A 56966-nucleotide genomic window follows, 5' to 3' on the forward strand; every position below is an offset into this window, starting at 1 on the left:
GAAGCGCCCGGCCGTCACTCACGGCCGTCACCCACGGCCGTCACTCACGGCCGTCACCCACGGCCGTCACCCGCGGCGGGGCGCCCGGCCGGCACCCGCCGTCGACACCCGCCGCCGACAGCCCGCCGTCGGCGCCCGCCCTCGGCCTACTTCTTCGCGGCCTTGGCCGCCTTCGCTGCCGCCTTCATCTCCTGCTTGTGCGCCCGTACCTTCGTCAGGGACTCCGGGCCGGTGATGTCGGCGACCGAGCGGAAGGAGTGCTCCTCGCCGTAGGCGCCGGCCGCCTCCCGCCAGCCGGTGGGCCGTACGCCGAGCTGCTTGCCCAGCAGGGCCAGGAAGATCTGTGCCTTCTGCTTGCCGAACCCGGGCAGCTCCTCGAGCCGCTTCAGCAGCTCCTTGCCGGTCCCGACGCCCTCCCAGACGGCGCTCGCGTCACCGTCGTAGTGCTCGACGAGGTACTGGCACAGCTGCTGGATGCGCTGGGCCATGGACCCGGGGTAGCGGTGCACGGCCGGCTTGTCGGAGAGCAGCGCGGAGAAGGCCTCCGGGTCCCGGGCGGCGATCTCGGCCGCGTCGAGGTCGTCGGTGCCGAGCCGGTCGGCGATCGTGCGGGGCCCCTTGAACGCCCACTCCATCGGGACCTGCTGGTCCAGCAGCATCCCCACCAGCGCGGCGAGCGGGGAGCGGCCGAGGAGTTCGTCGGCCTCGGGGTCCTGGGCGAGGTGCAGGGTGACGTCCATGGGTCGATGATCCCGCCTGGCGGGTCAGCTCGCGCGCCAGTACCCGAGCGCGTGCAGCCGGTCCTTGGGAACGCCCAGCTCCTTGCGGACGTACGCCGACAGTGTCCGGGTGGTCCGCGTGTCGCAGGCGATCCAGACGTACGGGTGCTCGGTGGCCGTCAGCAGGGCGGGCAGCTCGGCCTTCACCCGGTCGACCAACTCCGCCCGGGGCACGTGGCGTGTCTCGTGCCGGTCCGGGTCCGTGTGGAAGGGCAGGCCGTCCGCCTCGCCCTCGAACCAGATCGTGGCCGGCGCGGAGCCCAGCGCGCCCTCGGCGAGCAGGGAGTTGATGGCGGGCAGCGAGGCCGGGTCGCCGATCGCGAGGACGTGCGAGGGGGCGGGGGCGGGCTCCTCGAAGCCGGTGCCCTGGACGGTCGCCTCGATGGTGTCGCCGGGCTTCGCGGTCCGCGCCCAGTCGCTGGCCGCGCCCTCGTGCAGGGCGAACTCCAGCGAGAAGGTGCCGGCCGCCGGGTCTGGGTCGACCAGGGTGTACGCCCGCTGGTGCGGCTTGCCCGCGTCGGTGAACCACAGCCGCACCCACATCGTCGGGTGGACCCCGGCCGCGGCGAGCAGTCCGCCGTCGGTGAGGTGCACCCGCCGGAACGCGTCGGTGACGTCCTCGGCCCCCGTGACGGTGAGCGTGAAGTCCTTCGCCCGCATCAACCTGAGGACCGCGCCCTCCCAGCCCCTCCCCTGCGCCATGGCTTCTTCACCTCTCGCGTACGATTCCTGCACCGATTGATTAGGTAAGGCTAACCTAAAGCACGGTACAGCCGCACAGCAGAGGGACAGAGGGGCCACAGCGTGACGACCGAGATCCACAGAGACGCGTGGGGCATCCCGCACCTGCGCGCCGACGACGCCCCCGCTCTCGCCCGTGCCCAGGGCCTGGTCACCGCCCGCGACCGCGCCTGGCAGCTGGAGGTGGAACGGCACCGCGCGCAGGGCACCTCCGCGTCGTTCCTCGGCCCGGAGGCCGTGCCCTGGGACGTGTTCGCCCGCCGCGTCCGGCTCGACGACACCGCCCGCCGCTGCTTCGACCGGCTGGCGCGCGAGGAGCCGGAGACCGCCGACTGGGTGCGCGCCTACGTCGACGGCGTCAACGAAGGCCTGGCCGAGGGGACGGCGGTCACCCCCGAGTTCCGGCGGACCGGCCTCGCCCCCGGCCGCTGGGAGCCCTGGACCCCGCTCGCCGTCTGGCTCTCCACCCACATCCTGTTCGCCGGGTTCCCCGCCAAGCTCTGGCGCGAGGAGGCCGCCCGGCACCTCGGCCCCGAGGCGGTCGGCCTGTTCGCCACCGACGGCCCCGCCACCTCCGGCAGCAACGGCTGGCTGGTGAGCGGCGAACGCACCGTCACCGGACAGGCCGTCATCGCCGGCGACCCGCACCGCTTCGTCGAGGACCCCGGCGTCTACCAGCAGATCCGCCTGGCCTGCGACGAGTTCGACGTCGTCGGGCTCGCCGTGCCCGGCGTCCCCGGCATCGCCCACTTCGGCCACACCGGCACCGTCGCCTGGGCCATCACCAACGCCATGGCCGACTACCAGGACCTCTACCGCGAACGGCTGCGCCGCACCGGCGCCGGCGTCGAGGCCCTCGGCCCGGACGGCACCTGGCGGCGGGTCGCCCGGCACACCGAACTCGTCCGCGTGGCCGGCGAGGAGGCCGTCGAGGTCGAGGTCCTGGAGACCGAGCGCGGCCCGGTGATCGCCGGCGGCCCCGAGGGCCTGGACGACGGCACCCCGCTCGCCCTCGCCCTGCGCTACCCGCCCCGCGTCACCGCCGACCTGGGCTTCCAGGCCCTGCTCCCCCTCCTGCGCGCCCGCCGGGTCGCCGATGTCGACGCCGCCTTCGACGCCTGGGCCGAGCCGGTCAACGTCGTCCAGGCCGCCGACACCGAGGGCGGTCTGCTGCACCGGGTCGCCGGCCGGGTGCCCGTGCGCGCCGCGGCCAACGGCACCCGGCTGGTGCCCGCCTGGGAGCCCGGCCACGAGTGGACCGGCTGGCACGCGATGCCCCGCGCCGGCCTCACCGACGGGATCGCCGTGATGGCCAACCAGCGGGGCCCGGCCGCCCCGCTCGGCGTCGAGTTCGCCCCGCCGCACCGCGCCGACCGCATCCGGGCCCTGCTGGCCGCCGAGGACACCTGGTCCGCGGCCGGCATGCCCGCGATCCACACCGACACCCATCTCGCCTCCGCCGCGCCCCTGCTGGACCACCTGGCCGCCCTCGACGGCCTCACCGGCCCGGCCGCCGACCTGCGCGCCCGCCTGCTGTCCTGGGACCGCCGGATGGACGCCGACAGCCAGGAGGCGTACCGGTACGCGGCCGTCCGCAGCGCGCTCGTCCGCCGGCTCGCCGCCCACCCGGCCTTCGCCGCCCTGACCACCCCGCCCGGCTACCCCGAGGTCTTCCTGCCCTGGCTGGCCCTCGTCCCGCGCATCGGCTTCGCCCTCGAACACCTGCTGCGCGCCGAGGAGCTGTACGGCGTCGACCGGCCGGCGCTCGTCCGGGAAGCCCTGGAGGAGGCCGCCGCACAGCCCGCCGCCCGCTGGGGCGACTCCCACCGCCTCGCCCCCTGGCGGGCCCTGCCCGACCCCGCGTACCAGGGCCCCGCGCTCTCCGGCGACCACGACTGCGTGCTGTGCACCTCGGCCGTGCCCGGCTGGACCGACCTCGCCGCGCGCGGCCCCGCCGCCCGGTACGTCTGGGACCTGGCCCGCCGCGAGGACAGTCTGTGGGTCGTCCCGTACGGCGCCTCGGGCCTGACCGACAGCCCCCACCACCACGACCAGCTGCCCCTCTGGCTCAAGGGCGAGCTGGCCCCGGTCGTCACCGACTGGACGCAGCTGACCAAGGAGAGCGATGTCTGACCGCCCCGTCCACCCGGTCGCCCACCCGGACACCGACCCGGGCACCGAACCGGGCACCGAACCGGGCACCCACCCGGACACCCACTCGTACGTCCGCTCGTACGTCCATGAGCAGCGCGTCGACGGCTTCGGCACCGTCGGCATCCGGCCCCTCGACGCCGAGGGCGACGCCGACGTCGTCCACGGCTGGGTGCGCGAGGAACGGGCCGCGTTCTGGGGCATGAACGGCCTGACCCGGGACCAGGTCGCCGAGATCTACGCCCACATGGCCGGCCTCGACACCCACCACGCCTACCTGGCCGAGCTGGACGGCACCCCGGTCGCCCTGCTCCAGACCTACGAGCCCGCCGAGGACCGGGTCGGCGAGGTCTACGAGGTCGAGCCCGGCGACATCGGCGTACACCTGCTCCTCGCGCCCGCGGACGAGCGGGGCGGGCGGTCCGGCTGGTCGTCCGCGCTGATGGGGACCCTCGCGTCGTACGTGCTGCTGGGCCTGGACCGGCGGCGGGTCGTCGTGGACCCCGACGTGCGCAACGAGAAGGCGATCGCGCGGTTCGCCCGGCAGGGCTTCGAGGAGGGGCCGCGGGTCACGCTGCCCGAGATCGACCTGCCGGACGTGTACCTGCCCGAGAAGAAGGCCCAACTGGCGTTCCTGCGGCGGGAGGTAGCCTTCCCCGGGTGACTCCTGCGATCACCCCGGAAGACCTCGTCGGTCACTACGGCCTGGAGCCGATCCCCCGCGAGGGCGGCCTGTTCCGCCGTACCTGGGCGGGGCCCGAAGGGCCGGACGGCCGTCCGGCCGGCTCCGCGATCGTCGCGCTGCTCACCGCCGACGACTACTCGGCCCTGCACCGCCTGCCCGCCGACGAGGTCTGGCACCACTACCTCGGCGACCCGCTGGAACTCCTCCTCCTCGCCCCCGACGGCACCTCCCGCACCGCGGTGCTCGGCCCCGACCTGCGCGGCGGACAGCACCCGCAGTTCACGGTCCCCGCCCGCACGTGGATGGGGGCGCGGTCCCGGGGCGCCTGGAGCTTCTTCGGCTGCACGATGGCCCCCGGATTCACCTACGGGGACTACGAACACGGGGAGGCGGACCGGCTGACGGCGCGTTATCCGGACCGGGCCGCCCTGATCGCGCGACTGTGCCGTCCATGACCTTGCTGGCGGGCCGCACGGCCCTGATCACGGGCGCGGGCGGCGGCATCGGACGCGGTATCGCGCTGCGGTTCGCCCAGGAGGGCGCGGCAGTCGCCCTGCACTGCCGTACCGCGGTGGCGGCGGCCGAGGCGCTCGCCCGGGAGATCGGCCCCCGGGCGCTCGTGCTGCCGGGCGCCGACCTGACCGTCGAGGAGGAGTGCCGGCGGCTGGTGGCCGAGGCCGCCGAGTGGGGCGGCGGACGGCTCGACGCGCTGGTGAACAACGCGGGCGTGCAGCCGGTCCGGGAGCTGCCCGGGATGCCGGCGGCGGACTGGCGGACGGTCGTCGACACCAACCTGACCAGCGTGTTCGCCTGCACCCAGGCGGCGGCCGAGGTGATGCGGGAGCACGGCGGGACGATCACCCACATCGCCTCCGTGGAGGCCCGGATGCCGGCCCCGGGACACGCCCACTACGCCGCCGCCAAGGCCGCGGTGGTGATGCACGCCCGCGCGGCCGCCCAGGAGTACGGGCGCTACGGCATCCGCGTCAACACGGTCTCGCCCGGCCTCATCGAACGGGACGGCCTCGCCCAGGCCTGGCCGGAGGGGGTGCGGCGGTGGCGGGAGGCGGTCGCGGTCGGCCGGCTGGGCCGCCCGGAGGACGTCGGCGACGCCTGCGTTTTCCTCGCCTCGCCCCTCGCCTCCTGGGTGACCGGTCACGACCTGGTGGTGGACGGCGGGGTGTCGGCGCGGCCCACGTGGTGAACCCGACGCGGTCCTGAGCTGGACGCCGTGACCGGCCGGATGCTGGGGTGAACCGCATGGCGTATGCATCCGTACGTACCCCCGAGCACGCGAGTCTCGAGCAAGACGGAGCGGTGACGTGAGCGAAGGGCGCGATGGCGGACGACGGAGCAGTGGGCGGCGAGGACTTCAAGGGCTGGTGCTGCTGGGCACCGTGCTGGTCCTGCTCCTCCTCGGCAGCGGACCGGCCTCGGCGCACGCGGCCCTCAGCAGCACCGACCCCGCCGACGGAAGCGTCGTCAAGTCGTCCCCCCGCGGCATCACCCTCACCTTCACCGAATCCGTAGGGCTGCTCGACGACTCCTTCCGCGTCCTGGACCCCGACAACCAGCGGGTGCGGACGGGGAAGTCGGGGCACGTGGAGGGCCGTTCGGACACCGTGACGGTCGCCCTCCCCGAGAAGCTGGGCACCGGCACGTTCACGGTGGCCTGGCGGGTGGTGTCCGAGGACAGCCACCCGGTATCCGGCGCGTTCACCTTCTCCGTCGGCGAGCCCTCCGCGACCCGGGCCGTCCTGCCCTCCACCGCCACCGAGAATCCGGTCACCGACGGCCTCTACAACATCGGCCGCGACCTCGCGTACATCGGCGCCGCCCTGCTCATCGGCACGGCGGCCTTCGTCGCGATCTGCCGCCCGCCGGACCGCCGCCCGCTGCGCGTGCCGCTGCTCGCGGGCGGCTGGGCGCTGGCCGGATCGACGGTCTTCCTCCTCGCCCTGCGCGGCCCCTACGAGGCCGGCACCGGCCCCGCCGACCTGTTCGACCCGTCCGGCCTGACCAGGACCCTCGGCAGCCGCCCCGGCCTGGCCCTGCTGGCCCGCCTCGCCCTGCTGGCGGCGGCCGCCGTCCTCCTGGTGCGGCAGAGCAGGCGCGCACAGCCGTCCCGGGCCGCCCTCGCCACCGGCGGCGCGCTCGCCGTCGGCCTCGCGCTGACCTGGGCCGCCGCCGAACACGCGTCGGCCGGCATTCAGGTGCCGGCCGCGATGACCTCCTCGGTGCTGCACCTGCTGGCCATGGCCCTCTGGCTGGGCGGCCTTTCGGCCCTGCTGATCCTGCTGCACCGCGCCTCCGTGCCGTCCACCGTGGTCACCCGCTTCTCCCGGCTGGCCGGCGCCTCGGTGAGCGTCCTCGTCGTGACCGGCGTCTACCAGTCCTGGCGCGGCCTCGGCTCCTGGTCGGCGCTGACGGACACGACGTACGGACGGCTCCTGCTCGCCAAGCTGGCCGCGGTGGCGCTGCTGCTGGCGGCGGGCGCGTGGTCGCGGCGGACGCTGCGGCAGGGGACGGCCGTGCGGGTGGCGACCCGTGTACGGGAGCCGGTGGCCGCCCTCGTGGGCGGCTCGTCGGGTATGGCGGTGTCCCTCCCGGCCACGGAACCGGAACAGGAACCGGAGTCGGAAAGGGAATCGAAAAGGGAGCGGGAACCGGTCGCCTCGGATGGCGACGCGCCCCGGCCGGCCGTCCCGGCCGGGGACGCCCGGCGCCGGGCGCTGCGCCGTTCGGTCCTCGCCGAGGTCGCCGTGTCCGTCGTCGTGCTGCTGCTGACGACGATCCTGACGGGCACCCTGCCCGGCCGGGCGGCCGCCGAGGCGGCCGCCGCGGAACAGACCGCCGGACTGCCCGTCGCCTCGGTCACCGTCATTCCCTTCGACGCCGGCCGGGGCGTCCGCGGCAAGGTCCAGGTCACCCTCGACCCGGGCCGGGTCGGCGCCAACGCCGTACAGGCCGTGGTCTACGGCCCCGACGGCGGGTTCGTCAGCATCCCCGAACTCCGGCTGTCCTTCACCCTGCCGAGCCAGGACATCGGCCCGCTCGACGCCAAGCTCGTCGACCGCGGCGGCTACTGGGCCTCCGACGACCTCAACCTGCCCATCCCCGGCACCTGGGAGATGAAGGCGACCGTCCGCGTGTCGGACGTCGACCAGGTGAGCGAGACGCAGCCGGTGGAGATCGTCCGCTGAGCGGACGACGGGCCCCCGATGGGGCCCGGGTAGGTAACCTCATGGGGTGAACACCTACTGGCACGTCGTTCTCCCGCCTCTCTGCGCCTGACCGGGCGCAGACACCGGCGGTGTGATCCCCGCCCCCTACCGGCCCATGTCCGGGTCAGGGGGTTCTGTCGTGCGCCCGTTTCGGATCGATTCCCAGACGATGCGACGACGGAAAGTTCACGACTGTGCCGAACCGCACCTCTCCCCTCTCTCCCGCGCGCCCGACGACGCCCGTCGGCACGCGGCCTTCCCGCACCACCGGCCTCCTCGGCGGCCCCGCCCCCATCCTGATCGCGGCCGTCATGTGGGGTACGACGGGTACGGCCGGCTCCCTGGCCCCGGCCGGTGCGCCGGCGGCGGCCATCGGCTGCGCCGGTCTCACCCTCGGCGGCCTCCTGCTGTTCCTCACGGCGCGGGGTGCCCGCTCCCTGCCCGCCCGCTGCACCCGGCGTGAGCGGTGGCTGCTCGTCATGGGCGCGCTCGCCGTGGCCGGTTATCCGGTCACCTACTACCCTGCGGTGGCCCGCACCGGCGTGGCCGTGGCCACCGTGATCGCGCTCGGCAGCGCCCCGGTCTTCGCCGGCCTGCTGTCCTGGCTCACCGGCCGGGCCCGGCCCACGGCCCGCTGGACCGCGGCGACCGCGGCGGCGGTGCTGGGCTGCACCCTGCTGGTCCTGGGTCCTGAGCTGTCCGGCCGGTCCACCCCGATGGACCTGACGGGCGTGGCGCTCGCCGCCTGCGGCGGCCTCTCCTACGCCGTCTACTCACACATCGGCGGCCGGCTCATCACCCACGGGCACTCCTCCGGCGCGGTGATGGGCGTGCTGTTCGGCGCGGCCGGGCTGCTCGTCCTGCCGTTGGTCCTGCTCACGGGCCCGCACTGGCTGACGACGGGCCGCGGCGGGGCGGTGGCCGTCTACCTCGCCGTCTTCACCGTCTTCCTGGCCTACCGGCTCTTCGGACACGGCCTGCGCCGCACACCCGCGTCGGTCGCCACGTCCCTGACCCTGGCGGAACCCGCCGTGGCGGCGGTCCTGGGCGTCACCCTCCTCGACGAACGCCTCCCCCTGCCCTCCTGGTCCGGCCTGGCGATCCTCACCCTGTCCCTGATCCTCCTGACCTTCCCGACCCGGGAGGCTCGGGCTGCCTAGCCGCGTGCGCTCAGCCGCTCGCCCCGGCCGCGTGGCCCTGCTCCTGGTACGACGTTCGGGCCAGGAGGAGGGGCCGGGTCGGCCGGTGGTGGGCTACAGGCCGCGGAGGGCCTCGTGGAAGTCGGCGTAGGCGCTCCAGCAGGTGATGCTGCCGTCGGCGTTCAGGGTGCCCATGTACCAGTCGTCGTCATCGAAGGCCTTCACCAGGCAGAGATCGTGGAAGCCCAGGACGATCTCGGGGCGGAGCCACTCGTCCCACACCGGCCGGCCCGTCACCGTGCGGTCGGTGTCGAGGGGGATCGCCTCCCGGTCGCCGGAGACCTCGCGGATCTCGTCCAGGGTCCAGCCCGCCGGCAGTCGTCCGTTCGCCATCCGCCGATCATGACAGCCACCGCGCCGGCCGGTCCACGGTCGGGTCGGGCTCTGCCGGGATCCGGCCGGTCACGGGGGAGCGGACGTGGTCCGTCAGGTCAGTGACCTTCGTACCGCCTCGACCAGGGACGCCGCACGAGGGTCGTCGGGGGTTTCGACGATGTGGTTCATCACGTAGGCGAAGGCGATGCCGTGGTCCGGGTCGGCGAAGGCGAGGGAGCCGCCGCGGCCGGCGTGGCCGAAGGAGCCCGGTCCGGTCATCGGGTTCGTCTCCGTGGGCAGCATGTACCCGGAGCCGAACCGGCTGGGGATCAGCATCACCCGGTCCGTCCCGGCGGCCTGTTCCCGGGCCGCCGCCGCGACGGTGTCGGGGGCGAGCAGCCGTACGCCGTCCACCTCGCCGATCAGCGCCGTGTACATACCGGCCAGCCCGTGTGCGGTGCCGATGCCGTTGGAGGCCGGCATTTCCGCGGCCTGCACCTCGGGCGAGTCGAAGTCGATCTCGGCCGGGTCGGTGACCGTGAACGCCCGGTTGCTGAGCGAGTCCGGGTCGCGCAGGGCGGCGACCAGTTCGCGGAACTCCGGGGGGATCGACTCCGGAGGCAGGGTGGTGAGGTCGACCTCCGGCTGCCGGTACACCATCCGGCTGACCCGGTCGCGTTCCCCGGCCGGCAGGCCGATGAAGAAGTCCAGCCCCAGGGGCGCGGCGATCTCCTCGGCGACGAAACGGCCCGGCGTGCGGCCCGACACCCGGCGGATCACCTCTCCGACCAGCCAGCCGAAGGTCCGGCCGTGATAGCCGTGCGCCGTGCCCGGCGTCCACTGCGGACGCTGGGCGGCCAGTGCGGACACCATCGGCTGCCAGGCCAACGCCTCCTTCAGCGGCACCGGTTCGTCCAGCGCGACGAGGCCGGCCCGGTGGGACAGCAGCTGGCGCACCGGGATCTCCGCCTTGCCCTGTGCGGCGAACTCCGGCCAGTGGTCCGCCACCGGCGCGTCCAGGTCCAGCGCGCCGCGCTGGGCCAGCAGATGGGCCGCGGTGGCGGTCACCCCCTTGGTCGCCGAGTAGACCAGTTGCAGGGTGTCCCGCGTCCACGGACGGCCGGTCCCGGTGTCGGCGACCCCGCCCCACAGGTCCACCACCGGTCGGCCGTGGTGGTAGACGCACACCGCCGCGCCGATGTCCCCGTGCCGGTCGAAAATTCGCCACGAACGCCTCGTGCACCCGTTCTGACCCGGCCGCGGTCTCACCCTCGATCGTCGTCATGCCGCCCATCCTGGCACCCGGGCCCCTGCGCCGAATGTCCCGCGATCCCTCATCCAAGGGCGGGCGCCGCCGTCAGACGTGATCGGCGCAGCAGGGCGTCGGGTTGGGGACTTCGAACGGCGCGAGCGCGCCGCCCGCCGCCGGGACGAGGGCGAGGGTCAGACGTCCGGCCCGCCATTCGGGCCGTACGTGGTCGCGGGTGAGGACGGGCGTCGCGGGGTCGGGTCCGGGCGCCGCCGTCGCACCTGCGGTGCCTGCGGTGCCTGCGGTGCCTGTGGTGCCTGTGGTGCCTGTGGTGCTCGCCGCCCTGCCCGCCGTGCCCGCCGTGCCCGCCGTGCCCGCCGTGCCTGCCGTGCCTGCCGTGCCTGCCGTGCCCGCCGTGCCCGCCGCGCCGACCACCACGAGCCGTTCGACGGCGGTCAGGGCGAGCAGGTCCGCGACGGTGACCGTGCCCGTGAGGCGGTCGACCCCCGGATAGAGCACGGCCCGCCCACCCTCGCGCCGGGCGTGTTCCCCGGCCGCCAGCGCCGCCGCGCATACCGCCGGTGCGGGGCCGTACACCCGCTCGGCCAGCACCGCACCCGCGCCCAGCTCCGCCAGCGCGTCGATCCGCGTCCACACCGCCCCGGCCGCACCGGCGTCGGGCAGGGCGAGGGAGACGGCCGTACCCCTGCGCTCGTCGGTGCGGATCAGGTGCGTGCAGGCGACCGTGCCCGGCGGGAGGCCGAGCCGGTCCACCAGGTCGTGGACCAGGTGATCGGCCTCCCGCAGGCTCGCCGTCCCGGCGTCCACCCCGATCACGGAGCGGACGCCGGACGTGTCGTACGCGGTGCTCATGCGGGCAGGACCCACATGGGGTTGGAGTAGAACCACAAGTCCTTCCACGGGTCCGCGTCGCCGATGACGTCCATCGCGGGACCCGCCGGGTCGACGGCCGCACCGTGGATGCCGACGGCCGTACGGTTGCCGTCGGTGCCGCGCAGCCGGACGTAGAACGGCTTGTCGGCCCGGCCGAGCGCGTAGGTCAGCCGCACCGAGCCGGTGGACCTGTTCACCTCGAAGGACTTCACGACCTTGGTGTTCGGCGTGGTGAAGACGTCCTTGTCGGCGACCGGACCGGTGACGGCGCCCTGGATGACGTCCACGCGGGCCAGGACCGGCACGAACTGGGACCAGTTGGGGCCGTTGGCCAGGCTGATCTCGATGACCAGGTCGACCTGGGCGCCGCGCCGGACGTGCAGCGAGTCGCCCAGCGTCACCGCGCGGCCGCCGGAGCGCAGCTGGGCGTCGAGGCCGCTGATGAGACCGCCGTGGTCGACCCAGACGCGGCCGGCGCGGATGCCGTCCATGACGGCCTTGTAGGAGAACGAGGCCGCGCCGACGTGCGTCCGGCTGTACTGACCGGGCCAGAAGTCGGTGTCACCGAGGCTCAGACCGCCGCCGTAGACCGGGTCCGGGTACCGGCCGTCGGCCTTGAAGTCGCCGCCCGGACCGCGTACGGCGGAGTCGGCGTGGACGTTGTGGGAGTCGGAGTTCGCGGTGATCCACCAGGGCTTGCCCTCGGCGAGCAGGCTGTCCCACAGGCCGCCGACGGTGGAGGTCATCCAGTCGAAGCCGCCCCAGGTGCGGTAGCTCTCCAGCGGGTAGGCGGCGAAGGAGTCGGCGCCGGGGCTGTTGTCGTAGATGCCGCGCGCGTCGCCGGGGCCGGTCGGGGCGGGCAGGCCGCCGGCCTGGTGACCGGGGGCGCCCTCCATGCCGACGGCGATCCTGGGCTGGGCGTCGCGCCAGCCACGGATCTCGTGCGGGGAGTCGATGCCCTTGCGGGCCGGGTGGTTGGCGAGGAACAGGGCGTCCTTCACCTTGCGGCGCTGGACCTGCTCGGCGAGGAAGTTGAGGCCCGCGATGGCGAGCGCCTCGTTCGCCGGCGTGCTGCTGCTCGCCTTCTTCACCGAGCCGTCGAAGGAGGTTTCGAACTCCTTGAGGACGGCCACCTCGTTCTTGCCGGGGTGCACGAAGACCGTGCCGTGCTCGGCGGCCGGGATGTTCCACTCCAGGCCCTGGAAGACCAGCGTGTCGTCGATCTTGTCCCGGGCGGCGACGATGTCCGGGTTGACCTTCTCCACACCGATCTTGGCGTGCGTCTCGCTGCCGTGGTCGGTGATGACCATCCAGTCCAGACCGTGCGCGTTGGCCTGCCGCACGTGGTCGATGACCCGGTATTTGCCGTCGGAGCTGTACTGCGTGTGGATGTGGTGGTCACCGGCCAGCCACAGGAAGCCGCCGGCGCGGTCGCCGTACGAGCCGTACGAGCCGGACGAGCCCGTCGAGGTGGGGACCGCGGCCGCGGCCTGCCCCGACCCGGCGAGGACGCTTCCGGCCGCGAGGCCCGCGCCCAGCAGACCGGTGCGGCGCAGCATGGAGCGCCGCGACAGCTGGCTGGGGGTCAGCTCCTCGTCGGGCACCGACAGGTCGAGGGCGAGCGGGAGGGAGGTGGCGTCACCGCCGCCGTCGTGGTGGTGGTGATGGTGATGACCGTGCTCATGACTGTGACCATGACTCATGCTCAACTCCCGTGGGCGGCAAGGACGTACACGCTGGGGACGTGCAGATTCTGAGAAGTCCGCATGAACGACGGGGGTCCGAGCGGTGGGGGGACGCCGAACGGCTGATGTGGGGTGAGGGCGGAGGGGCGGAGGGGCGGAGGGGGACAGAGGGGTGAGTGGGGTAGATGTAGATGGGGTGAGGGGGGTGCTGGTGCCTGGAGTGGTGCTTGTGGTGCGGCGACGGATGGTCGAAGGGGGTGGGTGGTGCGCCCGTCAGTCCAGGACGTGCCGCAGATAGGCCTGCGGGTCGGCGAGGTAGCGGCGCCAGTGGTCGACCAGGGCGAGTTCGCCCCAGGCCACCCGGCGCATGCCGTGGTCGCCGACCTCGACGATGTCCGCACCGGGCAGCGCGGTCAGCAGCGGGGAGTGCGTGGCGCAGATGACCTGGCCGCCGCGCTTCACCAACTGGTCGATGTGGCCGAGCAGTTCGAGGCAGGAGGTGAACGACAGCGCCGCCTCCGGCTCGTCCATCACATACAGGCCGGGCTGGAGGAACTTCCCCCGGAACGCCGCGAGGAACCCCTCGCCGTGACTGACCGAGTCCGGTGCGAACCCCTCCCGGTCCAGCGCGTCCAGCGCGGTCTCCGCACGCAGGAAGAAGCCCTTGCGGGCGGACCAGCTGCCCAGCATGGACCGCCCGCGCGGCGCCGCGTCGAAGCGGATCCGCTCGCCCAGTACGGACTTGGGGCGGTGGCTGGCGTAGCGCCAGTCGTGCGAGCCGCCCCAGGAGTCCAGGCCGAAGCCCTCGGCGAGCGCCTCGACCAGGGTCGACTTGCCCGAGCCGTTCTCACCGACCAGATAGGTCACCGGCGCGGTGAAGCGCAGCCCGTCCGCCACGAGCCCGCGCACACAGGGCACGGACCAGGGCCATTCCCCCGCGTCGGGCGAGGCGACATGCGCGTACGCGCGTTCGACGATCACCTTCCGAGTCTCCCTGTCCGCCGTCTCAGCCGCGCAGCAGGGCGAGCTGCCGCTGGACGGCGGCGGTGACCCGGGGCACGTCGTCCGTGGCGAGGAGGTCGAGCAGGGCGCCCCGCAGGACCGCCAGCGCCAGGGTGCGACGGGTGGAGCCGTCCTCGCCGTCCCGCTCGGCGCGCGGCTGGCAGGCGGCGAGGACGTCGAGCCAGTCGTCCACGGTGGCGCGGGCGAAGCCGGCCCAGGCGCCGTCGGGTTCGACGAGGGAGCGGGCGTACGCCTCCGCCCACAGCCGCAGCAGCGGGCGGTGTTCGTCGGCGGCGAGCCATGTCCAGACCTGGTCGACCGCCGGGACCAGACCGACGGGGTGGTCGGCCCGCCTCAGGCGGTCCAGGAGCGCCAGCTCGTCGGTGCGGGCCCGTTCCAGCAGCGCCCGCACCAGCCCGTCCTTGTTGCCGAACAGGAACATCAGCACCCGGGTGCTGGATCCGACGGCCTCGGCCAGCGGGCGCAGCGACAGGTCGGCGAGACCGTGGGTGAGCGCGTACCGGTAGGCGGCCTCCAGCAGTTCGACCTGCCGCGCGGACGGGGTTGCCGTTCTCGGGGACATGGACCTAGCCTAAATCCACTGACACGAACGTGTCAGTAGCGTTGGGTAGTCGATACGAGACGGAAAGGGAGGGAGGGGAAGGGCATGTCCTCCGACGCCCCCCGGCGGCACGTCGTCGTGCGCCGCGCCGACCGTCCGGGCGACCTGGGCTGGGTCGTGATGGCCCACGGCGAGATCTACGAGCGGCAGTTCGGCTGGGACACCCGGTTCGAGGCCCTGGTGGCCGGGATCGTCGCCGACTACGGCACCCGGCACGACCCGGCCGTGGAGGCGGGCTGGATCGCCGAGGTCGACGGCGAGCGCGCGGGCTGCGTCTTCCTGGTCGCCGACGACCGGCCGGGGGTGGCCAGGCTGCGCATCCTGCTCGTCACCCCGGCCGCCCGGGGTCTCGGCCTCGGCACCCGTCTCGTCGAGGACTGCCTGACCTTCGCCCGCGAGGCCGGCTACCGGCAGGTGACGCTGTGGACCAACGACGTCCTGGTGTCCGCGCGCAAGATCTACGAGAGCTTCGGCTTCACCCTCGCCGACGAGGAACCCCACCACAGCTTCGGCCACGATCTCGTCGGCCAGAACTGGACCCTCGACCTGCGCGACGCCACCACGGCGGACTGAGGACGAACGGGCTTCCGGCCAGGGCGACGACGACTTCAGCGAACGGCGGTCTCCGTCCGGGGGTGCGGGCCGGCTCTGGGACGGCTCCCTCAGTCGGGCATGACGCTCATGACACTGTGGATGCGGGAGAGGGTGAAAACGCGCTCGGCGTCCCGCAGGTGACACCAGCCTTCGAGGTAGGGCGGGTCGAGCAGGAGGCGGCTGAGGGTGCGCACGGTCCGGTTGCCCGAGGTGGCGACGTACTCGACGGTGATGGCCTGACCGGCATCGATGGCATGCGCGAGGATGGCATGCGCGAGCTGGCGGACGTCGCTGTACGGCAGGTGCTTCGCCCATCCTGCGACGATCTCCTCGGTGTCCGTGGCGAAGGGCGGTCCCTCCGTGGAACGGCGCGGGGCCGGGAAGCATGGGCGGGGTTGCCAGCAGTCGGGTCGCCAAGGAGTCCGGGTCGACGGCGACCGTGCGCCGCAGACGGTCCTGCCAACTCCCCCACCGAACGCGGTCCCGGAGGGGACGCGGCGTCCTTCCGCGTCCCGAGCACGCGTGCCAGACGAGAGGCGTCGAGGCTGCCCAGCCATGTCGCCGGCGTCGATCGGGACAAGGATGGCGTATCCCGTGATCCGAGGGTGCCGCTTGAGGGCAGGTTCCCCCTTGGCGGGCGTCGCACCACCGGGGCACCTCCGGGATTCCTCACCCATGTCTACTGGCGGCGAATCCTATTTACTACTCAAGGGGAATTGAGAAGACAAACCGCTCGACTCATAACGTGCGGAGTGAGGCGCGGATTACATTAATTAAGAAACGCTCTCATCAACGTTTCCCCACGTCAGGGTCACTCTTTTGCCGCGCATCTGGAGGAGAGGGAGCGGCGTTAGCGGGATATGACGAAAGCAAGGTCCCATGGCTTGCCTCACCGCGGCACGGGGAAGGATGAACTGCCTGCGACCCGTGATGTGACAGCGGGGAAATACACTTACCTGCCCGGTGTGGCACGCCCAACGCTTGAGTCGCGTAGCACCTTGCACGGGGGCGGCGCGCGGGTCGACGTCCAGGTTACCGAGTCACTGCTCCGCGAGTTCCTTGTGCTGCTGGAGGCGGTCCAGGAGGAACTCAATCAGCGGTGGAACGACCAGGAAGAGTCCGGCTGTCACGCGGGCCACGCGTGACGGGGGCGGAAATCCATGAATCACGACTATGCAGATCCCTCCTTTGCGCGGCGTGAATGGTATTCCGACGCATACACGTACGGGTCGGGTACTGGCTGGCACGGAAGTCCTGTCGACGCCGTGCACTCAGGGGTTCCCATGGCACCCCCCGACTCGGGCTGGGACCCGGTCGAGGAACTCGCCTACCTCTTGCAGGAGGCTGTTCCGCCGGAGCAGGCGGCCGTGCCGCCACCCCGCAGCGAGTCGCCCTCCGGCGTCGACTTCACCGACCCGATGGAGAACCTGGCGCAGATCACCGCCCAGCTGCCGCCCATCCGACGCTCTGCTGGGCATCGGAAGAATCGAGCCCGAAAACTCCGGCTCAAGTGGTTGCAGACCGGCAGCTTCGTCATCGTCGCCTTCGTTTCCGTCATCGTGGCGATGGTCAGCGTCTTCGGCGGCATGGTGGCCTACGGGCCTCTGCAGAACATCTCGTCCGGCGCGGAGAGCGGGATGATTCCTCAGTGGCCTCTTCTCGTGTACGGCCCCTGGATGGTGGCCTCTCTCTCCATCCTGCGAACCGCCTTGCATCAGCGCCGGGCTCTGCACTCATGGTTCATCGTTCTGCTGTTTTCCTCCGTCGCGATGATGCTGTGCGTAGCTCAGGCCGACAAGACCTTCACCGGTATCGCCGGAGCCGCCCTCCCCGCGCTCGCGTCCCTGGCATGCTTTCAGCAACTCGTCCGACAAATCACATTGACTCTGCCACCGAGAACAGGGTCGTCCCGTCACCGCCAGTAGCGCCACTCCCTCACGCTTGCAGGGCTGGAGCGGGGCGGAGACGGGAGCGAGCCGCCGAGACGGTCCCCTTCGCAAGAACCGGCCGCGCCCCAAGTACTCAAGATCTTCCGGCAGCACCAGGAAGCCCAGAAACGGGAGCGGATCGTGGCCGGTGCCGACTGGGAGGGCAAGGGGTACGTCTTCGCGTCGCCGACCGCGGCGCAGCCACGGCGGGCCGCTGAGCCCGAGCACCGACTTCCACATCTGGAAGCGGCTGCTTCGGGACGCCGGCGTACGAGACGGCCGCCTCCATGACGCTCGCCACACCGCAGCGACTGTGCTCCTCATCCTCGGCGTCCCGGACCAGGTAGGCGACACGCTCCGGGGTGTCGTCTGACACCCCGGAGGGCTGCTGGTGCCTGTGTGCGGCTCAGTTGGTCGCGAGGATCAGGCTCAGTGCCAACAGGGCGAGCCCCGCCACGGCTACGACGCTGCCGACGAGCTTGAAGAACCCGGGGCCGAGGCTCCAGGTGTCTGCGAGGCTCAGGTTGCCCGTGAGCCGGCCCCGCAGCTCCAGAGCGGCCCGTCGGCGCGCCGGCGTTGCGTCTACGGCACCGCGCAGGTTGAAGGCCCACCTCGCTCCGATGAAGACGGCTGTGGCCCCAGGGCTGCGAGGAAGATCAGGACCCCTGTCGGGTCGGATGAGGCTGCGGCCGATGGGATGGTGATCATGGACATGGCACGCAGCATCCTAGGCGGCTGAACCGGATGTCACCGGATCGGTGAAGTGCGGGAGGGCTCTGACCTGCGGTGCGGCTGTGGCGGGTGGGGCTCCTGAACGGTGCTGTACGGAGGCGAATGCAACCGGAACTGCAACCACGCCCGCCTATTTGCCGCTCTCCGGGCCGTACCACTGGAGAGCCTGGCCGGTCACTGCCGCGATGCAGGCGAAGTCGTGGTCGCGGTGCAGGAGGGTGAGCCCTTGCAGCTCAGCCGTCGCGGCGAGGACGAGATCCACCGCACCCGCACTGCGATGCTTTCCCTGCTTGGTGAGAGCTTTCTGGACCTGCCGGGCGCGGTCGTAGGCGCGGTCGTCGACGGGAACCCAACCGAAGATCAGTCGCATGTCCTCGATGCCGCGCGCCCTGTCGGCAGCCGACCGGGCGCTGTAGAAGAACTCAAGCTCGGTGATCGGGCAGGTGGCGATGAGTCCGGCGGCTGCCGCCTGGTCCCAGCCGTACTGCTCCGCGTCCTCGCGCATGAACCGGGCGAGCGCGCTGGTGTCGATCAGGAACTGGGCCGCGTTCACCGGCGGTAGTTCCCCTTGTCCTCGAACAGCTCCAGATCGAATGCGCCGTCCCCGGCCGCGGCCCGCAGCCGGGCGAGAGCCAGGGCGCGACGCCGACTCTCCAGCACCTCGCGAAGAGCGGTGTTGACTGTCTCCTTCTTGGTGCTCGTCCCGAGGGCTTTAGCCACGTCCGCGACCAGGTCGTCGTCCAGGTCGATAACCGTCCGACTCACGAGTGCCTCCTTGATATCAAATATGGGGTCAAGTATATCTCGCGAGGTGTCCCGCGAGGTGGCATATTCGGGCATCCGGGTACCCGGCCCGGCCGCCGAGCCCTACGCGGGCATCACGCTATGGATGCGGGAGAGAGTGAAGACGCGTTCCGCTTCGCGCAGGTGGCACCAGGCGTCGAGGTAGGGCGGGTCGAGTTCCAGGTCGCTGAGGGTGCGTACGGTCCGGTTGCCCGAGGTGGCGATGTACTCGACCGTGATCGCCGCACCGGTGTCGATGGCATGGGCGACCTGGCGGATGTCGCTGTACGACAGGTGCTTCGCGTATCCGGCGACGATCTCCTCGGTGTCCGTCGCGAAAGGCACCCCGCTGCCGAACGGGTCGGGTTCCGATGGGGGTCCCCCCGATCGAGCGAAGCCGAGAGTGGGGGACGTCGGCGGGGTCTTGAGCAGCCGGTCGGCCAGGACGTCCATCCCGGCGTCGGTGGGCATGTCCGAGGCGCGGGTTGCGGTGGTCCGGGGGCCGCGCCGCCCGACGTTCCTTCGCGGGGGAGGGACGGCAGCGGCGGCCCTCTGAGGCACGCGCTTTTCGATGCGTACCGTTCCCCCGGCGGTCTCGGCGACCGGGGCGTAGCCCGCAGCACGGAGCGCGGCGAGAGTCGTCGCGGGTGGGCTGCCGCTGACCAGGACCGTCGGGGCGAGCTGCCGCAGGGCGAGCTTGGACAGTGCGCGGTGGGCGGCGAGTTCGGCGAGGAGCGCGGGTTCGTCGCCGTGGATGACACAGGCCGCGGGGGCGATGCGCACCCGTCCGTGACCTCGTGCGGTGTCGGCGATGAGATAGGTCAGCGGCTGTGGCAGGGCCGTGGCGGAGCCGGCTGCCAGGTCGGCTGTGATGTCGTCCGGGGTGCGGCCGGCGTCCAGGGCCCGGCGGATGCTGCCGGCGCTGAAGCGCCATACCGACGCCGTGCCACTGGTCTCCCGGTCGGCCATCGAATCCAGCAGCGCCGCGAGTCGCGCGGACGGGGTGCCGGTGACGACGGCGGTGAGGTCGGCGCCGATCCGGGCCGTCGTGGTCGCGGGGGGCAGCAGCCGCCGGGCCGTGCTGTCGAGCTCTTCGTCGGCGTGGGCCGCAAGGTGGGCACCGAGTGGGGATAGCGCACCCCGTGCCAGCACGCCCAGCAGTTCGCCTTCGCGGATCACGGTGCTGAACGGTGCCGTGTCCTCGGGCGAGGCGTCGTCGGCGAGCGGACGGTGCCAGGCCACGAGTGGCCCCAGCTCCGAAGCGACCTTCACACCCTGTCCTGCCGGGAGCCCCGCTGCCGCGGTGAGCAGCCCGTGGCGGGCCTGCAGACAGCCGCCGCAGTCTGGCGCACCGGCGAGCGCGGGAAGCGCCTTGTTGTCCTCGTCGCGCGCCCGGGTGGGGGTGAGCGGCAGGTCCCGCCATGCCCGGAGCAGTACGGCGAGTTGTTGTGCGGGCTCCTGCTCGGCCCAGGCGTCGTACGCCTCGGTGGGAGGTACGCGATCGCCGTCGCGGGCCAGCAGTCCGGCGGCGTACGCGGTCTCCAGGGCGATGCGTACGACGGCGTCGTCCGCTTGGGCGGCCTTGCCGAGCCGGGCCAGTTCACGCGCGCCGATCCCGCCCGACTTCAGCCGGGTCGGTGGAGCGGTCGCGCACGCCGAAAGGACGGAGGCGGCCTGGGCCGCGAACGCGGTGGCGGCCACCGCGGCCTCCCGCTCCACCTCCAAGGAGGTGATGGGCACCAACTGTGCGACGGGCGGCAGAGGTTCGAACGGAGCGTGCCAATCGGTGCCCCGCAGAGCCAAGGCCACCTCGACCGGCATCCGGACGGGCCCGTACCGGTGACGGTCCTGGAGCAGAAGCCCGCGGTCGAGTGCCCATCGGGCGCCTGGTCGGAGGTCGCGGCCAGGAGCCCCGAACACGTCGAACAGTGACTGACGCGGCGTGGACCTGGCGCTCTGCTCAAGCAACTTCCGTGTGGCCGCCGGTGCCCCCGCCACCAACGCGGCGACCCGTTCCGCGTCACTGTGATGCTCCACCAGAGCCGCGAGTCGCTGCTGCTTGGTGCCGGGTGGCTTGATCCCCAGGATCGCCAGCATGCCGCGCAGTTCCTCCGAGGTGGTGCCGGCCAGCAGCTCTTCCAGCGGGGCGTCAAGTCCCAGGGGCGTGCTCCACGCCTGCCGCAAGGGCGTAGGCATGCGGAGTGCCTCGTTGCCGTCGTGCCACACGAGCGCCCGATCCGACAGCGCCTCCAGGGTCGCGTCCAGCGCGTGTACCGCCGCAGGGGATGTCGAGCCGAGCAACTCCGCGAGGCTGTCCCGGGTCGCTCGTGCTCCCAGGGCTGCCAGCGCCTCGGCGGCCTGCAAGCACGGCAGCGTGAGTTGCCGCAGGACGAGTGCCACGGACCCCGGACGTTGGAGACGGTCCGCCAGTTCCCCCACCGAGCGTGGTTCCGGAGAGGAGGCTGCGTCCTTCCGCATGGCGAGTACGCGTGCCAGGCGGGAACCGTCGAGTTCGCTCAGCCAAGTCGCAAGCGTCGATCGGGACTTCATGAGCGTGCACCTCGACAGACCGGGAACGTCACAGGGCGGGCCGAAGCTGCTTCGGCGCCAAAGTCAAGGATGGCGCAGTTCCATGATCCGCGGATGCGGTACGAAGACAGAGTCCGGGGCACCTCTCCGCCGCGGGCCCAGCCCGACGAGACGAGCCGACGACAGTAGAAGATCTGGTTACCCGCTCGGTGAAATATCCTTAATGGGAGGATGTAAATGCAACCAAAACTGCAACCAGCGCACGGCGAAGAGCCGAGCCGCGATTGCGGCTCGGCTCTTCGTTTCGCCTGTTCAGGCGGCTGCGGAGGATACGAGATTCGAACTCGTGAGGGGTTGCCCCCAACACGCTTTCCAAATGTTCGTACGGCCGTCCGGCGGCGGCCGTGCCCGTCCTGACCTGCGGCGGAGAGTGTGTGGTTGGCTCACGCGGACGCTGCTGGACGGTGGCGAATGAGACCAGGACTGAGACCAGGAATGAGACCAGGGCGGCGACCCTCCGGGCGAGCATTGACCCGCCGGGCGCCCTGATCGCTGCCATCGCCATCGCGAACGGCTGGACCGTGGGGAGCCGGAACATCAAGTATCTGGCCCGGACAGGCGCGCTCACGCTGAACCCATGGGGGTACGAGACATAGGCGCGCTAGTGTCGGGCTGCTCGGTTCGCACGTCCACTGCGACTCGGCCCCCGGAGGCCGATGCTCATCGTGCGCCTCACTCCTTCCCAGGGCCGAGATCCGCAAGCGCGGCTCCCAGCCGACGCACACCTTCGGTCAGCTCGGCAAGGTCGGCTGTGGCAGCGAACCCGATACGCAGGTGAGCCGCTGGTGGCTCGGTGGCGAAGTAGCGGCTGCCGGCGCTCACGGCGACGCCGCGTTGCCGGGCGGCGCTCGTCAGTACGGTGTCGTCCACGCCGGGCGGCAGGCGAACCCACAGGTGGAGTCCGCCTGTGGGCAGCGCGGGCAAGGCCGTGCCAGGGATGTCCTGGGCGACCGCGGCGGCCAGCACGGCGCAGCGCTCCCTGAGCGCCGCGCCGAGAGACCGGACGTGCCGGTCCCAGGACGGGGAACTGAGCACCTCCAGCGCGGCCTCTTGGAGCGGGCGGGTGACGAAGAAGTCGTCGATCAGGCGCACCGCCCGCATGCGCTCCATCACCGGCCCGCGGGCCACCAGCGCCCCGATCCGCAGGCTCGGTGCCGCGGGCTTGGTGAGTGAGGTCACGTAGACGACTGTGCCGTCGCGGTCGTCGGCCACCAGTGGCCGCGGTACGGGGCCGCCATGTCCCAGGTTTCGCGCGAAATCGTCCTCGATCACGAAGGCGCCCGAAGCGCGGGCCACATCGAGGATCTGGCGGCGCCGTTCGGACGCCAGCACGGTGCCGGTCGGGTTCTGGAAGGTCGGCTGGCAGTACAGCAGTCGCGCGCCGGTCATCGCGAACGCGTCCGCCAGCATGTCGGGCCGGACGCCGTCGGCGTCGAGTGGTACCGGAACCGGCCGCAAACCCGCGGCGCGGGCGGCGGCCAGGGCCCGGGGATAGGTGGGTGACTCCACCAGGACCGGGCTGCCGGGCCCGGCGATGGCCCGGAACGCGATCGACAGGGCGCTCTGCCCCCCGGCGGTGACCAGCACGTCCTCCGGCGCCACGCTGCCGCCGACGAACCGGGCGAACACGGTGCGCAGCGCCATCAGGCCGCCGGCCGGGGCACGGTCCCAGGCGTCCGGACGGCGTGCCGCCCGCGCCAGCGCCGCGCTCAGGGCCCGGATGGGCTGGAGCGAGCGGTGCACATAGCCGCCGTCCATGGTGATCGTCCCGGCCGGCGGCGGGCCGAGCGGGTCGGCGATCAAGTGGGTGTCGACGGCGCGGTCGGTGAGGGCGACCGTCTGCCAGGCTGCGTCGGTGGCAGCGGCATTGGCTCCGTCGTGGAGCCGGGTGCGCTGCGCCACGTACGTCCCACTGCCCGGACGGGTCACCACCGCGCCCTCGGCGGCCAGTGCGGCGATCGCCCGCGCCACGGTCGCAGGGCCGACCCGGTACTCCTTGATCAGCTCCCGGCTGCTCGGCAGCCGGTCGCCGGGCGAAAGACGGGAGAGCAGCGTACGGAGACTGTCGGCCAACTCGCCAGAAGTGCTACCGTCATTCATGAGAGATAAGAATAGCGCTATTGGGTCTGCTCCGGAAGCACTTCAGCTGGACGTCGCCGCCCTGCGGGCCGACACCCCGGGGTGTCGCCAGGTCATCCACTTCAACAACGCGGGCTGCGGCCTGCTGGCAGCCCCGGTCCTCGACGCGATGGTCGGCCATCTGCACCTCGAGGCGCGGATCGGTGGTTACGAGGCGTCGGCCGCCCGAGCCGCCGAAGTCCGCGAGTTCTACACAGAGATCGCCGCCCTCATCAACACCACGCCCGACAACATCGCCTTCGCCGGCAGCGCCACCCACGCCTACGCCAACGCGCTGTCGTCGATCCCGTTCGAGGCCGACGACGTCATCCTCACCACCCGCGACGACTTCGTCTCCAACCAGATCGCCTTCCTGTCCCTGCGCAAGCGATTCGGCGTACGCATCCTCCACGCGCCCGACACACCCGAGGGCGGGGTCGATGTGGAGGCGATGGCCGCGCTGATGCGGATCCACCGCCCGCGCCTGGTGTCCGCCACCCATGTCCCCACCAACTCGGGCCTGGTCTCGCCGGTTGCCGAAATCGGCCGTCACTGCCGCGAGTTGGACCTGCTCTACCTGGTCGACGCCTGCCAGTCGGTGGGCCAGTTCGTCATCGACGTGGAAGAGATCGGCTGCGACCTCCTCACCGCCACCTGCCGCAAATTCCTCCGTGGCCCGCGCGGCTCCGGATTCCTGTACGTCTCCGATCGCGTCCTGCGTGCGGGCTACGAACCACTGTTCATCGATATGCACGGTGCCCGCTGGACCGAGCCGGGCGGCTACGAGCCTGTCGGGACGGCGGCCCGGTTCGAGGAGTGGGAGTTCCCATACGCCACGGTGCTCGGCAGCGCCGCCGCGACGCGCTATGCCCGCAAGGTCGGCATCGAGGCCATCGAGCAGCGCACACCGGCGCTCGCGGCCCGACTGCGCGACCGGCTCGAACCCCTCCCCGGGGTGCGCGTGCTCGACCGCGGCCCGCGTCTTGCCGCGCTCGTCACCGTCGGCGTGGAGGGGTGGCAGCCGCAGCCGTTCAAGGCAGCCATGGACGCCCGCGGCGTCAACTCGGCACTCAGTTTCCGTGAGTTCGCGCAGTTCGACTTCGGGGCAAAGGGCGTCGAATGGTGCCTGCGCCTGTCGCCGCACTATTACAACACCGAGGAGGAGGTGGACCACGTCGCCGACGCGGTCGCGGACCTCGCCGGCCAGGGACGGCGATGACCGCCGCGCAGACACGCACCGTAGAACCGTCCAAGGAAAGCCTCTGGCGCAACGGCGACTTCCTCAAGTTCTGGCTCGGCGAGACACTCTCGCTCCTCGGCACCCAGGTCACCAACCTCGCCCTGCCGCTGACCGCAATCATCGCCTTCAACGCCACTGACGAGCAGGTCGGTGTCCTGCGCTTCCTGCAACTCGTCCCGTACCTCGGTCTCGCCCTGGTCTTCGGGGTGTGGGTGGACCGGGCCCGGCGGCGTAGGATCATGCTCGGCGCCAACCTCGTCCGGATGATCCTGCTGGCGCTCGTACCCGTCCTGTACTGGACGGACGCGCTCAGCATGGTCTCGCTTCTTGTGATCGCCTGCGCCGTCGGCGTCGCCTCGGTGCTGTTCGACGTGAGCTGGATGTCGTACGTACCCACTCTCGTACGCGACCCCGAGCACTATGTCGAAGCCGGCGCCAAGATGGGGATGAGCTCATCGGCGGCCGATGTGGCAGGGCCCGGACTCGCGGGTGTCCTGGTCGGCGCCCTGACCGCGCCTGTGGCGCTGATCGTCGACGCGTTCTCCTATCTGGTGTCCCTGATCTCACTGCTGCTCATCCGCACGCCCGAGTCCCGCCCCGAACCGTATGCCGCACGACGGCACCTGCCGACCGAACTCCGGGACGGCCTGCGCTGGGTGCTGAAGAACCCGGTCCTGCGGTCGCTGGCCCTGATCGGGTTCTGCTGCAACTTCTCCATGATCACCGTGTGGACGATGTTCCTGCTGTACGGAACACGCGACCTGCACCTCGACTCGACGACCCTCGGCGGCATCTTCGCCACCGCCTCCGTGGGCGGACTGATCGGCGCAGCGATCTCCCGGAAGGTCATCCGGCGCTTCCGGCTCGGGCTGGTCTACCTCGTCGCCCAGTCGGTCCTTCTCACCGGCCCGATGCTGATCGTCCTGGCCACCGGCCCCCGGCCGGTGATGGTGGGGATGTTCGTCCTCTCCTTCTTCGCCACCTACCTCGGACTCGGCGTCGCCGGCGTCATCATCGTCAGCCTGCGCCAGGCCAGCACCCCGCAGTCGATGATGGGCCGGATGACGGCGGTCTTCCGCACCCTGCTGTTCGGCGGCGGCGCACTCGGCGGCCTGTTCGCGGGCCTGCTGTCCGGACGGATCGGCGCCCAGGGCGCATTGACCGCGGCGGCGATCGGGTCCGCCGCCGTGGTGATCGCGCTTGTCCTGTCCCCGGTGAGCCGACTCCGTGGCCTGCCAAGGGCACCCGAAGAACCCGTCACGGCGGCAGCGGACGGGCAGACCACGGCCTGAGACCACGCACGTCGAAGGGCCCCACCGTTCACGGTGGGGCCCTTCGACATCGTGCCCGGTGAGGCACTGGCGGAGGATACGAGATTCGAACTCGTGAGGGGTTGCCCCCAACACGCTTTCCAACTGTGGTGGTGGGGTCTTGGGCGTCGTTCGGGGCCGTTCACCAGAGTTCATGGGCGGTTGGCCACTGGCGTGGAGACGACTCCGGGTCTCGCCTGAACGACCGTGAACGGGGCTGAATGAGACGGAAACTGAGACGGTCACGACAGTGAGTGATGCACCAGGAAGGCCGCTACGAGAGAGGGTCGTCGCAGTACTGGGCCAGCAGAGCGATGGTGCCAGCACTCGCCGGGTCAGCGACCGCATCCAACTGTTCCTTGAACGTGGCTACGTCATCCGCCAGGGCCAGCGGCGCCAGAACCTCGGCCGACGACAGTCAGCCACGACGGCGGGCGCGCCGACTGATCAGGCGCGCGTGTGCCTCGCTGCACCCCCGCCGGCCTCAGCCACGCTGCCATGCCGTCGACCAGAGCAAGCCTCGTCGGCGGGAGCGTGGCGGTGAGACCTTGGGTGATGACTTCTTCGTCCTGAAGCAACTTGGGTGAGGACTCCGCCTTGGGCTGGTGTGGCACTCACCTGTGCTGATGGTCCGCAGACGTTTGCGTGCGTCCGCCGCTGCTCGTCGACATTCGGGGGGCTGGCTCCGTCTCATACACGTGACGGTTGCCTCCGAAGCATTCTTCGACGGGGGCGGGCGTGCCTGGGGGCAGCACAGGGAGGAACTGGGGTCGTGACTTGCCTGCCGATGATGATGACACCCATGATCTTTTCCATTCGGCTCAGGAGCAGTGCTGATAGCACCCCACGGGCCTCGGTAGCTGCCCTCATAGCAGCCCTCAGCTCCCTGACCCGATCGTCGTCCTGATGACCACCTCTGATGACGGCAGCTCGTGTCAGGGATGTCAAGTCATCAAGCGCGCACACAAGACGGATCGTGTCTGAGCGCTCAAGACTGGGCGTGTGAGGGGAGTAAGGTCCAGCACCTGGCTGTTCAGGTTGTCGCAATGGGTATCCGTAGTTGGTTTGCTGGATCCAGATTCCATCATGTGTTGCGTGATCTAAAGCGGACTGCGCGTCACTTCGTGCGATTCTGACCGCATCGTTGAACGCATCCGCGTTAACGTGACCCCCGAGTTCGAGATCCTCAATGGTCCGCTCTAGAAGATCGCTCCACGTGCGGACCTTTGTTCGTATGAGGATGATGCGCTCAGCCTCGGCCTGCCTGCGGATCCGACCTTCCGATTGACTCGCCGCCCTGCTCGTCACAGCCGAGAGCCTCAAGGGGCCCCAGAATGCTGCTGAACCGGTGATGATTGCCCCACCGAGCGCGCCAAGTAACCCGAAGACCGCCTCTGACATGTTCATTTCCCCCATCTAAGGCGGTGCACCTACCGCCGTCTCTGCCCGGTCGACCCGTCGCATGACGGAACTATGGCTGGGCCATCACGCCTTGCTCGTTGGCCGTTTTCTTTTCCCCGCCCACGGCCTGGATACCCATCAGCGATACCCACGCAATCTGCACAGGAACCACTGCTCTCGCCATGGCCGTCGGGGCTCGCGCCAAGGTGACTGCTAAAGCCCTGTAGTCGACCGCCCTAGCCGCGATGTAGCCCTTATCTGGCATCAGGCGGCTGATTGTCATGAGCGCGGCATGGGTGCCGGCCGGGCTGGAGCGGGGCGGAGACAGGAGCGCAGGCCCGGCCGGGGGCCGGGCCGCGCGCGGTGAGCGGAGCGAGCCGCCTTGAACCCGTGAAGAAGGTTGTAACTCAGTCGGTGTCTTGGGGCGTGTCCGGTCCCGTGTGAGGCTTGAAGTCGTATGCGCACCTGGGGAGTTCTGCGCTTTCGCGGTGTGCGAGTGGCAGGAAGGTTGCTGGTCGGACTGTCCAGGTGATGCGTGTGCTGGCGTGGGTGATGGACACGGCGAAGTGCTCGCGGCGTAGAAGGGCTCGTCTCGTGTCGATCCGTTGGTCGTAGAGCCGGTTCCAGGCTTCTTGGGAGGCAGCGGTGTCGAGTGCCGGTGAGATGGTGCGGAGGATCGTCGCCACCCAGTTGTTGGCCTCGACTGCGGAGTGGGCGTCGTAGGCCCCGAAGAGTGCCGGCACCGACTGCCCGTCCAGGTTCTGTGTCCAGCATTCGCACCAGAAGCCGGGTCGGGGTTTCGTCATCGACATCGGTGGCCTCCAGCCTGGGTGTTTGTGAGGAGCTCCGCGGTGACTGTGGATCCGCCGTCGTTGCCGTGGGCTTCCTGAGGTGTGTCGGCTTGGTGGGTGCGTGGTTCGGGAGTCAGGGGCACGGCGCTGACTCCTGTGCCTGGGCGCGGAGCTCGGCGGTGATGGTGCGGCCGGAGTCGTCGCCCTGGACCGTGACGCTCTCGGCGAGTGCGGCGACCATCCCGAGCCCGCGGCCGTGAGTGGCATTGAGGGGCGGGTGCTGGACTTCGGGGATGGTCTTCGTGTGTCCGGAGTCGGTCACCGCGATCGTGACTGCCAGTTCCGAGATGGTGAGGGTGACGTGGAAGGAGCCGGCTCCCTCGCCGCTGGCGGTGTGCGTGAGTGCGTTGGTGCCGAGTTCGCTCACGATCAGTGCGGCGTCTTCGGAGTGCGGGTGGCCGTTCAACGTGGCGCGGGTCCAGCTGCGCGCGGTGCTGAGTTCTTGGGGATCTCCGGGGAAGGTGCGTCGATGGGTGGGCATGGGTCCTCCATGGCGGTGACCTGCTGCTTTCTGTGCCAGCTGTGCCGACCGGCTGACACGGACCATGCAGAGCCGTACAATTAGTACTAGCACCGTACCGAATATGCGCGTACTGAGAGTGCGGGTTCGTACTTTTCGTGCGGGCGGAGTGGCGCATAGCGTTCGCCGTGTGGTCTGGTGCTGGTCTGGAAGCCATGGAGAGAGGACCGCGCATGTTCGGACTGATGGTGCGTTTTACCTGCAAGGACGAGGTGGCGGCGGCTGCCTTCGATGATCTGGTTGCGCGCACCGGGGAGCAGATCCGCGCGCATGAGCCCGGAACGGTGATCTATGCCGTGCACCGGGTTGACGGCCGTCCTTTGGAGCGCATGTTCTACGAGCTCTACCGGGACGAAGAGGCCTTCGAGATGCACGAGTCGAAGGACTACGTGCGGGCCTTCCTCTCCGAGCGGGACCGGTACCTCTCCGGCACTGAGGTCGACCGCCTGGACTTCGTGTCCGGCAAGGGTGTGGACGTTGAGCACTGAGTATCAGAAGGCGCTCGGTCGCAAGATCGCCTTCAATCGCAAGCGCCGGGGGTTGTCGCAGAAGGAGTTCGCCGGCTTGCTGGGGCGCTCGGAAGCGTGGGTGTCCCAGGTGGAGCGGGGCGTACGTCGTATCGACCGGATGACCGTGCTGGAGAAGGTCGCCGAGGTTCTTGAGCTGCCTGTTGCCGAGTTGGCGGCGGAGGCGCCCATCGTGGCGTCGGTGGCGGAAGGTGAGCCGCCCGGTGCGAGTCGGCTGCGGCTAGTGCTGAGTGCTGCCCACTCGCTGAAGGCGATCCTCGGTCATCAGACTGCATCCCCGGACGTGTCTGCGCTTCGTGTCGATGTCGACCGTGCTTGGTCGCTGACGCACCACGGCAACTACGCCGACCTGGCCGAGCTGCTCGAAGGGCTGGTTCCCCGGCTGGAGTCGGCCACCCGGTCGGTTCCGGAAGCGGAGCGTCCCGAGCTGTTCCGCCTTCTGGCTGTCATGTATCACACGTGCAGTGGCGCGCTGGCGAACATGGGGGAGCCCGAAGCGGCCTGGATCGCCGTTGATCGCGCCGTGGTCGCTGCGGAGCGTGCGAACGACCCGCTGTTGATGGCGGCCGGTGAATTCCGTCTGTCTCTCGTCTTCCTCGGCGCGCGTCACTTCGAGCAGGCGGCCCAGGTGTCCGGGAGTGCGGCTGACGCTTTGCGGCCCCTGGCGGATTCTGGACAGGTCGAGGCGGTGGCGCTGCGTGGTGCGCTGACGCTGCAACGATCGGTCGCCGCAGCCCGGTTGAACCTAGCGGATGAGGCGTACGGGTATCTCCGCGACGCTCGCGCGCTGGCGGACCAGGTCGGTGATGGGCGCAACGACTACAACACGGAGTTCGGGCCGACCAATGTGGGCTTGCACGAGGTGGCCGTCGCGGTCGACCTGGGAGACGCCGGCGTCGCCCTGAGGGCCGCGCAGGGTGTCGATGCGTCGGGTCTGTCGGCGGAACGGCAGACGCGTTTTCAGATCGATGTCGCCAGGGCCTATGCCCAGCGTCGCCAGGTTGCTGACGCGGTTTCGGCGCTGCTGCGGGCACGCGAACTGTCGCCCGAGATGGTGCGGGCCCTGCCGGTCGTGAAGCAACTCGTGGCGGACCTGCTGACCATGAGTCAGCCACCCTCCGAGGAACTGCGAGCCCTGGCAGGAGAGTTGGGCGTACACGAAGTACGGACTGGTACCTGAAGTACTAGACAGTACTTGGAGTACGGGTTACTGTGGTTGTCGTCAGTATGCCTCTTCGCGCCCAGCGGAGTTGGTGATGCGGGCATGCGAACGTGCCGGAGCAGGAAGGCAGACCTGCGCCGACACGGGAGCGAAAAGGGCCACAGAAAGCAGATGTGGCCTGAGCGGGAGGCAGCCCACTCAGGCCGGGTGCGTCGTTGGCATCAACGCTCTTGGAGCGTATCGCGCCCAGTCGGTATGCGGTCAACCTCCCGTTGCGTAGTCATTCATCACTGAATGCACCGTCGCGCGTGCGTGCGGTGCAGCGCAAGGGAGATCAGTTCTGTGCGTGTAATCCGTGTGGAGACCTCGGCGGCCACCATCCTGCTGACCGAGGCACCAGAACCGAAGGTCCGGGACCGGCAGACCGGCGAGATCGCGAAGGACGCCACCAGCGGTGAGACGCTGATGACCATCGGCGTCGTCTACATCGAGGACGGCGAGTCCTCGCTGATCAAGGTCACCGTTCCGGAAAGCGGCGTCACTGACGGGCTGACGCTGGGCGCCCCGGTCTCGCTGGTGGGCCTGGTGGCCCGGCCGTGGGAGAGCGTGTTCAACGGCCAGCAGCGGCACGGCATCGCTTTCCGCGCGGCTGCGGTCGCGCCGGCCGCGTTCCCGTCCGTCGTCGGGGCCCCGGTCTGATGTCGGACTGGACGACGTTACTGGAAATAGGTGGTCCCCTCGCCGCGCTCGGCGGTGGGGCCGCCTACACCCGGGCTCGTCACCCGGGCGTCTACTGGTCCACGGTCGGCCTGCCGATATCGACGGTCCGGCTCCTGGGCTCGTACGGCTCCGTCATGGAGGCGTGCGGCCTGACGGTGCAGCCTTCCCGGCTGCGCGTCCTCGCCGTCAGGGCGACGACTCGACGTGAGATCCGTCCGGTTCCACCGCGACGCGGCATCATCCGGCCCACCGCAACCGGCCTGCGGCTTCGGCTGCGACTGGCACCCGGGCAGGAACCGGCGGACGTTGCCGCCTCGGCAGAGAGGCTGCGGCACGCCTGGGGCGTCCACGCCGTGTACGTGAAAGACGTCAAGCCGGGTGTGGTGGAACTGCGGCTAGTCGGCTTCGACGTGCTGCGCGACGTGCGGATGCCCAGGAAGGCGGGCGGCGGACTCCTCAAGGTGCCGGTGGCGCTGAGGGAGGACGCGACGGCCTTCGTACGGGACTACCGCTCCGTCCCGCATCAGCTCACCCTCGGCGCGACGCTGTCGGGCAAGTCCATGTACCTGCGGCACCTGGTCACCGGACTGGCGCGGCAACCGGTCGCACTGGTCGGGATCGACTGCAAGCGGGGCGTGGAGCTCGCGCCGTTCGCTCCGCGCCTGTCGGCCTTGGCGACCGATCCCCAGCAGGCCGCCGAGCTGCTGCCGGTCCTCGTACGCGAGATGGAAGACCGCTACGACCTGATCAAAGCGCGCCAGGGCATCGCGCCCGGCACTCCGAACGAGGAGATCACCTCCGACGTCTGGGGCCTGCCGGAACACCAACGGCCCTTCCCCGTCGTGCTGTTCGTCGACGAGGTCGCCGAACTCTTCCTCATCGCTACGAAGAAGGACGAGGAACGGCGCGACGAGATGGTCACTCAGCTCATCCGCCTCGCCCAGCTCGGCCGCGCGGCCGGCATCTACCTGGAAGTCTGCGGACAGCGCTTCGGCGCCGAACTCGGCAAGGGCGCCACCATGCTCCGCGCCCAGCTCACCGGCCGGGTCTGCCACCGCGTCAACGACGAAGCCTCCGCCAGAATGGCTCTTGGCGACATCGCCCCCGAAGCGGTCCATGCCGCCTGCGCCATCGCCCCGGAGATGCCCGGCCTCGCCGTGGCGGGCGACACCTCTGGTGGCTGGTCCCGCATTCGTACGCCGTTCCTGTCCCTCGCCGACGCGGCCGGGGTCTGCCGTGAGTCGGCTCACCTGGTCCCCGACCTGCCCGAGCTCGACCCGTTCCGGCCCGCAGTGCCGGTCCGACCGATCGAAGCACCGGCACCACCGCTGACCCCGGTCCCGGTCACCGAATAGCCCACTCACCACCGACCCCAAGGGGCCGGCATGTCCGCCTCGTGCCGAGTCCCTACCCCGGCACGCCCGAAAACCGAGGGAGTCACTGTGTCCCGCCCGTCTATTTCCGAAGTCAGTTCACTCCTGGCCGACTTGGCCGACCACCGCAAGTTCGGAGTCGGCGACTACGCCGACCTGATGAGCCGTAAGGCCGAACTGCTGGAACGCATCGCCGCCGACCGTCCCGACGACACCGAAGCGGCCGAGGTCGCCGCCGCTGCCCGCGCACGGGTCGACGAACTCAAGCCCACCGACTGACCGCATCGGAAGGAACCCGATCGTGCGCACCCACCTGGCCCGCGTCGACGCGGTGCTCGTCCAGGCGGTCATCGCCGCCGCGCTGTCCTTCGCTCACCTGCACGACCTTGCCTCAGCTGCTGGACAGGACGGTTGGAAGGCGTGGGCCTATCCGGTCTCCGTCGACCTGCTGTTGGTGGCGGCCTGGCGGCGGCTGCGCTCCGGGGGGTCGAAAGCGGCCGGGTGGTGCTGGTTCCTCGTCGCGCTGACCGCCTCGCTCGGCGCCAACGTCGCCACAGCCGGCCTCCTCGACCTGGACGCCGTACCTGCCTGGCTGCGCATCCTCGTCGCCGGATGGCCCGCGGTCGCCTTCCTCGGCGGCACCCTCCTCGCCCACACCCCACACCAGACGGCCGAAGATTCCACACCGGCGACTCCGGAGCCGACCGCAACCGCCCCTGAGCCCGAACCACGGCCCACCGCCGTCGCCGCTCGCCCTGTACCTGTCCCGGTCGCCCTGGTCGAACACGCCCGCAAAGTCGCCGCCGAGCACCATGCACGGACCGGAACCCCCATCGACACTCCGGCCCTCCGTGTCCGGCTCGGCGTCCCCGCACCGCTGGCCGAAGCCATCGCCGCACAGCTCTGAAGGGAGCTCCCATGCCCGCCAACCCTCGCTTCCGCCGGGTCGTCCGTATCGGCCCCGTTCAGGTCGGCACGTACTACGACGGCCGGGGCCGTGAGAAGCACGCCGCCGTCTGTACGGCTCCGCGCTGCGGCTTCTCCGCCGACTACGACAGCCGCACAGCCGCCGAGCTCGCCGCCCGCACCCACCGCTGCCGCGTCCGCTGAGGAGAACCGGTGACCGTCTCGTTCCCGCTCGTCTTCGTCCTGGGTGTCATCGCCTGGTTTGCGATCAAGTTCCTCGGCGTCCGCCTGTGGGTCGCCGTCGTGATCGCCCTGTTCGGCTTCTGGCTCTCCCACACCTTCCTCGCCCCCGCCATCGAGACCGGCACCCGTACCGGGGTCGGCGTCGTCAACGGCGACAACCGCTGAAAGGAGCTCTGCCATGTTCCGCCCCAAGCTGCCCGACGTCCCCACTCCGCCGTCGACGCTCGTCCCTCAGCACCACCACAGCCCGGCGCCGATGACCGGCCGCTCGCTCAGCCCCTACGCGGGCCCGGTCGCAGCGGTCCTCGTCGGCGGGGTCGTCCTCACCGCGCTCCTGGCGGCCGTCGCCATCACGGCCATCTCCGTGGCCATCGCCGCCGTGGTCCTGCGCTCTCTGCTGAACAACGCCAACAGGCGCTGACCGGCCGCCGGGGCGGCAAACGCCGCCAAGCATCCCGCCGCCCCGGAGCCGTCCCTTTCCACCGCCGTAACAGCCGAAAGGAAGTCCCGTCATCACCCGGCAGACTCCGCCCCCGCTGGCGGAACTCTCCATGCTGGCCTCCCTCGGAACCATGCCCGAGCTGGCCTGCCAACTCTCCACCCTGGGCGGCTGCACCCACCCTGTCCGCCTCGAAGGCCACCGCACCGAATACGCCGTAGACACGGCAACCGGCGAGATCGGCCGCACCCTGCACCACCTCGACTCGACCGCCCTCCCGGCCGGCCAACTCCTCGTCCGCTGCAACAACCGCCGCGCAACCCGCTGCCCGGCCTGCGCCGAGACCTACCGCCGCGACACGTACCACCTGATCACCGCAGGGCTACGGGGCGGCAAGGGCACCTCGGACCAGGTCGGCACACACCCGCGCGTCTTCGCCACCTTCACCGCCCCCGGCTTCGGCCCGGTCCACAACCGCCGCACCGACGGACGCCCCTGCCGTTGCGGTGCCCGCCATGGCGAGGACGACCGGGCGCTGGGCACGCCCCTTGACCCGGACCGGTACGACTACGAAGCGGCCGTGCTGTGGAACGCCCATGCAGGGCTCCTCTGGCGGCGCTTCTCCATCTACCTCCGCCGGGAGGTCGCCAAGCGCGCCGGCCTCACCCAACGCACCTTCCGCGACCACGCGCGCATCTCCTTCGCGAAGGTCGCCGAGTACCAAAGGCGCGGTGCGGTCCACTTCCATGCGGTCATCCGCCTCGACGGCCCGGAAGGCGGCGACACCCCACCGCCGGCCTGGGCCACGCCAGAGCTCCTCACGGACGCCATCCAGGCCGCAGCCACCGCCGCCCGCGTCGACGGCCCGACCATCGACGGCCGCGCGCACACCTTCGCCTTCGGCCGCCAACTCGACGTCCGCACGATCCGATCCGCCGACTTCGACAACGGCCAGGAGCTCACCGAACGAGCCGTCGCCTCGTACATCGCCAAGTACGCCACCAAAGGCGCTGAGACGGCGACCGGCACCCTCGACCGCCCGCTCAAGTTCCTCGCCGAGCTCGCCCAAGCGCGCATCTCCGACCACGCCCGACGCATGATCCGCGTCGCCTGGACCCTCGGCGCACGCCCCGAGCTCGCAGAGCTCCGCCTACGCGCCTGGGCGCACATGCTCGGCTTCCGCGGCCACTTCTCCACCAAGTCCCGCCGCTACTCCACCACCCTCGGCGCACTCCGCACCGCGCGCGCCGAATGGCGCCGAGCACAAGCCACGCCCGCGACGGTCCCGCAGGACGGCGAAACCACGCTCGTTCTCGCCCACTGGGTGTTCGCCGGTACGAACCTCACCGCTGCTGAGGAATGGCTCGCCGCATCCCTTGAACCCGCCCCCGGAACGGAAGGAGAACCGACCCATGGCTGAGCCCAGGGGCACCACCGCTCCCGAGACCTTCGACCCGTCCTTGGTTCTCCTGACCGTCGAGGAGGCGGCCCGGCGGCTCCGCATCGGCCGTACGACGTGCTTCCGGCTCGTCCTCGCCGGAGAGATCGAGTCCGTCACGGTCGGGCGGCTCCGCCGAGTCCCCGCCGACGCCTTACCCGCCTACGTGGCCAAGCTGCGCCACCGACCTGCCCACGCGGCCTGAGGGGGACCACATGGCAGAGAAGAACCGCACACGTCAGCCCAACGGTGCCTCGTCGATCTACCTCGGCAAGGACGGCAAATGGCACGGGCGGGTGACCGTCGGCGTCCGCGATGACGGCAGGCCCGACCGCCGCCACATCGAGCGCAAGACCAAGGCTGAGGTGACCAGAGCCGTCCGTGAGATGGAGCGGGCGCGGGACGACAAGAAGCTCAGGAAGCCCGGGCAGAGCTGGACGCTCCAAGCCTGGCTTGAGCACTGGGTCGAGAACATCGCCAAGCCGTACGTCTCGGAGAACACGTACGACGGGTACGAGGTCGACGTCCGCGTTCACCTCGTCCCCGGCCTGGGCGCCCACAAGCTCGACCGCCTGGAGCCCGAGCACCTCGAACGCTTCTACCGGAAGATGCAGGCGTCCGGGAGCTCGGCCGGCACCGCCCACCACGCCCACCGGACGATCCGGGTCGCCCTCGGTGAAGCCGTCCGGCGTGGGCACGTCGCGACGAACGCGGCCGAGATCGCCAAGGCTCCCCGCCTCGAAGAGGAGGACATCGAGCCTTACACGATCGAGGAGGTGCAGAGTCTCCTCGTTGAAGCCGCCAAGCTCCGCAACAGTGCGCGCTGGGTCGTCGCCCTGGCGCTCGGCCTCCGCCAAGGGGAAGCGCTCGGGCTGCACTGGGAGGACGTCGACCTCGACGCGGGGTACGTCCGCATCCGCAAGAACCGGCTGCGCCCGAAGTACGCGCATGGCTGCGGGGCCAACCCGTGCGGCCGGAAGGCGGGCTACTGCCCTCAGAAGGAGCAGACGCGCCGTGAGCACAAGTCCACCAAGTCCCGCGCGGGCCGGCGCACCATCGGCCTGCCCGATCCGCTGATCAAGATTCTCCGCCAGCACCAAGAGGCCCAGGAGCGGGAGCGGATCGCGGCCGGTGCCGACTGGGAGGGCAAGGGGTACGTCTTCGCCTCGCCGATCGGCGGAGCGCTGAGCCCGAACACCGACTTCCACACCTGGAAGCGGCTGCTTCGGGATGCCGGAGTCCGGAACGGCCGTCTTCATGACGCTCGACACACCGCCGCGACCGTCCTCCTGATCCTCGGCGTCCCTGACGTCGTGATCGACTCGATCATGGGTTGGGAGCCTGGGGGAGCGGCCCGGATGCGCGCCCGCTACATGCATGTGACGGGGACCATGCTCCGCAAAGTCGCGCAGCAAGTCGGTGACGCTCTCTGGGAGCTCCCGGAAACGGACTCAGAGACGAACTGAGACGGAAACTGAGACGGGCAACGACGAAGGGCCCCACCGCAAGCGGTGGGGCCCTTCGACATCGTGCCCGGTGAGGCACTGGCGGAGGATACGAGATTCGAACTCGTGAGGGGTTGCCCCCAACACGCTTTCCAAGCGTGCGCCCTAGGCCTCTAGGCGAATCCTCCGCGGCAAACAATACAAGACGTTGAGGAGTGCTCGCGAACTCGTTCCCGCCCGCTCGCATCAGGTACTGTTTGGGCAGCCCCTCACGCGGCGCTATCTGACTGAACTCCCCCAGGGCCGGAAGGCAGCAAGGGTAGGTCGGCTCTGGCGGGTGCGTGGGGGGCGCTTGCGTTCGCGGGGCCTCGGTTGTCGGTGGGCGCCTATAACCTCGTAAGCGTGTCGTCTCTCGCGCTGTACCGCCGCTATCGCCCGGAGTCGTTCGCCGAGGTCATCGGGCAGGAGCATGTCACCGACCCGTTGCAGCAGGCGCTGCGCAACAACCGGGTCAATCACGCGTACCTGTTCAGCGGCCCGCGCGGATGCGGCAAGACGACCAGCGCGCGCATCCTGGCCCGCTGCCTGAACTGCGAGAACGGCCCGACGCCCACGCCCTGCGGAGAGTGCGAGTCCTGCAAGGACCTGGCCAGGAACGGGCCGGGTTCGATCGACGTCATCGAGATCGACGCCGCGTCCCACGGTGGTGTGGACGACGCCCGTGACCTGCGCGAGAAGGCCTTCTTCGGGCCCGCCCGCAGCCGCTACAAGATCTACATCATCGACGAGGCCCACATGGTCACGTCGGCCGGCTTCAACGCGCTGCTCAAGGTCGTCGAGGAGCCGCCGGAGCATCTCAAGTTCATCTTCGCCACCACCGAGCCCGAGAAGGTCATCGGGACCATCCGGTCGCGGACACACCACTACCCGTTCCGGCTCGTGCCGCCGGGGACGCTCCGCGACTACCTCGGCGAGGTCTGCCGGCAGGAGGACATCCCCGTCGAGGACGGCGTGCTTCCGCTCGTCGTGCGCGCGGGAGCCGGGTCCGTACGTGACTCCATGTCCGTCATGGACCAGCTGCTCGCCGCCGCGAGTGACGCCGGTGTGACGTATGCCATGGCCACCTCCCTCCTCGGGTACACGGAGGCCTCGCTGCTCGACTCCGTCGTCGAGGCCTTCGCCACGGGTGACGGCTCCGCCGCCTTCGAGATCGTGGACCGGATCATCGAGGGGGGCAACGACCCCCGGCGCTTCGTCGCCGACCTGCTGGAGCGGCTGCGGGACCTCGTCATCCTCGCCGCCGTGCCGGACGCGGCCGAGAAGGGGCTCATCGACGCTCCCGCCGACGTCATCGAGCGGATGCAGGCCCAGGCCGGCGTCTTCGGCGCCGCCGAGCTGAGCCGCGCCGCCGACCTCGTCAACGAGGGCCTCACCGAGATGCGCGGCGCCACCTCGCCCCGCCTCCAGCTCGAGCTGATCTGCGCCCGCGTCCTGCTCCCCACCGCCTACGGGGACGAGCGCTCCGTGATGGCCCGCCTCGACCGCATCGAGCGCGGCGTGAACTTCTCCGCCGGCACCGGCTCGCCGACCGTGCCCGCGATGCCGGCCATGGGGTACGTGCCCGGGCCGGAGGCGCACGCCGGGGGAGCGGGCCCGGGTGCGGGTGCCGGTGCGCAGGCCATTCCGCCCGGGGGCGGGGCCGCCGCCGCGCGGGCCGCGGTGCGGGGGCCGGCGGCGGGCGGCGGGGCGGGGACCCCGCCTTCGGCCGTACCAGCCGCACCCATGGCACCGACCGCACCGACCGCACCGACCGCACCAGCCACACCAGCCACACCCGTCTCGCCCATGGCGCCGGCTGCACCGGCCGCACCAGTCGCACCCGCCGCGTCAGCGGCACCCCCGGTCCCGCCCGTGGCCCCTGCTCCCGCGCCCTCTCCCCAGCCCACCCCGGCCCCCGCGGAGGCCGCCCCGGCCGCTCCCGGCGCCTGGCCCACCGCCACCGCCGCGGGCAGCGGACGTCGGCCCGGCGGCTGGCCCACGGCCGCACCCGCCGGCGGCGGCGCACGGCCCCAGGTCCCGGCCGCGCCACCGACCCCCGCCGCCTCCGCCGCCCCTCCGGCCGCGGCCTCCGCCTCCGGCCCCGCCGCCTCCGCGGCCTACGCACCCCCCGCCGGCGGCCTCGACCCCCGCATGCTCTGGCCCAACATCCTGGAAGCCGTCAAGAACCGCCGCCGCTTCACCTGGATCCTCCTCAGCCAGAACGCCCACGTGGCCGGCTTCGACGGCACCACCCTCCAGCTCGGCTTCGTCAACGCCGGCGCCCGCGACAACTTCGCCGGCAGCGGCAGCGAGGAAGTGCTGCGACAGGCGCTGGCCGAGCAGTTCAACGTCCAGTGGAAGATCGACGCGGTCGTCGACCCGTCCGGCGGCTCGGCACCCGCGCAGTCCGGCGGCTTCGGCGGCGGTGGCGGCGCACCGGGTGGCTACGGCAACACCGGCGGCCCCGGTGGGTACGGCGCACCCGGCGGCGGCTACGGCGGTGGCGGTACGCCGTCCCCCCACCCCCCGGCCCCGACCGCCTCCCCCGCCGCTCCGGCCCGGCCCACATCCCCCTCGGCCGCGGCACCCGCACCCGCTCCGGCCAGCCCGGCACCTCCGCGCCCCGCAGCCCCGGAACCGGTCGCCCCCGAGGACGACATCCCCGAGGACGACGACCCGGACCTCAACGAGTCGGCCCTCTCCGGTCACGAGCTGATCGTCCGCGAACTGGGCGCGACGGTGGTCGAGGAGTTCACCAACGAGTGACGGCCAGGGGTGACGGCCACGGGTGTCCGACCGGCGAGTCCCCAGCCGTCTCCCAGTCGTCCCTCACCCGTCCGCCGCCCGTCCGCCGCCCGTCCCCGGCCCGTCCGTCGCCCCCACTCGTAGATTCCTACGACGATCCACACCCCGCTCCCTCGGAAGCCCGCACAAACCCACCCCGCCGCCTGCCGTTAGGCTGACCCCGTGAACGTCCTCGTCATCGGCAGCGGCGCCCGCGAACACGCCCTGTGCCGCTCACTGTCCCTCGACCCCGCTGTGACCGCGCTGCACTGCGCCCCCGGCAACGCCGGCATCGCCGAGGTCGCCGAGCTGCACCAGGTCGACGCCCTGGACGGCAAGGCCGTCACCGCGCTGGCCGTGGAACTCGGCGCCGAGCTGGTCGTCGTAGGCCCGGAGGCGCCGCTGGTCGCCGGGGTCGCCGACGCCGTGCGCGAGGCGGGGATCCCGGTCTTCGGGCCGTCCAAGGAGGCCGCGCAACTGGAGGGCTCCAAGGCGTTCGCGAAGGACGTGATGGCGCGGGCCGGTGTTCCCACCGCCCGCTCCTACGTCTGCACGACCGCCGAGGAGGCCGCCGAGGCCCTCGACGCCTTCGGCGCGCCGTACGTCGTCAAGGACGACGGTCTCGCCGCCGGCAAGGGCGTCGTCGTGACCGATGACCTCGACGCCGCGCTGGCCCACGCTGCCGCCTGTGAGCGCGTGGTCATCGAGGAGTTCCTCGACGGCCCGGAGGTCTCCCTCTTCGCGATCACCGACGGCGAGACGGTCGTCCCGCTCCAGCCCGCCCAGGACTTCAAGCGCGCGCTCGACGGCGACGAGGGTCCGAACACCGGCGGCATGGGCGCGTACTCCCCGCTGCCGTGGGCCGATCCGAAGCTGGTCGAGGAGGTCATGGAGACGGTTCTCCAGCCGACCGTCGACGAGATGCACCGCCGCGGCACCCCGTTCTCCGGCCTGCTGTACGCCGGCCTCGCGATCACCAGCCGGGGCGTGCGGGTCATCGAGTTCAACGCCCGCTTCGGCGACCCCGAGACCCAGGTCGTCCTGGCCCGGCTGAAGACCCCGCTCGCCAGCGTCCTGAACGCCGCCGCCACGGGCAGCCTGGACATCCTCGAGCCGCTGCGCTGGAGCGACGACGCTGCCGTCACCGTGGTCGTCGCCTCGCACAACTACCCCGGCACCCCGCGCACCGGCGACCCGATCACCGGCCTCGACGCGGTGGCCGCGGAGGACGCCCCGCACGCGTACGTGCTGCACGCCGGGACCAGGCAGGACGGCGACGCGGTGGTCAGCGCGGGCGGCCGTGTCCTGTCCGTCACGGCGACCGGCGCGCACCTCACGGAGGCCAGGGAGCGGGCGTACCGGGCGGTCGCTCGCATCCGCCTCGACGGTTCCCAGCACCGTACGGACATCGCCGCGAAGGCGGCGGCGGGCGCGTGACCCGCGCCCGGGGCGGGTCCCACCCGCCCCGGTGAGGCTCCGGTCACGCCCCCTGGCGCTCCCCCTGGCACGCCCCCTGGCGCTCCCCCTGGCACGCCCCTGGCGAGCTCTCGGCACGCCTCGGTGGCACCTCCCCGACACGCCTCTCACCAGGCATTTTCCAGGCCCCGGGCCACCACGGGATTCCGCAAGGGATCCCCTGGGAACCCGGGGCCTGATCGTTGCCGACCGTCATCCACCTTTCCCCTGAGCCATTCCATCGAGTGAGCGCTGCCCCATCCGGCTGACGTGGGCCGGAGCGCCAACTAGGGTGCGGCGCAAGCGTTCCGGCACTTGGCCCACCGGCATTGCGATGTCAGTGGCGGGTGCCACAGTGGGGGAGTGAGCAAGACCGGAAGAGCCAGGAGACCGAGACGGGGAGGGGGTGAGATCCCGACGTGAGCGGTATGGGAGTGGAGGCGGGCGCGCAGGCCGCGCGAGCCCGGGCGCTGGCGGTGCTGCGCATCCGCAGCAGGGCGCTCGCGATCGCCCTGCTGCCCGCGGCGGCCGCCGTGATCCTGCTCGTCGGCGGCTCCACCGGGCACCTCGTGGGCCCGGGGTGGGATGCCGCCCGCGGGGTGGTCTCCGCGGTCGCGCTCGTCGTCCTGCTCGCCGCAGGGGTCGTCGCCCTGGTCGTCGCCCGGTCCCGTCCGGCCGTCAGTCCCACGGTCGCGATCGCCGAGGAGGCGGCCCCCGACCTGTACCGGCTGGTGCGCGACCTCGCCGACCGCCTCGACGTCCCCGCGCCCTCCGCGATAGCCCTCACCCCGGACTGCGACAGCTGGCTGGAGGACCGCACCCACCCGGCCCACGGCCCGCCCGCGCCCCGCTCCGGGGACGAGATAGCGGGCACCGGCTCCGCCCGCCACCTCCACCGTCGTACGGCGACCGCGCCCGTCCTCGTCATCGGCTCGCCGTTCCTGTGGTGGATGCGCGTCGGAGAGCTGCGTGCCGTCCTCGCCCCGGTCGTTGCCGGTACGGGCCCCTCCGCGCACCCGGACATAGCCGCCGCCCGGCGCTTCGTGCGAGGGCTGGACGCCGCGGTGGCCGTCTCCGCCGACCGCGGGCGCTGTCCCGGCGTACGGCTGGCCTGCGCGGGCATCGGCTGGGTCGCGCGACTGATGCTGCGCGGCTGCCAGACGCACGCCTCGGAGATGGAGCGGGGCGTGGCCGCGGCCGCCGCCGAGCGTGCACAGGCTGTGGACTACGGGCTGCGGATCGTCGCGCAGGAGCAGGTGGGCCTGGCGTACGCGGGCTGGGACCGGCTGCTCACGCGCGTGGCGCTGCCCGCCTGGCGGATGGGCCGCTGGCCCTCCCGGCTGGACGCGGGCGTCGTCGCCGCCCTCACCGAACTGTCCCGGCGTGACCGCCTGGCCGAGGGGTTCGCCTCTCGGCTCGGCGAGCGTCCCGCCTGTGACCTGCTGGAAGAGCCCGGCGCCATCGACGAGGCCACGTCCCTGCTCGCCGCCCGCCTCTTCCACGGCGGCCCGGCGGAGTCCGGCCCGGACTGGTCTCCGGTGGGCTGGCAGGAGTATCCGGACGAGGTCGTGGACCGCAAGTGGCGCACCGACGCGGCCCGTCTCCACCGCGTCCTCGACGCCGTCGGCGTCCGCCGTACCCCCGGCCCCACGGCGCCCCACCCCGGCCCCACCCCCGACCCCACGATCCACGCCTCCGCCGGCCCCACCCTGGCCCGCGTCCTCGACCACCTGACGCCCCCGCCCGGCCCCGGCTCCGCCCCCACCCACGCGCCCGAGACCCCGGCCGAGCACCCTGACGGTTACGGCGGCGCGGGCCTCGCCAGACACCGTGACGGTTACGACGAGGCAGCCCGCGCCGGACTCCACGAGGGCTACGACGACACAGCCCGCGCCGGCCACCCCGACGGTTACGACGACGAAGCCCCCGCCGGGCACCCGGACGAACACGACCGCGACCACGAACACGACCGCGACGGGGACCACGACCGCGACGGCGCCCACGTCCACGGCCACGGCCATGCCCACGCCTCCTACGGCCACGCCGACGAAGACGACTCCCTCCCCGCCTCCAACCCCCGCAGCACCGACCTGGCCACCCGACTCGGCGCGGAGCTGGCCCGCGAGGAGGAGGCGGCGGCCACGCCCTCCGCCCCCGCCGCCGGAGGCCAGAGCCCCGACGGCTCCCTGTGGGACAACGGCGGGCTCCCGCTCTTCCCCCTCCAGCCCCCGCGCACCGACCGTGAACTCCTCGCCGATCACGTCACGGCGATGGTCTGCTGCGCGGCGATGGACACCGTCGGCGCGACCCCCGGACTCGACTGGCTCGACGGCCCGACGCTTCTTGTCGACGGCGTGCGCGTGGCCGACCTCGCGCCCCGCGTTCTCAGCCTCGTCGAGGACGGCGACGCGGCCCCGCTCCGCGCCTGGCTCGTCAAGCTGGGGATACGCCCGGAAAAGCCGGTCCGCCTCGGCTGAGACCGCCCGCCGTCGCTCCTGCCGTAACGGAGAACCTGGTTCCACTTTCGGCCAATTCGCAACGAATAGTGACTGTCTGCGCGCGTTATGTGATGTGCTGGGACCGATAGCGCCCATGGCAAGCGCTCGCGACATAAGACAACGCGCCCGAAGGCAACGCGCCCGAAGGCAACGCGACCCAAGACAGCACAACAGAAGCGCGACCCGACACAGCGCGACAGAAGACGACGCGACCGAAGTCGAACCGCGCACGCCGACCACGTGTGCGGGCCGCGGGCAGTGTGTCCGCACGCAACCACCGACGGGGGCCCGAGGGAGGGGAGCACCATGGCACCGGGACCGGAGCACGTTCGCCGATGGGAATCGGGAGCACTCGCCCACGCCGTGACGGACCCCTTCGGCCAGGGTCCCGTCCCCTGGCTGCGCGGCAGCGAGACGTACTTCGACGCCACCGGGCAGGTCGTCCCCTGGTACGTCGACCAGGCCCCGGCGCCGACCCGGACCCAGGGACCGGCCCAGGGGTCTGCCCAGGGAGCGGCCCAGGCGCGGCACCGGGCCGAGGCCGCGCCCCGCGTCCCCGGCCCCCGCACCGCGTCCGGGCCCGGCGGCCCCCGCTCCGCCGACGACGTCCGGCGTCAGATCAAGGGCTTCATCTCCACCGGCGCGGTCACCCCCGGCGAGGCCGCCGACTTCCACATCACGGTCGACCCGCCCCAGGAATTCAGCGTCGACATCTACCGGATCGGCCACTACGACGGTGACGGCGCCGCCAAGATCACCACCAGCCCGCGGCTCCCCGGCATCGTCCAGCCCCCGCCGCTGACCGCCGACCGCACGGTCTCCTGCCACCACTGGTGGCTCTCCTGGCGCCTTCAGGTCCCCTCGTACTGGAGCGCGGGCGCGTACGTCGCCGTCCTCACCACCGCCGACGGCTACCGCTCCCACATCCCCTTCACGGTCCGCGACGACCACCCCGCCGACCTGCTGGTGGTGCTCCCCGACGTCACCTGGCAGGCCTACAACCTCTACCCCGAGGACGGCCGCACCGGCGCCAGCCTCTACCACGCCTGGGACGAACACGGCCGGCTGCTCGGCGAGGCCGACGCCGCGACCACGGTCTCCTTCGACCGGCCGTACGCGGGCGCCGGCCTGCCGCTGCACGTCGGCCACGCCTACGACTTCATCCGCTGGGCCGAGCGCTACGGCTACGACCTCGCCTACGCCGACGCCCGCGATCTGCACGCCGGCCAGGTCGACCCCACCCGCTACCGAGGCCTGGTCTTCCCCGGCCACGACGAGTACTGGTCGCAGGCCATGCGCCGCACCGCCGAACTCGCCCGCGACAGCGGCACCTCGCTGGTCTTCCTCTCCGCCAACACCATGTACTGGCAGGTGGAGTTGGGGCCATCGCCGTCCGGCGTCCCCAGTCGGCTGTTGACCTGCCGCAAACGCAAGGGCCCCGGCAAACCCGTCCTCTGGCGCGAGATCGACCGCGCCGAGCAGCAACTGGTCGGCATCCAGTACGCGGGCCGGGTCCCCGAGCCGCACCCCCTCATCGTCCGCAACGCGGACCACTGGCTGTGGGAGGCGACCGGGGCGCACGAGGGCGAGGGCATCGAGGGCATGGTCGCGGGCGAGGCCGACCGCTACTTCCCGCGCACCGCGCTCCCACCCCACGAGGAACGCATCCTCCTCGCCCACTCCCCGTACACCGACGCCGACGGTGCCCCGCGCCACCAGGAGACGTCCCTCTACCGGGCCCCCTCCGGCGCCCTGGTCTTCGCCACCGGCACCTTCGCCTGGTCCCCGGCCCTGGACCGCCCCGGCCATGTGGACCCCCGCGTCCAGCGCGCCACGGCCAACCTCCTTGACCGCATCTGCAAGCGGGACTGAGACCCGTCCTCCTGCCGCGACCGGCATTCGTTCCTGTGCCGCCGCCCGCCGCCCGCCGCCTGCCGCCTGCCGCCTGCCGCCCGCCGCCTGCCGCCTGCCGCCTGCCGCCTGCCGCCGGCCGCCTGCCGCGCCCGAACCCCGTCCCCGCTGCGGCCGACCCTCTGTCCTCGATCAATCCCGATGTACGGGACAATCAAGCCACTAGGACAGAACCACGGGGAGGAACCGTGTCCGGATTCGTAGAAAAGCCCGAGCCCCTCGAGGTGCCGGGCCTGGTGCATCTGCACACCGGCAAGGTGCGCGAGCTGTACCAGAACGAGGCGGGCGACCTCGTGATGGTCGCCAGCGACCGAACGTCCGCGTACGACTGGGTGCTGCCGACCGAGATCCCCGACAAGGGCCGCATCCTCACCCAGCTCTCCCTGTGGTGGTTCGACCAGCTCGCCGACCTGGTCCCCCACCACGTCCTGAGCACCGAACCGCCCGCCGGCGCCCCCGCCGACTGGCAGGGCCGCACGCTGGTCTGCAAGTCGCTGAAGATGGTCCCGGTCGAGTGCGTGGCCCGCGGCTACCTCACCGGCTCCGGCCTCGCCGAGTACCAGGAGTCCCGCACGGTCTGCGGCCTCGCCCTCCCCGAGGGCCTGGTCGACGGCAGCGAACTCCCCGCCCCGATCTTCACCCCGGCCACCAAGGCCGCCGTCGGCGAGCACGACGAGAACGTCTCCTACGAGGAGGTCGCCCGCCAGGTCGGCGCCGAGACCGCCGCCCAGCTCCGCCAGGCCACCCTCGCCGTCTACGGCCGCGCCCGCGACGTCGCCCGCGACCGGGGCATCATCCTCGCCGACACCAAGTTCGAGTTCGGCTACGAGGGCGAGACCCTGGTGATCGCCGACGAGGTCCTCACCCCGGACTCCTCCCGCTTCTGGCCGGCCGACCAATGGCAGCCGGGCCGCGCCCAGGCCTCCTTCGACAAGCAGTTCGTCCGCGACTGGCTGACCTCCGCCGAGTCCGGCTGGGACCGCGCGAGCGAGCAGCCCCCGCCGCCGCTGCCGGAGCGGATCGTCGACGCGACCCGCGCGAAGTACGTCGAGGCGTACGAGCGTCTGACGGGCACGACCTGGGCCTGACACCCCGACGCGCCGGCCCCCGACGCGCCGGCCCCCGACGCGCCGGCCCCCGACGCGCCAGCCCACGACGCGCCAGCCCACGACGCGCCAGCCCACGACGCGCCAGCCCCCGGGAAACCGGGGGCACCCGCGGCACTCGAGGCACCCTGGACACCCGAGACACTCGGGTCGCTCACGCCACTCGGAAGGAACCCGAACGGGCATCCGCGGACATGGCGACACGAAAAGACCCCGGTCCGATGGACCGGGGTCTGATTCCCGAGCGGACGACGAGGCTCGAACTCGCGACCTCAACCTTGGCAAGGTTGCGCTCTACCAACTGAGCTACGTCCGCATGCGCCGTGGCGCGAGGCCAACTATACCCAACCCCGCTCGCGGGCGAGACGCACCGCCGCGTGACGATTCTCCGCCCCGAGCTTGGTCGCGGCCGACGAGAGATAGTTCCGCACGGTCCCCGGCGACAGCGCGGCCCGCTCGGCGATCTCCGTGACCGGCGCCCCGTCGGCGGAGAGTTCGAGCACCTCGGCCTCGCGCGAGGTCAGCGGAGAGTCCCCGGCGGCGATCGCGTCCGCCGCCAACTCCGGGTCGACGTACCGGTTCCCCGCGTGCACGGTCCGGATGATCTCCGCGAGCCGCTGTGCGCTCACCGTTTTCTGGACGAACCCCCGCACACCCGTCGCGAGCGCCCGCTTGAGGTGCCCCGGCCGGCCGTGACTGGTGACGATCAGCACCTGGCAGCCGGGCAGTTCGGCGCGCAGGGATGTGGCGACCTTCACACCGTCCCCGCCCGGCATCTGGAGATCGAGGACGGCCACGTCGGGTTGGTGGGCCCGCGCCATCGCCAGCGCCTCCATCCCGGTGGCCGCCTCGGCGACGATCACCAGGTCGTCCTCCAGGGAGAGCAGCGCGGCCAGCGCACCCCGGATGAGGTGCTCGTCGTCGGCGAGCAGCACCCGCACCGTCATGAAGTGACCTCTCTCACAGCTTCCTTTCCTGCCCTTTCGCGGACAGCTTCCGCTCCCTTTCCCACAGTTCCCTTCCCGCTCAGCGGCACCTCGGCCACCACCCGGAACATGCCCGCCCCGGCGAACCCGGCCTCCAGCGTCCCGTCCACCTGCCGCAGCCGCTCCCGCAGCCCGGCCAGCCCCGTTCCGCCCGAGGAAACCGACCCACGAGCGCCCGCCGCCCCACCGACACCCGACGAACCACCAGCGCCCGACGATCCATCGACACCCACCGATTCACCGGAGCCCGATTCACGGGAGCCCGCCGACTCTCCAGAGCCCGCCGATCCGCCCGCGCTCCCCATGCGCCCCCCGCTCCCCTTACGCCCGGCACCCCCGGTGCGCCCGGCACCCCCCATTCGCCCGGCACCCCCGGCGACCGGCTCCGCGCCGTCGTTCTCCACGGTCAGCACCACCCGCCCCTCGGTCACCCGCAGCCCCACGGAACACCGCCCCGCGTCCCCGTGCCGCAGCACGTTGGTGGTCGTCTCGCGCACCACCCAGCCGAGCGCCGACTGCACTCCGGCGGGCAGCCCCTCGGCCTCCCCGCGCACCTCGCAGACGATCCCGGCCGCCGTCAGCACGCCCTGCGCTCCGGCGAGTTCGACGCCCAGGTCGGCTTCCCGGTAGCCCCGGACGACCTCGCGCACCTCCCGCTGGGACTCCTGCGCTATGCGCTGCACCTCGATCATCTGCTCGACGGCTTCTGGCCGGCCGCGCCGGGCTAGCTGCACGGCCAGCTCGCTCTTCAGGGCTATCACCGCGAGGTTGCGCCCCATCACGTCGTGCAGGTCCCGCCCGAACCGCAGCCGCTCCTCGGCGACGGCGAGCCGGGCCTCGATCTCACCGGCCCGCTCCGCCTCCCACAGCACCGCCAGGTTCCAGGCGCCGCAGCGGCAGGCGAACAGGGAGAAGCCCGCCCCGAAGACGGTCATGAGACCGACTATGAGGATCCCGGCCGGATCCGGGTCCGCCCAGCCGAACAGGGCCATGAGCACCACCGCGAGCACGACGGACCGGAGCACGAAGACCCGTACGGGGGGCATGACTCCGTAGAGCATCCCGAAGGGCAGCAGTACCGCTCCTATCGAGAGTCTGACGGTGGCCGGGTCGGCGGCGTCCAGCACGGCGAGCAGCAGCGTCAGGCTCAGGCCGACGGCGAGCAGGGCCCCCGAAGGGACCAGGGCACGCGGCGGGAGTTCGGCGCGTCGCAGATAGTGGTCGAGGGCGGGCCGGGTGAGCCGGTTCGCCTCGACGCACTGGGACGCGGAAACCAGCAGGAGCAGACAGCCGACGGCCATCGGCACGGGCCGCCGCTCCAGCTCGCCCAGCAGGGGCAGCGCGAGCCAGGCCAGGGAGAAGAACCACGTCGTGAAGTACCAGGTGCCCAGCGTCTGCAGCTCGACCCGCTGGGCCTTGCTGCGGTCCTTCCAGTGGCGCCGCTGCCACCCCCGAATGCGCCCCAACATCCTGCCCCCCTGACGTCGCGTTCCCCGGCGTGGTCAGCGCCGCGGCTCCCACCGGAACCACCGTCGTACAGCAAACACCGCCAGCACGGTCCAGGCCAGCGCGGTGGCTGTGGCACCCAGGGCCTCGTACGCCGAGAGGTCACCGGTCCAGCCGCCGCGGATCAGGGCGACGACCGGGGACAGCGGCAGCAGTTCGCAGACGGAGGCGAGCCGGTCGGGCAGCAGCTCCAGAGGGACGGTGACCCCGGAACCGATCATCGAGACCAGGACCATCGGCATCGTGGTGATCTGGGCGCTCTCCACCGTGCGCGTCAGCGTCGCGGTGACCGCCGCCAGCGCCGCGCAGATCGCCAGTCCCGACAGCAGTCCGATCACGGCGAGCTGGGGCGCCTTGGGTGCCGGTACGTCGAGCAGGACCGTACAGCCCGCCACCAGCACGAGGGACTGCATCAGCGCGGTGGCGAGGACCGGCAGCGCCGATCCGGCGAGGATCTCGCCGTCCCGCAGCTCGCCGGTGCGCAGCCGCTTCAGCACCAGCTCCTCGCGCCGGGCGGTGTAGATGGCGGCCAGCGCCGAGTACACCGCGAACAGCAGGGAGAAGCCGACCGCGGCGCTCAGCATGACGACCCCGGTGGTGAGCCCGGCGTCCTCGACGCCCATGCCCTCGACCGTCGGCGCCAGGCTGGCCGGCAGCACCAGGGGCAGCAGCACGGCCGTGACGAGAGTGCTCTTGCTGCGGCCGAGCAGGGTCAGCTCGGCGCGGGCCAGGGCGGCCATACGGCTCGCCGGGGTCGTCACCGAGCGCACCGGACCCACCGGCCGCACCGTGCCCTTGACCACGGCCCCACTCGCGCCCCCGCCGAAACCTCCGTTCATGCCCCCTCTCGCGCCCTTGCCGATACCCCCGTTCACGCCCCCACTCGTGCCCCCGCTCATGCCGCCACCGCCGCGTCCGCCGCTTCCTCCGACGCCTCCCGGGCTATCCCCAGGAACGCCTCCTCCAGTGAGGCCGACCGCACGTCCAACCCGTGCAGTTCGACCCCGGCCCGCTCGGCCCACACCAGCAGCCCGGTGGCCGCCCGCTGAAGCTCATGGGTACGCAGCCGGACGAGCCGGCCCTCCATCTCGTGTGCGGACACGCCGAGTTCGGCCAGGGGCGGCAGATCGCCGACGAAGTAGCCCTCGGGCAGCCGGAAGGTGATCCGGGAGGGCTGCGCGGCGGTCACCTCGGCGGGTGTCCCGGTGGCCGCGATGCGTCCCTTGTGGAGGATGGCCAGCCCGTCGGCGAGGTGCTCGGCCTCCTCCAGGTAGTGCGTGGTCAGCAGCACCGTCGTACCGGAGTCGCGCAGGGCGCGGACCAGGTCCCAGGTATCGCGGCGGCCCTCGGCGTCCAGGCCGGTCGTCGGCTCGTCCAGGAACAGCACTTCGGGGTCGCCGAGCAGGGCGAGTGCCAGGTCGAGGCGCCGCCGCTCACCGCCGGACAGCTGCTTGACCCGGACGCGGGCCCGCCCGGTGAGCCCCACCAGGGCCAGCGCCTCGTCGACCGGGCGGGCGCCGCTGACGCATCCGGCCCACATCCGCGCCGTCTCGGCGACGGTCAGCTCGGAGGGGAAGCCGCCCTCCTGGAGCATCACGCCGGTGCGCGGCCGGACGGTGGCCCGGTCGGCGTGCGGGTCGTGGCCGAGGACGCGGATGCGTCCGCCGTCGGGCCGGGCGAGGCCCTCCAACAGCTCGACGGTCGATGTCTTGCCGGCGCCGTTGGTGCCGAGCAGCGCGAAGATTTCACCGCGGCCGACGTGGAAGGAGATTCCACGGACCGCTTCGAACCCGCCCCCGTACACACGCCGGAGGTCGGTGACCTCAATCACGTGTTCATTCGTGTCCATGCCTCAAGGCTCCCCGCGGACGGAGGCTCGCGGCAGTGCGAGGTGTCACCACTCCCCATGACAAATGTCAGAAGGCCACCGGACATCGGACCCCGAGCCCACCGACCAAAGACGCCAAGCACCCTGCACCCTGCGCGCAGCACACAACACACAGCACGCAGCACGCACACGAAAAGACCCCGGTCCAATGGACCGGGGTCTGATTCCCGAGCGGACGACGAGGCTCGAACTCGCGACCTCAACCTTGGCAAGGTTGCGCTCTACCAACTGAGCTACGTCCGCATTGCCTCCGACCGGCTTTCACCGATCGGCGCGAGCACCAGCCTACCTGATCCACATGCGTGGTCGGGACGGCGGTGCAGAGCGGGTGACAGGGATCGCACACTGCGCCTTCCCCCTGGAAGGGGGATGTTCTGCTACTGAACTACACCCGCGTGGCCTCCGTGAGCTGGGCTTTTCGGCCCCGCCCGGCGGCGTGCTCCAGACATTAGCCGACCATGTGGGGGGTAGCGCAAGTCGGTTGTCCTCGGGGTCCGCTGACGGGCCCCGAGGACGCCGGGCGGCGCGGCTCATGCGCGCCACGGCTCACTGCGCGTCGGCGAACGCCTCGTAGACCTTCTTGGGGATGCGGCCGCGCGCGGGGACCTCCATCTTGTTGGCCTGGGCCCAGGCGCGGACGGCCGCCGGGTCGGGCGCGACCTCCGTCTGCTTGTACGCCTTGCCGGACCTCGACCGCTTGCGGCCGGCCTCCACGTAAGGCTCGAGCGCCTTGCGCAGTTTCTTGGCATTGGCTTCATTGAGGTCGATCTCGTACGACTTGCCGTCGAGCCCGAAGGCGATCGTTTCCGCCGCTTCCGAGCCGTCGATGTCGTCAAAGAGAGTGACCACGACCTTCTGCGCCACGAATATCGGTCCCTTCGTGCGACAGCTCTGCGATGACGTGCCAAGACGTCACGGAGATGTCGACTGTCAGCCAGTTATGGGGCAAAGTATCGGCTATTGCCAATTCATTTGTACAGTGCCCGGCAATCGAATGTGAAGCCCGACTAAATCTGCCTGCGTGTCCCAAGAATCAAGGGGGAGCGCCGGCGACTTCGATTGAGGGTGGTGGTGGGAGACGGGTGGGCGCAATAGGGGGCACCGGTGCACCCCGGATCTTTCCCTGAATTTTTCGCGAAGGCACTGGTCCGATACCTGATCGTGATGGCGCTCACGTAGTTTCCTACAACTCTACCCGCGTAGAAATTTTGTACGGGTAGTCTGAAGACACCTGCTGGAGACACCACCAGGAACCTGCTCAGCACCACACCACCGGGAGTGCCAGTGGCACGCGTCGTAGTCGACGTCATGCTCAAGCCGGAGATCCTCGACCCCCAGGGCCAGGCGGTGCAGCGCGCACTGCCGCGGCTGGGTTTCGAAGGCATCTCCGACGTACGTCAGGGAAAGCGATTCGAACTGGAAGTTGACGGGCCGGTCGACGAGGCCGCCCTCGCCCGCATCCACGATCTTGCGGAATCCTTCCTCGCCAACACCGTGATCGAGGACTTCACCGTCAAGGTGGAGGAAGTCGCGGAGGCCGCGAAGTGACCGCTCGTATTGGCGTCGTCACTTTCCCGGGCAGCCTCGACGACCGGGACACCCAGCGAGCGATCCGGCTCGCGGGTGCGGAACCGGTCGCTCTCTGGCACAAGGACAAGAACCTCCACCAGGTCGACGCCGTCGTCCTCCCCGGCGGTTTCTCCTATGGCGACTATCTGCGGGCCGGCGCCATCTCGCGCTTCTCGCCCGTGATGGAGACCGTCATCGAGCAGGCGAAGGCCGGGCTGCCGGTTCTCGGTATCTGCAACGGCTTCCAGATCCTCACCGAGGCGCACCTGCTGCCCGGCGGGATGCTCGGCAACGACCACCTCCACTTCATCTGCCGCGACCAGAAGCTGCGGGTGGAGAACGCGGACACCGCCTGGACCGCCGACTACACGGCCGGCCAGGAGATCCACATCCCGCTGAAGAACATGGACGGCCGGTACGTCGCCGACGCGTACACGCTCGACAAGCTGGAGGCAGAGGGCCGGGTCGTCTTCCGCTACCTGGACTTCAACCCCAACGGCAGCCTCCGTGACATCGCCGGCGTCACCAACGAGGCCGGCAACGTCGTAGGCCTCATGCCGCACCCGGAGCACGCCGTCGAGCCGCTCATCGGGTCGGGCCGTACCGACGGCCTGCCGTTCTTCACCTCGATCCTCAAGAAGCTGGTCAACGCATGAGCCGGACGCCTCTGGACACGGTCGAGCACGCGGCCGCGACCCCCGACGTCGAGCTGCCCTGGGCCGAACTCGGTCTGAAGAAGGACGAGTACGAGCGGGTCGTGGAGATCCTCGGCCGCCGGCCCACCGGTGCCGAGCTCGCCATGTACTCGGTCATGTGGTCCGAGCACTGCTCCTACAAGTCGTCGAAGGTGCACCTGCGCCAGTTCGGCGAGAAGGCCCCGCAGTCCGACGCCCTCCTCGTCGGCATCGGCGAGAACGCCGGTGTCGTCGACGTCGGCCAGGGCTACGCGGTCACCTTCAAGGTCGAGTCGCACAACCACCCGTCGTACGTCGAGCCCTACCAGGGCGCGGCCACGGGTGTCGGCGGCATCGTCCGCGACATCATCGCGATGGGCGCCCGGCCGGTGGCGGTCGTCGACCCGCTCCGCTTCGGTGCGGCCGACCACCCCGACACCAAGCGGGTGCTCCCCGGCGTCGTCGCCGGCATCGGCGGCTACGGCAACTGCCTGGGCCTGCCGAACATCGGCGGCGAGGTCGTCTTCGACTCCTGCTACCAGGGAAACCCGCTGGTCAACGCCGGTGCCATCGGCGTCATGCGGCACGAGGACATCCACCTCGCGAAGGCCTCTGGCGCGGGCAACAAGGTCATCCTGTACGGCGCCCGCACGGGCGGCGACGGCATCGGCGGCGCCTCGATCCTCGCGTCCGAGACCTTCGACGACGCCAAGCCGTCGAAGCGCCCGGCCGTCCAGGTCGGCGACCCCTTCCAGGAGAAGCTCCTCATCGAGTGCACCCTGGAGGCCTTCAAGGAGAAGCTGGTCGTCGGCATCCAGGACCTCGGCGCCGCCGGTCTGTCCTGCGCCACGTCCGAGCTGGCCTCCAACGGCTCCGGCGGCATGCGCGTGACGCTGGACGACGTACCGCTGCGCGACTCCACGCTCTCGCCCGAGGAGATCCTCATGAGCGAGTCGCAGGAACGCATGTGCGCGGTCGTGGAGCCGGAGAAGGTCGACCGGTTCCTGGAGATCTGCGACAAGTGGGACGTCATCGCCACCGTCATCGGCGAGGTGACCGACGGCGACCGCCTGGAGATCTTCTGGCACGGCGGCAAGATCGTCGACGTCGACCCGCGCACGGTCGCCCACGACGGCCCCGTCTACGAGCGCCCCTACGCCCGCCCGGACTGGCAGGACGCCCTCCAGGCCGACGACGCGAACCGCCTGCCGCGCCCGCAGTCGAGTGACGAGCTGAAGGACCAGGTCCTGAAGCTGGTGGCCTCGCCGAACCAGGCGTCGAAGAAGTGGATCACGTCCCAGTACGACCACTTCGTGCAGGGCAACACCGTCCTCGCCCAGCCCGAGGACTCCGGCATGATCCGGATCGACGAGGAGTCCGGCCTCGGCGTCGCCATCGCGACCGACGGCAACGGCCGGTACGCCAAGCTCGACCCGTACCACGGCGCCCAGCTGGCCCTCGCCGAGGCGTACCGCAACGTCGCCACGACCGGCGCCAAGCCGCTCGCCGTCTCCGACTGCCTGAACTTCGGCTCGCCCGAGGACCCGGCCGTCATGTGGCAGTTCGCCGAGGCCGTCCGCGGTCTCGCCGACGCCTGCCTCCAGCTCGGCACCCCGGTGACCGGCGGCAACGTCTCGCTCTACAACCAGACGGGCGAGGTGGCCATCCACCCGACCCCGGTGGTCGCCGTCCTCGGCGTGATCGACGACGTGACCCGCCGTACGCCGGTCGCCTTCCAGGAGGAGGGCCAACTGCTCTACCTCCTCGGCGACACGCGTGAGGAGTTCGGCGGCTCGGCCTGGTCGCAGGTCGTCCACGACCACCTCGGCGGCCTGCCCCCGAAGGTCGACCTGGAGCGCGAGCGCCTGCTGGCCGAGATCCTGATCTCCGCCTCCCGCGATGGCATGATCGACTCCGCGCACGACCTGTCCGACGGCGGTCTGATCCAGGCGGTCGTCGAGTCGGCGCTGCTCGGCGGCAAGGGCGCGCGTCTCGTCGTACCGGACGGGCTCGACGCGTTCACCTTCCTCCTCTCCGAGTCCGCCGGGCGCGCCGTCGTGGCGATCCCGCGCTCGGAGGAGGTCCGCTTCAACGACATGTGCGGCGCCCGGGGTCTCCCGGTCACCCGCATCGGCGTCGTCGACGGTGACACCGTGGACGTCCAGGGCGAGTTCGCGCTCACCCTGGAGGAGCTGCGCACCGCGCACGAGGCGACGATCCCGGCACTGCTCGCATAACCGGTCGTACGACGACGAAGGCCCCGCCCGTTGACGGCGGGGCCTTCGCCGTGTCCGAGGGGCCGGACGACAAGGCGTCCGGTATCCGTCCTCAGGGTGCTCGACTCGCCAACGCACCCGGTGGGAGGGGCAGTTGTGTCAGTCTGAGAGCCGCACGGGCACGCGGCGGCGCGTGGGCACGAGGAGTGGGCGGATGAAGATCAGGTTCCAGGCGTCCGGACCCGACGGGGAAGAGGAACTCGGGTCCCTGTTCGACTGGTTCACGGACGACAGATCGCTGCGCGGGCACGTCCAGGTGGAACGGATCGCCCACGACGCCCCGGGGCGGATGGGGCCCGGTCTGGAGGCGGTGCTGACGGTGCTGTCCACGGCCGCCGGGGTGGCCCAGCTCCCGCTGTCCTATCTGGCGTGGCGCCACGCGCGCAGGCCCCGGCCCCCGATCGTCCTCACCGTCGTCGGCGGGGACCCCGCCGAGGTGGAGGACCTGCGGCGCAGGCTCCTGGGCGAGACCGGGGAGGACGGCGCCCACGGGGCGGACGGAGAGGACGGGGAGGGCAGGGCGTGACCGCGACCGTACCGGGCCAGGGCGGGGGCCCGGGCAGGGGCGAGAGCGCGGGCTCGGGCTCGGGAAGGGGCTCGGCCTCGGGTGCGGCCCCGGACGCCGCCGGTGAGAACCTCACCCGGATCGACCCCCTCCGGTCGGCCTGTGTGCTGATCGGTGTGGACGACTACGCGTCCCTCGACCCGCTGCGCAGCGTCCGCCACAACCTCGTCGAGCTGCGGGACGCGCTCACGAAGGAGGAGATCTGGGGCATCCCCGAGGACCGGGTCATCACGGTCGCCAACCCCCGCGCCCCGGCCGATCTGGTCGGGCCGATCCGGGAGGCGGCCTGGCGCGCCGAGGACACGCTGATCGTCTACTACGCGGGCCACGGGCTGCTCGACCGGCACGAGCGGCAGCTCCTGCTCACCCTGCCCGACTCGGTCGAGGGCCAGCCGGACACCTGTGTCCGCTCCCGTGACGTACGCCTCGCCATCCGCGACACGGGCACCGCGATGCGCAGGGTGCTGATCCTCGACTGCTGCTTCAGCGGGCAGGTGCTGAACGAGATGGCCGGCACCGACCGCGGCACGCAGGGCGGCGCCGCCGCGGTGCAGACGCTGGACGGCGTCCAGGGCTCGTACGTGATGACCTCCGCCCCGCGCGACCGGCCCTCGCACGCCCCCAACCCCCGGCGCTGCACGGTCTTCACCGGCGCCCTGGTGGACGTCATGAACCAGGGGCTGAAGGACGGGCCGGACATGCTGGGGCTGCACGCCCTGTTCCAGGCCGTCAAGGAACGCATCACGGCCATGCGGCCGACGATGCCGCAGGAGCCGCAGGACGAGGACCGCAACGGCGTCGGCAGGCTGGACTTCGTCCGCAACCGGGCGGTGGCACCCCCGCC

At 71.4% G+C, this 56966-nt stretch carries 51 protein-coding genes, 4 tRNA genes, 1 other RNA gene and 2 pseudogenes (1 of these 58 cut by a window edge); 34 read left to right on the forward strand and 24 right to left on the reverse strand.

Features of this window, described 5'->3' with window-relative positions; all coding sequences use genetic code 11:
- Nucleotides 1-146: 146 nt before the first annotated feature.
- On the reverse strand, nt 147-740 hold the full coding sequence (locus ACZ6D7_RS16170; RefSeq protein WP_469490555.1) for an HhH-GPD-type base excision DNA repair protein: 594 nt from the start codon (nt 738-740) through the stop codon (nt 147-149).
- Between the two features lie 24 nt (nt 741-764).
- Entirely contained in the window at nt 765-1481 is a 717-nt protein-coding gene (locus ACZ6D7_RS16175; RefSeq protein WP_469490558.1) for a siderophore-interacting protein, read from the reverse strand.
- Between the two features lie 102 nt (nt 1482-1583).
- On the opposite strand from ACZ6D7_RS16175, the gene ACZ6D7_RS16180 reads away from it, so the two are divergent.
- The 6 genes from ACZ6D7_RS16180 to ACZ6D7_RS16205 all read left to right on the forward strand — a co-directional run bounded on the left by ACZ6D7_RS16180 (nt 1584) and on the right by ACZ6D7_RS16205 (nt 8740).
- Nucleotides 1584-3653 (forward strand): penicillin acylase family protein, encoded by a 2070-nt coding sequence (locus tag ACZ6D7_RS16180; RefSeq protein ID WP_469490561.1) that lies wholly within the window; start codon nt 1584-1586, stop codon nt 3651-3653.
- A complete protein-coding gene (locus ACZ6D7_RS16185; RefSeq protein ID WP_469490564.1) occupies nt 3646-4335 on the forward strand; it encodes a GNAT family N-acetyltransferase in 690 nt (229 codons plus the stop codon). Before ACZ6D7_RS16180 ends, ACZ6D7_RS16185 begins: the two co-directional genes overlap by 8 nt.
- Nucleotides 4332-4811, forward strand: coding sequence for a cupin domain-containing protein (locus ACZ6D7_RS16190; protein ID WP_469490568.1), 480 nt, complete (start codon nt 4332-4334; stop codon nt 4809-4811). Before ACZ6D7_RS16185 ends, ACZ6D7_RS16190 begins: the two co-directional genes overlap by 4 nt.
- Nucleotides 4808-5560, forward strand: a complete 753-nt coding sequence (locus ACZ6D7_RS16195; protein ID WP_469490571.1) for an SDR family NAD(P)-dependent oxidoreductase — start codon at nt 4808-4810, stop codon at nt 5558-5560. Before ACZ6D7_RS16190 ends, ACZ6D7_RS16195 begins: the two co-directional genes overlap by 4 nt.
- 178 nt (nt 5561-5738) lie before the next feature.
- Nucleotides 5739-7559, forward strand: coding sequence for a copper resistance CopC/CopD family protein (locus tag ACZ6D7_RS16200; protein ID WP_469490574.1), 1821 nt, complete (start codon nt 5739-5741; stop codon nt 7557-7559).
- 215 nt (nt 7560-7774) lie between these two features.
- Entirely contained in the window at nt 7775-8740 is a 966-nt protein-coding gene (locus ACZ6D7_RS16205) for a DMT family transporter (protein WP_469490578.1), read from the forward strand.
- A gap of 93 nt (nt 8741-8833) precedes the next feature.
- On the opposite strand, the gene ACZ6D7_RS16210 is transcribed toward ACZ6D7_RS16205, so the two are convergent.
- The 6 genes and pseudogenes from ACZ6D7_RS16210 to ACZ6D7_RS16235 all read right to left on the reverse strand — a co-directional run bounded on the left by ACZ6D7_RS16210 (nt 8834) and on the right by ACZ6D7_RS16235 (nt 14507).
- Entirely contained in the window at nt 8834-9112 is a 279-nt protein-coding gene (locus tag ACZ6D7_RS16210; protein ID WP_469490581.1) for a hypothetical protein, read from the reverse strand.
- Between the two features lie 93 nt (nt 9113-9205).
- A pseudogene (locus ACZ6D7_RS16215) lies at nt 9206-10379 on the reverse strand (serine hydrolase domain-containing protein).
- Between the two features lie 72 nt (nt 10380-10451).
- Nucleotides 10452-11216, reverse strand: coding sequence for a hypothetical protein (locus ACZ6D7_RS16220; RefSeq protein ID WP_469490584.1), 765 nt, complete (start codon nt 11214-11216; stop codon nt 10452-10454).
- On the reverse strand, nt 11213-12940 hold the full coding sequence (locus ACZ6D7_RS16225; protein WP_469490587.1) for a PHP domain-containing protein: 1728 nt from the start codon (nt 12938-12940) through the stop codon (nt 11213-11215). The genes ACZ6D7_RS16220 and ACZ6D7_RS16225 overlap by 4 nt, the downstream gene beginning before the upstream one ends.
- Before the next feature lie 255 nt (nt 12941-13195).
- The gene (locus ACZ6D7_RS16230; RefSeq protein ID WP_469490590.1) at nt 13196-13903 is read right to left on the reverse strand and encodes an AAA family ATPase; all 708 of its coding nucleotides are present in this window, start codon (nt 13901-13903) and stop codon (nt 13196-13198) included.
- Between the two features lie 25 nt (nt 13904-13928).
- Nucleotides 13929-14507, reverse strand: a complete 579-nt coding sequence (locus ACZ6D7_RS16235) for a TetR/AcrR family transcriptional regulator (RefSeq protein ID WP_469490593.1) — start codon at nt 14505-14507, stop codon at nt 13929-13931.
- A gap of 84 nt (nt 14508-14591) precedes the next feature.
- Between ACZ6D7_RS16235 and ACZ6D7_RS16240 the strand changes: the two genes are divergently transcribed.
- Nucleotides 14592-15119, forward strand: coding sequence for a GNAT family N-acetyltransferase (locus ACZ6D7_RS16240; RefSeq protein ID WP_469490596.1), 528 nt, complete (start codon nt 14592-14594; stop codon nt 15117-15119).
- Between the two features lie 89 nt (nt 15120-15208).
- Here the strand turns inward: ACZ6D7_RS16240 and ACZ6D7_RS16245 are convergent, their stop codons facing one another.
- Complete coding sequence (locus ACZ6D7_RS16245) at nt 15209-15817, reverse strand: WYL domain-containing protein (protein WP_469490598.1); 609 nt, start codon at nt 15815-15817, stop codon at nt 15209-15211.
- Between the two features lie 606 nt (nt 15818-16423).
- Here ACZ6D7_RS16245 and ACZ6D7_RS16250 point away from each other — a divergent pair.
- Together ACZ6D7_RS16250 and ACZ6D7_RS16255 are read left to right on the forward strand one after the other, a co-directional pair.
- Nucleotides 16424-17065: a DUF2637 domain-containing protein gene (locus ACZ6D7_RS16250; RefSeq protein ID WP_469490602.1), complete on the forward strand. Its 642-nt coding sequence runs from the start codon at nt 16424-16426 to the stop codon at nt 17063-17065.
- Between the two features lie 93 nt (nt 17066-17158).
- Nucleotides 17159-17432 (forward strand): annotated as a pseudogene (locus ACZ6D7_RS16255) (tyrosine-type recombinase/integrase); the annotation flags it as partial.
- Nucleotides 17433-17930: 498 nt separating this feature from the next.
- Here ACZ6D7_RS16255 and ACZ6D7_RS16260 read toward each other — a convergent pair.
- From ACZ6D7_RS16260 to ACZ6D7_RS16275, 4 genes are all read right to left on the reverse strand, one after another.
- Entirely contained in the window at nt 17931-18353 is a 423-nt protein-coding gene (locus tag ACZ6D7_RS16260) for a PIN domain-containing protein (protein ID WP_469490607.1), read from the reverse strand.
- Nucleotides 18350-18565 (reverse strand): type II toxin-antitoxin system VapB family antitoxin, encoded by a 216-nt coding sequence (locus tag ACZ6D7_RS16265; protein ID WP_466220200.1) that lies wholly within the window; start codon nt 18563-18565, stop codon nt 18350-18352. The genes ACZ6D7_RS16260 and ACZ6D7_RS16265 overlap by 4 nt, the downstream gene beginning before the upstream one ends.
- A gap of 102 nt (nt 18566-18667) precedes the next feature.
- Nucleotides 18668-21133, reverse strand: a complete 2466-nt coding sequence (locus ACZ6D7_RS16270) for a helicase-associated domain-containing protein (RefSeq protein ID WP_469490611.1) — start codon at nt 21131-21133, stop codon at nt 18668-18670.
- Between the two features lie 711 nt (nt 21134-21844).
- Nucleotides 21845-23272: an aminotransferase-like domain-containing protein gene (locus tag ACZ6D7_RS16275; RefSeq protein WP_469490613.1), complete on the reverse strand. Its 1428-nt coding sequence runs from the start codon at nt 23270-23272 to the stop codon at nt 21845-21847.
- On the opposite strand from ACZ6D7_RS16275, the gene ACZ6D7_RS16280 reads away from it, so the two are divergent.
- Together ACZ6D7_RS16280 and ACZ6D7_RS16285 are read left to right on the forward strand one after the other, a co-directional pair.
- Nucleotides 23271-24509, forward strand: coding sequence for an aminotransferase class V-fold PLP-dependent enzyme (locus ACZ6D7_RS16280; protein ID WP_469490615.1), 1239 nt, complete (start codon nt 23271-23273; stop codon nt 24507-24509). The genes ACZ6D7_RS16275 and ACZ6D7_RS16280 overlap by 2 nt on opposite strands.
- On the forward strand, nt 24506-25822 hold the full coding sequence (locus ACZ6D7_RS16285) for an MFS transporter (RefSeq protein ID WP_469490617.1): 1317 nt from the start codon (nt 24506-24508) through the stop codon (nt 25820-25822). The genes ACZ6D7_RS16280 and ACZ6D7_RS16285 overlap by 4 nt, the downstream gene beginning before the upstream one ends.
- Nucleotides 25823-27648: 1826 nt before the next feature.
- Here ACZ6D7_RS16285 and ACZ6D7_RS16290 read toward each other — a convergent pair.
- A complete protein-coding gene (locus tag ACZ6D7_RS16290) occupies nt 27649-28053 on the reverse strand; it encodes a hypothetical protein (protein WP_469490619.1) in 405 nt (134 codons plus the stop codon).
- Between the two features lie 112 nt (nt 28054-28165).
- A complete protein-coding gene (locus ACZ6D7_RS16295) occupies nt 28166-28573 on the reverse strand; it encodes an ATP-binding protein (protein WP_469490621.1) in 408 nt (135 codons plus the stop codon).
- Between the two features lie 212 nt (nt 28574-28785).
- Between ACZ6D7_RS16295 and ACZ6D7_RS16300 the strand changes: the two genes are divergently transcribed.
- From ACZ6D7_RS16300 to ACZ6D7_RS16355, 12 genes are all read left to right on the forward strand, one after another.
- Entirely contained in the window at nt 28786-29100 is a 315-nt protein-coding gene (locus ACZ6D7_RS16300; protein ID WP_469490625.1) for a putative quinol monooxygenase, read from the forward strand.
- Nucleotides 29081-30319 (forward strand): helix-turn-helix domain-containing protein, encoded by a 1239-nt coding sequence (locus tag ACZ6D7_RS16305; RefSeq protein WP_469490628.1) that lies wholly within the window; start codon nt 29081-29083, stop codon nt 30317-30319. Before ACZ6D7_RS16300 ends, ACZ6D7_RS16305 begins: the two co-directional genes overlap by 20 nt.
- Nucleotides 30320-30643: 324 nt before the next feature.
- A complete protein-coding gene (locus ACZ6D7_RS16310) occupies nt 30644-31000 on the forward strand; it encodes an SCO3933 family regulatory protein (RefSeq protein WP_306950813.1) in 357 nt (118 codons plus the stop codon).
- A complete protein-coding gene (locus ACZ6D7_RS16315; protein ID WP_469490635.1) occupies nt 31000-32376 on the forward strand; it encodes an FtsK/SpoIIIE domain-containing protein in 1377 nt (458 codons plus the stop codon). The genes ACZ6D7_RS16310 and ACZ6D7_RS16315 overlap by 1 nt, the downstream gene beginning before the upstream one ends.
- Before the next feature lie 132 nt (nt 32377-32508).
- Complete coding sequence (locus ACZ6D7_RS16320; RefSeq protein WP_469490641.1) at nt 32509-32673, forward strand: hypothetical protein; 165 nt, start codon at nt 32509-32511, stop codon at nt 32671-32673.
- 22 nt (nt 32674-32695) lie between these two features.
- Nucleotides 32696-33301 (forward strand): DUF2637 domain-containing protein, encoded by a 606-nt coding sequence (locus ACZ6D7_RS16325; RefSeq protein WP_469490643.1) that lies wholly within the window; start codon nt 32696-32698, stop codon nt 33299-33301.
- Between the two features lie 11 nt (nt 33302-33312).
- Entirely contained in the window at nt 33313-33504 is a 192-nt protein-coding gene (locus tag ACZ6D7_RS16330) for a mobile element transfer protein (RefSeq protein WP_360246300.1), read from the forward strand.
- Nucleotides 33505-33513: 9 nt separating this feature from the next.
- On the forward strand, nt 33514-33708 hold the full coding sequence (locus ACZ6D7_RS16335; protein WP_469490647.1) for a hypothetical protein: 195 nt from the start codon (nt 33514-33516) through the stop codon (nt 33706-33708).
- A 13-nt stretch (nt 33709-33721) separates the two neighbouring features.
- On the forward strand, nt 33722-33964 hold the full coding sequence (locus ACZ6D7_RS16340) for a SpdD protein (protein ID WP_469490650.1): 243 nt from the start codon (nt 33722-33724) through the stop codon (nt 33962-33964).
- Between the two features lie 130 nt (nt 33965-34094).
- Nucleotides 34095-35402 (forward strand): replication initiator, encoded by a 1308-nt coding sequence (locus ACZ6D7_RS16345; RefSeq protein ID WP_469490652.1) that lies wholly within the window; start codon nt 34095-34097, stop codon nt 35400-35402.
- Nucleotides 35395-35625 (forward strand): excisionase family DNA-binding protein, encoded by a 231-nt coding sequence (locus tag ACZ6D7_RS16350; protein ID WP_306950828.1) that lies wholly within the window; start codon nt 35395-35397, stop codon nt 35623-35625. Before ACZ6D7_RS16345 ends, ACZ6D7_RS16350 begins: the two co-directional genes overlap by 8 nt.
- A 10-nt stretch (nt 35626-35635) precedes the next feature.
- The gene (locus ACZ6D7_RS16355) at nt 35636-36886 is read left to right on the forward strand and encodes a tyrosine-type recombinase/integrase (RefSeq protein WP_469490656.1); all 1251 of its coding nucleotides are present in this window, start codon (nt 35636-35638) and stop codon (nt 36884-36886) included.
- A gap of 79 nt (nt 36887-36965) precedes the next feature.
- On the opposite strand, the gene ACZ6D7_RS16360 is transcribed toward ACZ6D7_RS16355, so the two are convergent.
- Nucleotides 36966-37053: transfer RNA gene (locus tag ACZ6D7_RS16360), tRNA-Ser, on the reverse strand.
- Nucleotides 37054-37125: 72 nt separating this feature from the next.
- Between ACZ6D7_RS16360 and ffs the strand changes: the two genes are divergently transcribed.
- The 6 genes from ffs (at nt 37126) to ACZ6D7_RS16390 (ending at nt 46640) form a co-directional block, all read left to right on the forward strand.
- Nucleotides 37126-37224, forward strand: an RNA gene (ffs, locus tag ACZ6D7_RS16365) — signal recognition particle sRNA small type.
- Nucleotides 37225-37267: 43 nt separating this feature from the next.
- Nucleotides 37268-39670, forward strand: a complete 2403-nt coding sequence (locus tag ACZ6D7_RS16370) for a DNA polymerase III subunit gamma and tau (RefSeq protein WP_469490658.1) — start codon at nt 37268-37270, stop codon at nt 39668-39670.
- Between the two features lie 201 nt (nt 39671-39871).
- Complete coding sequence (purD, locus tag ACZ6D7_RS16375; protein WP_469490664.1) at nt 39872-41125, forward strand: phosphoribosylamine--glycine ligase; 1254 nt, start codon at nt 39872-39874, stop codon at nt 41123-41125.
- A 446-nt stretch (nt 41126-41571) separates the two neighbouring features.
- Entirely contained in the window at nt 41572-43620 is a 2049-nt protein-coding gene (locus ACZ6D7_RS16380; RefSeq protein WP_469490788.1) for a M48 family metalloprotease, read from the forward strand.
- Between the two features lie 327 nt (nt 43621-43947).
- Nucleotides 43948-45513 carry a N,N-dimethylformamidase beta subunit family domain-containing protein gene (locus ACZ6D7_RS16385; protein WP_469490668.1) on the forward strand — a complete coding sequence of 522 codons (1566 nt, stop codon included), beginning with the start codon at nt 43948-43950 and terminating at the stop codon, nt 45511-45513.
- Nucleotides 45514-45740: 227 nt separating this feature from the next.
- Nucleotides 45741-46640: a phosphoribosylaminoimidazolesuccinocarboxamide synthase gene (locus ACZ6D7_RS16390; RefSeq protein WP_469490671.1), complete on the forward strand. Its 900-nt coding sequence runs from the start codon at nt 45741-45743 to the stop codon at nt 46638-46640.
- A gap of 261 nt (nt 46641-46901) precedes the next feature.
- Here ACZ6D7_RS16390 and ACZ6D7_RS16395 read toward each other — a convergent pair.
- From ACZ6D7_RS16395 to ACZ6D7_RS16430, 8 genes are all read right to left on the reverse strand, one after another.
- A tRNA-Gly gene (locus tag ACZ6D7_RS16395) sits at nt 46902-46974 on the reverse strand.
- Nucleotides 46975-46996: 22 nt separating this feature from the next.
- Entirely contained in the window at nt 46997-47605 is a 609-nt protein-coding gene (locus ACZ6D7_RS16400; RefSeq protein WP_469490674.1) for a response regulator, read from the reverse strand.
- Nucleotides 47602-49113 (reverse strand): sensor histidine kinase, encoded by a 1512-nt coding sequence (locus ACZ6D7_RS16405; protein WP_469490676.1) that lies wholly within the window; start codon nt 49111-49113, stop codon nt 47602-47604. The genes ACZ6D7_RS16400 and ACZ6D7_RS16405 overlap by 4 nt, the downstream gene beginning before the upstream one ends.
- 33 nt (nt 49114-49146) lie before the next feature.
- Complete coding sequence (locus tag ACZ6D7_RS16410; RefSeq protein ID WP_469490792.1) at nt 49147-49890, reverse strand: ABC transporter permease; 744 nt, start codon at nt 49888-49890, stop codon at nt 49147-49149.
- Between the two features lie 155 nt (nt 49891-50045).
- The gene (locus tag ACZ6D7_RS16415) at nt 50046-50999 is read right to left on the reverse strand and encodes an ABC transporter ATP-binding protein (RefSeq protein ID WP_469490679.1); all 954 of its coding nucleotides are present in this window, start codon (nt 50997-50999) and stop codon (nt 50046-50048) included.
- Between the two features lie 209 nt (nt 51000-51208).
- Nucleotides 51209-51281 (reverse strand) — tRNA-Gly (locus ACZ6D7_RS16420).
- A gap of 80 nt (nt 51282-51361) precedes the next feature.
- Nucleotides 51362-51433 (reverse strand) — tRNA-Gly (locus ACZ6D7_RS16425).
- Between the two features lie 151 nt (nt 51434-51584).
- Nucleotides 51585-51902 (reverse strand): histone-like nucleoid-structuring protein Lsr2, encoded by a 318-nt coding sequence (locus tag ACZ6D7_RS16430; RefSeq protein ID WP_469490683.1) that lies wholly within the window; start codon nt 51900-51902, stop codon nt 51585-51587.
- A gap of 420 nt (nt 51903-52322) precedes the next feature.
- Between ACZ6D7_RS16430 and purS the strand changes: the two genes are divergently transcribed.
- From purS to ACZ6D7_RS16455, 5 genes are all read left to right on the forward strand, one after another.
- Nucleotides 52323-52586: a phosphoribosylformylglycinamidine synthase subunit PurS gene (gene purS, locus ACZ6D7_RS16435; RefSeq protein ID WP_015659417.1), complete on the forward strand. Its 264-nt coding sequence runs from the start codon at nt 52323-52325 to the stop codon at nt 52584-52586.
- Nucleotides 52583-53263, forward strand: a complete 681-nt coding sequence (gene purQ / locus ACZ6D7_RS16440; protein ID WP_469490686.1) for a phosphoribosylformylglycinamidine synthase subunit PurQ — start codon at nt 52583-52585, stop codon at nt 53261-53263. The genes purS and purQ overlap by 4 nt, the downstream gene beginning before the upstream one ends.
- Nucleotides 53260-55518 (forward strand): phosphoribosylformylglycinamidine synthase subunit PurL, encoded by a 2259-nt coding sequence (gene purL, locus ACZ6D7_RS16445; protein ID WP_469490690.1) that lies wholly within the window; start codon nt 53260-53262, stop codon nt 55516-55518. The genes purQ and purL overlap by 4 nt, the downstream gene beginning before the upstream one ends.
- Nucleotides 55519-55711: 193 nt before the next feature.
- Nucleotides 55712-56083 (forward strand): effector-associated constant component EACC1, encoded by a 372-nt coding sequence (locus tag ACZ6D7_RS16450; protein ID WP_469490693.1) that lies wholly within the window; start codon nt 55712-55714, stop codon nt 56081-56083.
- On the forward strand, nt 56080-56966 hold the start of the coding sequence (locus tag ACZ6D7_RS16455; protein ID WP_469490696.1) for a caspase, EACC1-associated type. 1219 nt of this gene lie beyond the right edge of the window; the window shows 887 of its 2106 coding nt (coding positions 1-887); the start codon lies at nt 56080-56082; its stop codon lies off the right edge, out of view. The genes ACZ6D7_RS16450 and ACZ6D7_RS16455 overlap by 4 nt, the downstream gene beginning before the upstream one ends.

It is taken from the genome of Streptomyces sp. NPDC041784, from assembly GCF_055591025.1.

Coding starts and splice junctions, on each gene's coding strand:
- ACZ6D7_RS16170 (WP_469490555.1), bottom strand. CDS start 740: ATGGACGTCACCCTGCACCTCGCCCAGGACCCCGAGGCCGACGAACTC.
- ACZ6D7_RS16175 (WP_469490558.1), bottom strand. CDS start 1,481: ATGGCGCAGGGGAGGGGCTGGGAGGGCGCGGTCCTCAGGTTGATGCGG.
- ACZ6D7_RS16185 (WP_469490564.1), top strand. CDS start 3,646: ATGTCTGACCGCCCCGTCCACCCGGTCGCCCACCCGGACACCGACCCG.
- ACZ6D7_RS16195 (WP_469490571.1), top strand. CDS start 4,808: ATGACCTTGCTGGCGGGCCGCACGGCCCTGATCACGGGCGCGGGCGGC.
- ACZ6D7_RS16210 (WP_469490581.1), bottom strand. CDS start 9,112: ATGGCGAACGGACGACTGCCGGCGGGCTGGACCCTGGACGAGATCCGC.
- ACZ6D7_RS16220 (WP_469490584.1), bottom strand. CDS start 11,216: ATGAGCACCGCGTACGACACGTCCGGCGTCCGCTCCGTGATCGGGGTG.
- ACZ6D7_RS16225 (WP_469490587.1), bottom strand. CDS start 12,940: ATGAGTCATGGTCACAGTCATGAGCACGGTCATCACCATCACCACCAC.
- ACZ6D7_RS16235 (WP_469490593.1), bottom strand. CDS start 14,507: ATGTCCCCGAGAACGGCAACCCCGTCCGCGCGGCAGGTCGAACTGCTG.
- ACZ6D7_RS16240 (WP_469490596.1), top strand. CDS start 14,592: ATGTCCTCCGACGCCCCCCGGCGGCACGTCGTCGTGCGCCGCGCCGAC.
- ACZ6D7_RS16245 (WP_469490598.1), bottom strand. CDS start 15,817: ATGGGTGAGGAATCCCGGAGGTGCCCCGGTGGTGCGACGCCCGCCAAG.
- ACZ6D7_RS16250 (WP_469490602.1), top strand. CDS start 16,424: ATGGCACCCCCCGACTCGGGCTGGGACCCGGTCGAGGAACTCGCCTAC.
- ACZ6D7_RS16270 (WP_469490611.1), bottom strand. CDS start 21,133: ATGAAGTCCCGATCGACGCTTGCGACTTGGCTGAGCGAACTCGACGGT.
- ACZ6D7_RS16280 (WP_469490615.1), top strand. CDS start 23,271: ATGAGAGATAAGAATAGCGCTATTGGGTCTGCTCCGGAAGCACTTCAG.
- ACZ6D7_RS16275 (WP_469490613.1), bottom strand. CDS start 23,272: ATGAATGACGGTAGCACTTCTGGCGAGTTGGCCGACAGTCTCCGTACG.
- ACZ6D7_RS16285 (WP_469490617.1), top strand. CDS start 24,506: ATGACCGCCGCGCAGACACGCACCGTAGAACCGTCCAAGGAAAGCCTC.
- ACZ6D7_RS16290 (WP_469490619.1), bottom strand. CDS start 28,053: ATGTCGATGACGAAACCCCGACCCGGCTTCTGGTGCGAATGCTGGACA.
- ACZ6D7_RS16295 (WP_469490621.1), bottom strand. CDS start 28,573: ATGCCCACCCATCGACGCACCTTCCCCGGAGATCCCCAAGAACTCAGC.
- ACZ6D7_RS16300 (WP_469490625.1), top strand. CDS start 28,786: ATGTTCGGACTGATGGTGCGTTTTACCTGCAAGGACGAGGTGGCGGCG.
- ACZ6D7_RS16315 (WP_469490635.1), top strand. CDS start 31,000: ATGTCGGACTGGACGACGTTACTGGAAATAGGTGGTCCCCTCGCCGCG.
- ACZ6D7_RS16330 (WP_360246300.1), top strand. CDS start 33,313: ATGCCCGCCAACCCTCGCTTCCGCCGGGTCGTCCGTATCGGCCCCGTT.
- ACZ6D7_RS16340 (WP_469490650.1), top strand. CDS start 33,722: ATGTTCCGCCCCAAGCTGCCCGACGTCCCCACTCCGCCGTCGACGCTC.
- ACZ6D7_RS16345 (WP_469490652.1), top strand. CDS start 34,095: ATGCTGGCCTCCCTCGGAACCATGCCCGAGCTGGCCTGCCAACTCTCC.
- ACZ6D7_RS16350 (WP_306950828.1), top strand. CDS start 35,395: ATGGCTGAGCCCAGGGGCACCACCGCTCCCGAGACCTTCGACCCGTCC.
- ACZ6D7_RS16355 (WP_469490656.1), top strand. CDS start 35,636: ATGGCAGAGAAGAACCGCACACGTCAGCCCAACGGTGCCTCGTCGATC.
- ACZ6D7_RS16380 (WP_469490788.1), top strand. CDS start 41,572: ATGGGAGTGGAGGCGGGCGCGCAGGCCGCGCGAGCCCGGGCGCTGGCG.
- ACZ6D7_RS16385 (WP_469490668.1), top strand. CDS start 43,948: ATGGCACCGGGACCGGAGCACGTTCGCCGATGGGAATCGGGAGCACTC.
- ACZ6D7_RS16400 (WP_469490674.1), bottom strand. CDS start 47,605: ATGACGGTGCGGGTGCTGCTCGCCGACGACGAGCACCTCATCCGGGGT.
- ACZ6D7_RS16405 (WP_469490676.1), bottom strand. CDS start 49,113: ATGTTGGGGCGCATTCGGGGGTGGCAGCGGCGCCACTGGAAGGACCGC.
- ACZ6D7_RS16410 (WP_469490792.1), bottom strand. CDS start 49,890: ATGGCCGCCCTGGCCCGCGCCGAGCTGACCCTGCTCGGCCGCAGCAAG.
- ACZ6D7_RS16415 (WP_469490679.1), bottom strand. CDS start 50,999: ATGGACACGAATGAACACGTGATTGAGGTCACCGACCTCCGGCGTGTG.
- purL (WP_469490690.1), top strand. CDS start 53,260: ATGAGCCGGACGCCTCTGGACACGGTCGAGCACGCGGCCGCGACCCCC.
- ACZ6D7_RS16450 (WP_469490693.1), top strand. CDS start 55,712: ATGAAGATCAGGTTCCAGGCGTCCGGACCCGACGGGGAAGAGGAACTC.